This is a genomic window from Achromobacter sp. 01N37, from assembly GCF_056399725.1.
Window position 1 is genome coordinate 112222 of sequence record NZ_JBFTRX010000004.1, and the last position, 55098, is coordinate 167319.

At 64.7% G+C, this 55098-nt stretch carries 57 protein-coding genes and 1 pseudogene (1 of these 58 only partly in view); 21 read left to right on the forward strand and 37 right to left on the reverse strand.

Features of this window, described 5'->3' with window-relative positions:
- Positions 1 to 55 precede the first annotated feature (55 nt).
- The gene (gene mscL / locus AC1DSJ_RS09505) at positions 56 to 505 is read left to right on the forward strand and encodes a large conductance mechanosensitive channel protein MscL (protein WP_175170681.1); all 450 of its coding nucleotides are present in this window, start codon (positions 56 to 58) and stop codon (positions 503 to 505) included.
- Between the two features lie 28 nt (positions 506 to 533).
- Here mscL and AC1DSJ_RS09510 read toward each other — a convergent pair whose 3' ends face one another.
- Complete coding sequence (locus AC1DSJ_RS09510) at positions 534 to 1310, reverse strand: Nif3-like dinuclear metal center hexameric protein (protein WP_441371328.1); 777 nt, start codon at positions 1308 to 1310, stop codon at positions 534 to 536.
- Positions 1311 to 1329: 19 nt separating this feature from the next.
- On the opposite strand from AC1DSJ_RS09510, the gene AC1DSJ_RS09515 reads away from it, so the two are divergent.
- A complete protein-coding gene (locus tag AC1DSJ_RS09515; protein ID WP_441371329.1) occupies positions 1330 to 2490 on the forward strand; it encodes a trypsin-like peptidase domain-containing protein in 1161 nt (386 codons plus the stop codon).
- A 74-nt stretch (positions 2491 to 2564) separates the two neighbouring features.
- On the opposite strand, the gene AC1DSJ_RS09520 is transcribed toward AC1DSJ_RS09515, so the two are convergent.
- The 26 genes from AC1DSJ_RS09520 to AC1DSJ_RS09645 all read right to left on the reverse strand — a co-directional run bounded on the left by AC1DSJ_RS09520 (position 2565) and on the right by AC1DSJ_RS09645 (position 22898).
- Positions 2565 to 3104, reverse strand: a complete 540-nt coding sequence (locus AC1DSJ_RS09520; protein WP_441371330.1) for a helix-turn-helix domain-containing protein — start codon at positions 3102 to 3104, stop codon at positions 2565 to 2567.
- A gap of 83 nt (positions 3105 to 3187) precedes the next feature.
- Positions 3188 to 3979 carry a twin-arginine translocase subunit TatC gene (gene tatC, locus AC1DSJ_RS09525; RefSeq protein WP_054421037.1) on the reverse strand — a complete coding sequence of 264 codons (792 nt, stop codon included), beginning with the start codon at positions 3977 to 3979 and terminating at the stop codon, positions 3188 to 3190.
- Entirely contained in the window at positions 3976 to 4626 is a 651-nt protein-coding gene (gene tatB, locus AC1DSJ_RS09530; protein ID WP_342066321.1) for a Sec-independent protein translocase protein TatB, read from the reverse strand. The genes tatC and tatB overlap by 4 nt, the downstream gene beginning before the upstream one ends.
- 72 nt (positions 4627 to 4698) lie before the next feature.
- Complete coding sequence (gene tatA, locus AC1DSJ_RS09535; protein ID WP_006216828.1) at positions 4699 to 4926, reverse strand: Sec-independent protein translocase subunit TatA; 228 nt, start codon at positions 4924 to 4926, stop codon at positions 4699 to 4701.
- Positions 4927 to 4940: 14 nt separating this feature from the next.
- Positions 4941 to 5309, reverse strand: coding sequence for a histidine triad nucleotide-binding protein (locus AC1DSJ_RS09540; RefSeq protein WP_006224531.1), 369 nt, complete (start codon positions 5307 to 5309; stop codon positions 4941 to 4943).
- Positions 5310 to 5326: 17 nt separating this feature from the next.
- On the reverse strand, positions 5327 to 5677 hold the full coding sequence (locus AC1DSJ_RS09545; protein ID WP_054421039.1) for a phosphoribosyl-ATP diphosphatase: 351 nt from the start codon (positions 5675 to 5677) through the stop codon (positions 5327 to 5329).
- Positions 5674 to 6078, reverse strand: a complete 405-nt coding sequence (gene hisI / locus AC1DSJ_RS09550; protein WP_054421040.1) for a phosphoribosyl-AMP cyclohydrolase — start codon at positions 6076 to 6078, stop codon at positions 5674 to 5676. Before hisI ends, AC1DSJ_RS09545 begins: the two co-directional genes overlap by 4 nt.
- Positions 6079 to 6080: 2 nt before the next feature.
- Positions 6081 to 6905, reverse strand: coding sequence for an imidazole glycerol phosphate synthase subunit HisF (gene hisF, locus AC1DSJ_RS09555; RefSeq protein ID WP_054421041.1), 825 nt, complete (start codon positions 6903 to 6905; stop codon positions 6081 to 6083).
- Positions 6902 to 7642 carry a 1-(5-phosphoribosyl)-5-[(5-phosphoribosylamino)methylideneamino]imidazole-4-carboxamide isomerase gene (hisA, locus tag AC1DSJ_RS09560; protein WP_006224535.1) on the reverse strand — a complete coding sequence of 247 codons (741 nt, stop codon included), beginning with the start codon at positions 7640 to 7642 and terminating at the stop codon, positions 6902 to 6904. Before hisA ends, hisF begins: the two co-directional genes overlap by 4 nt.
- Positions 7643 to 7699: 57 nt before the next feature.
- Positions 7700 to 8398: an imidazole glycerol phosphate synthase subunit HisH gene (gene hisH, locus AC1DSJ_RS09565; protein WP_054421042.1), complete on the reverse strand. Its 699-nt coding sequence runs from the start codon at positions 8396 to 8398 to the stop codon at positions 7700 to 7702.
- Between the two features lie 48 nt (positions 8399 to 8446).
- Complete coding sequence (gene hisB / locus AC1DSJ_RS09570) at positions 8447 to 9034, reverse strand: imidazoleglycerol-phosphate dehydratase HisB (protein WP_006216836.1); 588 nt, start codon at positions 9032 to 9034, stop codon at positions 8447 to 8449.
- 1 nt (position 9035) lies between these two features.
- The gene (gene hisC / locus AC1DSJ_RS09575) at positions 9036 to 10142 is read right to left on the reverse strand and encodes a histidinol-phosphate transaminase (protein WP_441371331.1); all 1107 of its coding nucleotides are present in this window, start codon (positions 10140 to 10142) and stop codon (positions 9036 to 9038) included.
- Entirely contained in the window at positions 10139 to 11443 is a 1305-nt protein-coding gene (hisD, locus tag AC1DSJ_RS09580; protein ID WP_054421044.1) for a histidinol dehydrogenase, read from the reverse strand. Before hisD ends, hisC begins: the two co-directional genes overlap by 4 nt.
- A gap of 54 nt (positions 11444 to 11497) precedes the next feature.
- A complete protein-coding gene (hisG, locus tag AC1DSJ_RS09585) occupies positions 11498 to 12172 on the reverse strand; it encodes an ATP phosphoribosyltransferase (protein ID WP_054421045.1) in 675 nt (224 codons plus the stop codon).
- Positions 12169 to 13437, reverse strand: coding sequence for a UDP-N-acetylglucosamine 1-carboxyvinyltransferase (murA, locus tag AC1DSJ_RS09590; RefSeq protein WP_054421046.1), 1269 nt, complete (start codon positions 13435 to 13437; stop codon positions 12169 to 12171). Before murA ends, hisG begins: the two co-directional genes overlap by 4 nt.
- Positions 13437 to 13682, reverse strand: a complete 246-nt coding sequence (locus AC1DSJ_RS09595) for a BolA family protein (protein WP_006216842.1) — start codon at positions 13680 to 13682, stop codon at positions 13437 to 13439. Before AC1DSJ_RS09595 ends, murA begins: the two co-directional genes overlap by 1 nt.
- 5 nt (positions 13683 to 13687) lie before the next feature.
- Entirely contained in the window at positions 13688 to 14500 is an 813-nt protein-coding gene (locus AC1DSJ_RS09600; RefSeq protein ID WP_342066316.1) for an ABC transporter permease, read from the reverse strand.
- Entirely contained in the window at positions 14497 to 15309 is an 813-nt protein-coding gene (locus AC1DSJ_RS09605; protein ID WP_054421381.1) for an ABC transporter ATP-binding protein, read from the reverse strand. The genes AC1DSJ_RS09600 and AC1DSJ_RS09605 overlap by 4 nt, the downstream gene beginning before the upstream one ends.
- Positions 15310 to 15484: 175 nt before the next feature.
- On the reverse strand, positions 15485 to 16114 hold the full coding sequence (locus tag AC1DSJ_RS09610) for an MlaC/ttg2D family ABC transporter substrate-binding protein (protein WP_054421048.1): 630 nt from the start codon (positions 16112 to 16114) through the stop codon (positions 15485 to 15487).
- Positions 16115 to 16152: 38 nt separating this feature from the next.
- Complete coding sequence (locus AC1DSJ_RS09615) at positions 16153 to 16953, reverse strand: MlaA family lipoprotein (RefSeq protein ID WP_054421049.1); 801 nt, start codon at positions 16951 to 16953, stop codon at positions 16153 to 16155.
- Between the two features lie 80 nt (positions 16954 to 17033).
- Positions 17034 to 17525: an outer membrane lipid asymmetry maintenance protein MlaD gene (mlaD, locus tag AC1DSJ_RS09620; protein WP_054421050.1), complete on the reverse strand. Its 492-nt coding sequence runs from the start codon at positions 17523 to 17525 to the stop codon at positions 17034 to 17036.
- 12 nt (positions 17526 to 17537) lie between these two features.
- Complete coding sequence (gene mlaE, locus AC1DSJ_RS09625; protein WP_054421051.1) at positions 17538 to 18326, reverse strand: lipid asymmetry maintenance ABC transporter permease subunit MlaE; 789 nt, start codon at positions 18324 to 18326, stop codon at positions 17538 to 17540.
- Positions 18323 to 19159, reverse strand: coding sequence for an ABC transporter ATP-binding protein (locus AC1DSJ_RS09630; protein WP_175170678.1), 837 nt, complete (start codon positions 19157 to 19159; stop codon positions 18323 to 18325). The genes mlaE and AC1DSJ_RS09630 overlap by 4 nt, the downstream gene beginning before the upstream one ends.
- Positions 19160 to 19511: 352 nt before the next feature.
- Complete coding sequence (locus AC1DSJ_RS09635; protein ID WP_441371332.1) at positions 19512 to 20573, reverse strand: NAD(P)H-dependent flavin oxidoreductase; 1062 nt, start codon at positions 20571 to 20573, stop codon at positions 19512 to 19514.
- A gap of 17 nt (positions 20574 to 20590) precedes the next feature.
- Positions 20591 to 21568: a Bug family tripartite tricarboxylate transporter substrate binding protein gene (locus tag AC1DSJ_RS09640; RefSeq protein ID WP_476760303.1), complete on the reverse strand. Its 978-nt coding sequence runs from the start codon at positions 21566 to 21568 to the stop codon at positions 20591 to 20593.
- 25 nt (positions 21569 to 21593) lie between these two features.
- Positions 21594 to 22898, reverse strand: coding sequence for a YbfB/YjiJ family MFS transporter (locus AC1DSJ_RS09645; RefSeq protein WP_441371334.1), 1305 nt, complete (start codon positions 22896 to 22898; stop codon positions 21594 to 21596).
- A 64-nt stretch (positions 22899 to 22962) separates the two neighbouring features.
- On the opposite strand from AC1DSJ_RS09645, the gene AC1DSJ_RS09650 reads away from it, so the two are divergent.
- A complete protein-coding gene (locus tag AC1DSJ_RS09650) occupies positions 22963 to 23832 on the forward strand; it encodes a LysR family transcriptional regulator (protein WP_427950453.1) in 870 nt (289 codons plus the stop codon).
- 42 nt (positions 23833 to 23874) lie between these two features.
- On the opposite strand, the gene AC1DSJ_RS09655 is transcribed toward AC1DSJ_RS09650, so the two are convergent.
- From AC1DSJ_RS09655 to AC1DSJ_RS09680, 6 genes are all read right to left on the reverse strand, one after another.
- Positions 23875 to 24513, reverse strand: coding sequence for an OmpW/AlkL family protein (locus AC1DSJ_RS09655; protein WP_054421056.1), 639 nt, complete (start codon positions 24511 to 24513; stop codon positions 23875 to 23877).
- A 135-nt stretch (positions 24514 to 24648) separates the two neighbouring features.
- On the reverse strand, positions 24649 to 25176 hold the full coding sequence (locus AC1DSJ_RS09660) for a chromate transporter (RefSeq protein WP_054421057.1): 528 nt from the start codon (positions 25174 to 25176) through the stop codon (positions 24649 to 24651).
- Positions 25173 to 25745, reverse strand: a complete 573-nt coding sequence (locus AC1DSJ_RS09665; RefSeq protein WP_441371335.1) for a chromate transporter — start codon at positions 25743 to 25745, stop codon at positions 25173 to 25175. The genes AC1DSJ_RS09660 and AC1DSJ_RS09665 overlap by 4 nt, the downstream gene beginning before the upstream one ends.
- A 192-nt stretch (positions 25746 to 25937) precedes the next feature.
- Positions 25938 to 27404 carry a glutamate synthase subunit beta gene (locus AC1DSJ_RS09670; protein WP_054421059.1) on the reverse strand — a complete coding sequence of 489 codons (1467 nt, stop codon included), beginning with the start codon at positions 27402 to 27404 and terminating at the stop codon, positions 25938 to 25940.
- An 8-nt stretch (positions 27405 to 27412) separates the two neighbouring features.
- The gene (locus AC1DSJ_RS09675) at positions 27413 to 32152 is read right to left on the reverse strand and encodes a glutamate synthase-related protein (RefSeq protein ID WP_175170673.1); all 4740 of its coding nucleotides are present in this window, start codon (positions 32150 to 32152) and stop codon (positions 27413 to 27415) included.
- A gap of 430 nt (positions 32153 to 32582) precedes the next feature.
- Positions 32583 to 33347, reverse strand: a complete 765-nt coding sequence (locus AC1DSJ_RS09680; protein ID WP_441371336.1) for a hypothetical protein — start codon at positions 33345 to 33347, stop codon at positions 32583 to 32585.
- A gap of 231 nt (positions 33348 to 33578) precedes the next feature.
- On the opposite strand from AC1DSJ_RS09680, the gene fghA reads away from it, so the two are divergent.
- The 3 genes from fghA to rpoH all read left to right on the forward strand — a co-directional run bounded on the left by fghA (position 33579) and on the right by rpoH (position 36246).
- Positions 33579 to 34445: an S-formylglutathione hydrolase gene (gene fghA / locus AC1DSJ_RS09685; RefSeq protein WP_054421062.1), complete on the forward strand. Its 867-nt coding sequence runs from the start codon at positions 33579 to 33581 to the stop codon at positions 34443 to 34445.
- 98 nt (positions 34446 to 34543) lie between these two features.
- Positions 34544 to 35233, forward strand: a complete 690-nt coding sequence (locus AC1DSJ_RS09690; RefSeq protein ID WP_441371337.1) for a hypothetical protein — start codon at positions 34544 to 34546, stop codon at positions 35231 to 35233.
- Positions 35234 to 35361: 128 nt separating this feature from the next.
- A complete protein-coding gene (gene rpoH / locus AC1DSJ_RS09695) occupies positions 35362 to 36246 on the forward strand; it encodes an RNA polymerase sigma factor RpoH (protein ID WP_054421064.1) in 885 nt (294 codons plus the stop codon).
- Between the two features lie 380 nt (positions 36247 to 36626).
- Here rpoH and cpdA read toward each other — a convergent pair whose 3' ends face one another.
- Positions 36627 to 37463, reverse strand: a complete 837-nt coding sequence (gene cpdA, locus AC1DSJ_RS09700) for a 3',5'-cyclic-AMP phosphodiesterase (RefSeq protein ID WP_175170670.1) — start codon at positions 37461 to 37463, stop codon at positions 36627 to 36629.
- A 188-nt stretch (positions 37464 to 37651) separates the two neighbouring features.
- Between cpdA and AC1DSJ_RS09705 the strand changes: the two are divergent.
- A pseudogene (locus AC1DSJ_RS09705) lies at positions 37652 to 40186 on the forward strand (cation:proton antiporter); the annotation flags it as partial.
- Between the two features lie 350 nt (positions 40187 to 40536).
- Here the strand turns inward: AC1DSJ_RS09705 and AC1DSJ_RS09710 are convergent.
- A complete protein-coding gene (locus tag AC1DSJ_RS09710; protein ID WP_441371338.1) occupies positions 40537 to 41349 on the reverse strand; it encodes an NUDIX hydrolase in 813 nt (270 codons plus the stop codon).
- A 301-nt stretch (positions 41350 to 41650) separates the two neighbouring features.
- On the opposite strand from AC1DSJ_RS09710, the gene coxB reads away from it, so the two are divergent.
- From coxB to AC1DSJ_RS09735, 5 genes are all read left to right on the forward strand, one after another.
- Positions 41651 to 42808 (forward strand): cytochrome c oxidase subunit II, encoded by a 1158-nt coding sequence (gene coxB, locus AC1DSJ_RS09715; protein WP_175170668.1) that lies wholly within the window; start codon positions 41651 to 41653, stop codon positions 42806 to 42808.
- Between the two features lie 104 nt (positions 42809 to 42912).
- Positions 42913 to 44520: a cytochrome c oxidase subunit I gene (gene ctaD, locus AC1DSJ_RS09720; protein WP_054421068.1), complete on the forward strand. Its 1608-nt coding sequence runs from the start codon at positions 42913 to 42915 to the stop codon at positions 44518 to 44520.
- A gap of 31 nt (positions 44521 to 44551) precedes the next feature.
- On the forward strand, positions 44552 to 44677 hold the full coding sequence (locus AC1DSJ_RS09725; protein ID WP_217483375.1) for a cytochrome oxidase small assembly protein: 126 nt from the start codon (positions 44552 to 44554) through the stop codon (positions 44675 to 44677).
- 9 nt (positions 44678 to 44686) lie between these two features.
- Complete coding sequence (locus AC1DSJ_RS09730) at positions 44687 to 44911, forward strand: DUF2970 domain-containing protein (RefSeq protein WP_054421069.1); 225 nt, start codon at positions 44687 to 44689, stop codon at positions 44909 to 44911.
- A gap of 37 nt (positions 44912 to 44948) precedes the next feature.
- Positions 44949 to 45824: a cytochrome c oxidase subunit 3 gene (locus AC1DSJ_RS09735; RefSeq protein ID WP_054421070.1), complete on the forward strand. Its 876-nt coding sequence runs from the start codon at positions 44949 to 44951 to the stop codon at positions 45822 to 45824.
- A 104-nt stretch (positions 45825 to 45928) separates the two neighbouring features.
- On the opposite strand, the gene AC1DSJ_RS09740 is transcribed toward AC1DSJ_RS09735, so the two are convergent.
- Entirely contained in the window at positions 45929 to 46129 is a 201-nt protein-coding gene (locus AC1DSJ_RS09740) for a twin transmembrane helix small protein (RefSeq protein WP_006216871.1), read from the reverse strand.
- Between the two features lie 39 nt (positions 46130 to 46168).
- Here AC1DSJ_RS09740 and AC1DSJ_RS09745 point away from each other — a divergent pair, with 39 nt between their 5' ends.
- The 5 genes from AC1DSJ_RS09745 (at position 46169) to AC1DSJ_RS09765 (ending at position 50348) form a co-directional block, all read left to right on the forward strand.
- Positions 46169 to 47062, forward strand: coding sequence for an SURF1 family protein (locus tag AC1DSJ_RS09745; protein WP_441371339.1), 894 nt, complete (start codon positions 46169 to 46171; stop codon positions 47060 to 47062).
- A gap of 85 nt (positions 47063 to 47147) precedes the next feature.
- Positions 47148 to 47729, forward strand: coding sequence for an SCO family protein (locus AC1DSJ_RS09750; RefSeq protein ID WP_054421383.1), 582 nt, complete (start codon positions 47148 to 47150; stop codon positions 47727 to 47729).
- Between the two features lie 51 nt (positions 47730 to 47780).
- On the forward strand, positions 47781 to 48815 hold the full coding sequence (locus AC1DSJ_RS09755; protein WP_054421384.1) for a COX15/CtaA family protein: 1035 nt from the start codon (positions 47781 to 47783) through the stop codon (positions 48813 to 48815).
- 13 nt (positions 48816 to 48828) lie between these two features.
- Positions 48829 to 49722, forward strand: a complete 894-nt coding sequence (gene cyoE / locus AC1DSJ_RS09760; protein ID WP_054421072.1) for a heme o synthase — start codon at positions 48829 to 48831, stop codon at positions 49720 to 49722.
- Between the two features lie 17 nt (positions 49723 to 49739).
- On the forward strand, positions 49740 to 50348 hold the full coding sequence (locus AC1DSJ_RS09765) for an SCO family protein (protein ID WP_054421073.1): 609 nt from the start codon (positions 49740 to 49742) through the stop codon (positions 50346 to 50348).
- 75 nt (positions 50349 to 50423) lie between these two features.
- On the opposite strand, the gene AC1DSJ_RS09770 is transcribed toward AC1DSJ_RS09765, so the two are convergent.
- Entirely contained in the window at positions 50424 to 50651 is a 228-nt protein-coding gene (locus AC1DSJ_RS09770; RefSeq protein WP_054421074.1) for a DUF3717 domain-containing protein, read from the reverse strand.
- Positions 50652 to 50796: 145 nt separating this feature from the next.
- Between AC1DSJ_RS09770 and AC1DSJ_RS09775 the strand changes: the two genes are divergently transcribed.
- The 4 genes from AC1DSJ_RS09775 to AC1DSJ_RS09790 form a co-directional block, all read left to right on the forward strand.
- Positions 50797 to 51525 (forward strand): glycine zipper 2TM domain-containing protein, encoded by a 729-nt coding sequence (locus AC1DSJ_RS09775; protein ID WP_441371340.1) that lies wholly within the window; start codon positions 50797 to 50799, stop codon positions 51523 to 51525.
- A 42-nt stretch (positions 51526 to 51567) separates the two neighbouring features.
- Positions 51568 to 52419 carry a PhaM family polyhydroxyalkanoate granule multifunctional regulatory protein gene (locus AC1DSJ_RS09780; RefSeq protein WP_441371341.1) on the forward strand — a complete coding sequence of 284 codons (852 nt, stop codon included), beginning with the start codon at positions 51568 to 51570 and terminating at the stop codon, positions 52417 to 52419.
- Positions 52420 to 52488: 69 nt separating this feature from the next.
- Positions 52489 to 53862, forward strand: coding sequence for a bifunctional UDP-N-acetylglucosamine diphosphorylase/glucosamine-1-phosphate N-acetyltransferase GlmU (glmU, locus tag AC1DSJ_RS09785; protein WP_346552469.1), 1374 nt, complete (start codon positions 52489 to 52491; stop codon positions 53860 to 53862).
- Positions 53862 to 55098, forward strand: the 5' portion of a protein-coding gene (locus AC1DSJ_RS09790; protein ID WP_175170663.1) for an MFS transporter. 173 nt of this gene lie beyond the right edge of the window; the window shows 1237 of its 1410 coding nt (coding positions 1-1237); it begins with the start codon at positions 53862 to 53864; its stop codon lies off the right edge, out of view. The genes glmU and AC1DSJ_RS09790 overlap by 1 nt, the downstream gene beginning before the upstream one ends.

Sequence of the window (55098 nt, forward strand, 5' to 3'; positions counted from 1 at the left end):
ACCGCGTATTATAGCGCCAGCCCACTGACGGGCGTATCACGAAGGGAGTGCTTTTATGAGCAAAGCAACTGGTTTCGTCAAAGAATTCCGAGATTTCGCTGTTAAAGGCAATGCGGTTGACTTGGCGGTGGGTGTCATTATCGGCGCAGCGTTCGGCAGAATTGTTGATTCGCTAGTCAAAGACATCGTCATGCCTCTGGTCAACTTCATCCTGGGTGGTTCGGTCGATTTTTCGAACAAATTCTTGGTGCTGTCGATGCCTGCTGGCTACAACGGCCCGATGACGTATGCCGACCTCTCGAAAGCCGGCGCGAACGTGTTCGCGTGGGGGAATTTCGTCACCATCATCATCAACTTTGTGTTGTTGGCGTTCGTGATTTTCTGGATGGTGAAAGCCATCTACAAGGCCCGCACCAAGGCCGAGGAAGCGCCGGCCGCACCGGCCGCAACGCCCGAAGATGTGGCGCTGCTGCGCGAGATCCGCGACCTGCTGAAAAAGCCATGAAGAAAGCGCCCCGTGGGGCGCTTTTTTATTAGGCTGGATTATCAAGGTCGACAAATTCGACCTTGATGCCGAAGTGCTCGGCAACCGCCTGGCCCAACGCTTGCGCGCCATAGCGCTCGGTGGCGTGATGACCGGCGGCGATGAACCCTACGCCGGTTTCGCGCGCCAGATGCACGGTGGATTCCGAGACTTCGCCTGTGATGTAGGCGCTGACGCCCGCGTCCACGGCGTCAGCCAGCATGCCTTGCGCGCCGCCCGTGCACCACGCCACGCGCGACACGGGTTGATCGGGGTCGCCCACGACTAGCGGCTGGCGGCCCAGGCGTTCGGCCACGCGCGCGCCAAGTTCGCCAAGCGTCTTTGCACCGGTGGCGTCGCCCAGCCACACCAGATTGTCCTGACCACAGGTTTGCGGTGAACCGTCATCGCGGCGCGCGGGTGTCAGGCCCAGCACGCGGGCCAATTGCGCGTTGTTGCCCAGTGTGGGGTGGGCGTCCAGCGGCAGGTGGTAGGCGTACAGGTTCAGGTCGTTTTTCAACGCCAACGCCATGCGCGTGCGGCGCGTGCCGATGACGCGGCGGTCTTCGTTGCGCCACATCCAGCCGTGATGCACCAGCACCGCGTCGGCGCCGCGTTCGACGGCCGTGCGCAACAACGCTTCGCTAGCGGTGACACCGGTGATAATGTGTCCGACTTCGGATCGGCCCTCCACCTGCATGCCGTTGGGGCAGTAGTCCTTGAAGCGCGCGGCTTGCAGGGTGTTGTCCAGCCAGCTGGCCAGCACGTGGGAGTCCACTTTTTTCATTGTTTGTCCTATCAGAATCATGCGCCGATATTGGCTGATCTTCGCTCAGGCCGTCACGGTCTGCCTGGGTATTCTATTCGTCGTCACGACGCTGCGGCCCGACCTGCTGCGCCTGGCCGTGCCGGGTGCGGCGCCTGCCGCGGTGGCGGCGGCCTCGCGGCCGGCCGCAGGCACGGGGACGGGCCCGGTGTCTTATGCGGATGGGGTGGCTCGCGCCGCGCCTTCTGTCGTGAATGTCTACACGACCAAGCACGTCAATGTGCCACTGATCCCGCTGCCGGATGATCCGGTGCTGCGCCAGCTGTTTGGCCAGTTGCCGGGCGTGAGCCGGCGCGAGGCCACGACCAGCCTGGGGTCCGGCGTTATCGTGAGCCAGGACGGCCATGTGCTGACCAACTATCACGTGGTGCAGGCGGCCGACGCCATTGAAGTGGCCTTGAGCGATGGCCGCCGCGACACCGCCAAGGTGGTGGGCGCTGACCCTGACACTGACCTGGCCGTGCTGAAGCTGGCCTCGTTGCGCACCCTGCCCGCCGCTGCGCTGGCCGCTGACCGCGGCTTGCGCGTGGGCGATGTGGTGCTGGCCATTGGCAATCCGTTTGGCGTGGGGCAAACCACCACGCAAGGCATTGTGTCGGCGCTGGGCCGCAATGGGCTGGGCTTGAACACGTACGAGAACTTCATTCAGACGGATGCAGCCATCAACCCGGGCAACTCGGGTGGCGCGCTGGTGGATGCGGAAGGCAACCTCGTCGGCATCAACACGGCGATCTACTCGGAATCGGGCGGGTCGATGGGCATTGGCTTTGCGACACCGGTGGAGATTGCGCGCAAGGTCATGGACGAAATCGTCAAGACGGGTGGCGTCAAGCGTGGCTGGTTGGGCGTGGAGCCGCAAGACGTCACGCCGGAACTGGCGCGCGCATTCGGGCTGGGCGGTGACGTCAAGGGCGCGATTATCGCGGGCGTGATGCGCGACGGCCCTGCCGCGCGCAGCGGCATGCGCGTGGGCGATATCGTGCAAAGCGTCAATGGCAAACGCATGGCCGACACGGCCCAGCTGTTGGCCGAGATTGCGCAGCTGCCCCCGGGCCAGCGCGCCACGCTGGGAATTCTGCGTTCAGGCAAGCCGCAGGACATGACGGTGGTGGTGGGCACGCGGCCGGGTAAGCCGCGCTGAACCGGATTCGCCTGTGAAGGCCTAGGAAGGTCTATGAGGGTCTATGAAGGCCCGTTCAGCCCCTTGAAGCCGCGCTAAGAAGAGGCGAGCGAATTCAAGGCCTGCGAACTTGCGCCCGTCGCCTGGCTGTCGACCATCAAGCGCACCATCGACAGCACGGTCTTCTTGGTGCTGTCAGGTTGCTGGCGCAGCAACACGCATATTTCGGCGCAATAGCCATCGACCTCCGGGGCGGACGCGGGTACTGCCGTGTGTATGAACGCATGCGCCGCCGCGCCCCTGTCCGCTTGCATGGCGGTATCAGTGCGTGGCACACCGTGTGGCGAACCGTGCGACACCGCATGTGGCGCCCCGAGTGGCACCGCATGTGGCACAGCATGCGACACCCCATGCGGCTCGACCGCGCTGATGACGCCGTCTGACAGCCACGGCACGCTGGTATCCAGCGCGGCGGCCAGGCGTATCAACGTGGCGCGAGACGGCGAGTAGCCATCGGCACGAGTAAGGATGCGGTGAATGCAGGACTGCGGCACGCTGGAAATGCGTGCGAGCTGGTTCTGGCTATGGATACCGCGCCACCGCATCAGGGCGCGCAGTCTTTTGGCGAGGGACATGTCTGCAATGTAGGTTTGCAGCCATGTCCCGGCAAGAGTGAAACAGTCCTATATTGGCCGTCGCGGTGACGGCCGGGGCTGTCTTAATGGCGCTCGGTCAGCGAATCGGAACCGGCCTCTTCAGCCGCGCCCGCCTTGGGCTGCACCATGCGGGCGCAGATCAGCCCCACTTCGTACAGCAGGCACAGCGGCACGGCCAGCATGAACTGGCTGACCACATCGGGCGGCGTGACCACGGCGGCGATGATGAAGGCGCCGACCACGACATAGCCTCGCGCCGACCTCAGCTTGGACAGTTCAACAATGCCCATCTTCACCAGCAACACCACGGCCACCGGCACTTCGAAGGTGATGCCGAAGGCCATGAACATCGTCATCACGAAGCTCAGATAGGCCTCGATGTCCGGCGCCGGCGTGATGGATTGCGGCGCGAACGTGGCGATGAAGTGGAACACCGTGCGGAACACCACGAAATAGCAGAACGCCATGCCCGCGATGAACAGGAAGGTGCTGGAGATGATCAGCGGCAGCGCCAGGCGCTTTTCGTGGCGGTACAGGCCGGGCGCAACAAAGGCCCAGGCCTGGTACAGCACGACGGGCAGCGCCACGATGAAGGCGGCCATCATCGTGACCTTGACGGGCACCATGAACGGCGTGATGACGCCGGTGGCGATCATGCGCGTGCCTTCGGGCAGCGAGGCCAGCATGGGCGCCGCCAGCACGTCATAGATGGCCGATGCGCCCGGGTAGATGAACAGCACAATGAACACAGCCACCACGGCGCCTACGGCGCGCAGCAGGCGGGTGCGCAATTCAACCAGGTGAGAGATGAAGGTCTCTTGCTGGCCTTCTTCTTGGGAGGCGTCCTGGGTCACGTCGGTGTTCCGGAGGGCGGGACGGGCTTGGCGGCGAGCGCGGCGTCGTCAGCCTGGGGCGCGCGAGGCGCCGGGGCGGGTTGTTGGGATGCGGCCGGCGCGATAACGGGCCCGTGAACCGGACCCGTCGCGGACGCCCGGACGGTAGCCGGTGCGGCAGCCGAAGCCGAGATGGCAGCGGGGCGGGGTTCGGATACGGCAGGCAGGTCCAGATCCAGGCTGTGATTCTGCCCTGGCGGCGCGATGGTGCGGGCGGCTTCGGCGGGGGCGGTGGAGGCGTTACCGACTGAGGCGTCCCCGACTGACGCGTCACCCACGATCACCGGCGCGGCCTTGCCGCTGGCTTCACGGGCCACTTCGTCGAGTTCGGCGCGGAATTGCTGCACGGGTTCTTGCAGCGACGCATGCGTGTCGTTCAGCGATTGCTGCACACCTTGCGCGGCGTCTTCCATTTCGGTTTTGAACTTGCGCAGTTCATCGAGTTCGATTTCGCGCTGGATATCGGACTTCACGTCGTTGACGTAACGCTGCGCGCGCCCAAGCAGGTGGCCGACGGTGCGGGCTACTTTGGGCAGGCGTTCGGGGCCAATGACGATCAAGGCGACGACGCCGATCACCATCAGTTCAGTGAGGCTGACATCAAACATTCGACGGCCGCTCGGGAATTGAAGCAATAAGGGCCGGCCCGTTCAGGGCTGGCCCGGGAGACGAGCGGGAGCTCAGGAGTTGGTCTTTTCCTTGGCCTGCACGTCGATGGTTTCGCCGGACACGCGCTGCTGCGCGATCGGGTCAGCCGGCTTTTCGCCGTTGGCGTCCTTCATGCCTTCCTTGAAACCCTTCACTGCGCCGCCCAGGTCCGAGCCGATGTTGCGCAGTTTCTTGGTGCCGAAAATCAGCGCCACGATGACCAGAACGACCAACCAATGCCAAATGCTGAAACTACCCATGATGTTTCTCCGAATTACGCGGTGGGGGCCACGCGTCCTTTCCAGGGTCGCGAGCCGCCGATGATGTGGAAATGCAGATGCGGGACTTCCTGGCCGCCTTCGACGCCAGAGTTGATCATGATGCGAAATCCGCCATCAGGGCCCGGACGGCAACCGTTTTCGGCTGCTAGCCGCGGCGCCAACGACATCATTCTACCCAACCAACCTGCGTCCTCGCCCGTAATATCCTGCATGGATGTGACATGACGTCGAGGGATCAGCAGCAAATGTACCGGTGCTGCCGGATTGATATCGTGGAATGCAACAAAGTCCTCGTCCTCGTAGACCTTCTTGGACGGGATGTCGCCAGCGGCGATCTTGCAGAAAAGACAGTTGTCGCTCATGTTTCCGGGCTCCGTGGTCAGTCTTTGGGGCGGCTGGCCTTTTCCGCCAGGCCCGACAGGCCTTCGCGGCGGGCCAGTTCGGCCAGCACGTCTTCCGGCCGCAGGTTGAAGTGCGTCAGCGCGACCAGGCAGTGGAACCACAGGTCGGCGGTTTCGCTGACGATGCGGTCCGGCACGCCGTCTTTCGCGGCCATGACCAGTTCCGTGGCTTCTTCGCCGATCTTCTTCAGGAAGGAATCGGGGCCTTTGGCCAGCAGCTTGGCGGAATACGAGGCCGTGGGGTCGCCGCCATTTTCCGGGCGGCGGGTTTCCAGCGTGTCGGCGATGCGCGCCAGAATGTCGGCGGCGCTAAGGGTTTGATCGGTCATTTGTAGATCATTTCCGGGTCTTTGAGCACCGGGTCCACCGTTACCCACGACGCCTGGTCCGTCTGGCCTTCAAGGCGGCGGTAAAAGCAGCTGGCGCGGCCGGTGTGGCAGGCAATGCCACCTTCCTGGTGGATTTTCAGCAGGATGACGTCGCCGTCACAGTCCAGGCGCAGTTCATGCACTTCCTGGATGTGGCCGGATTCCTCGCCCTTGCGCCACAGGCGTTTGCGCGACCGCGAGAAATACACGGCGCGCCCGGTGGCGGCGGTTTCGGCGAGCGCTTCGCGGTTCATCCAGGCCACCATCATGATCTGGCCGTTTTCGGCGTCTTGGGCGATGGCGGGGATCAGGCCGTTTTCGTCGAAGACGACGTCGGCCATCCAGGCGGGTTCAGTGCTCATGTTCAGGTATCCAGTCTTACGGCAATGCCTTGCTCGGCCATGAAGCGCTTGCATTCGCCAACGGTGTGTTGGCCGAAGTGGAAGATGCTGGCGGCCAGCACGGCGCTGGCGCGGCCGGTGGTGACGCCATCGGCCAGGTGCTGCAGGTTGCCCACGCCGCCCGAGGCGATGACGGGCACGGGCACGGCGTCCGACACCGCGCGCGTCAGTTCCAGGTCGAAGCCCGACTTGGTGCCGTCGCGGTCCATGCTGGTCAGCAGAATTTCACCCGCGCCGTAGGCGGCCATGCGGCGCGCCCACGCCACGGCGTCCAGCCCGGTCGCCTTGCGGCCGCCGTGCGTGAAGACTTCCCAGCGCGCGGGTTCGCCCGCCGCCGACACGCGGCGCGCGTCGATGGCGACCACCACGCATTGCGAGCCGTGGTAATCGGAGGCGGCGCGAACCAGCTCCGGATTGGCCACGGCGGCGCTGTTGATGCTGATCTTGTCGGCGCCGGCATTCAGCAGACGCTGGATGTCCGACACCTGGCGCACGCCGCCACCCACCGTCAGCGGGATGAAGACTTGCGACGCCACCTGCTCGATGATGGGCAGGATCAGATCGCGGCCGTCGCTGGTCGCGGTGATGTCCAGGAACGTGAGCTCGTCTGCGCCCTGCTCGTTGTAGCGGCGGGCGATCTCGACGGGGTCGCCCGCGTCGAGCAGGTTGACGAAGTTCACGCCCTTGACGACGCGGCCGGCAGTCACGTCAAGGCAGGGAATGATGCGGCGGGTCAGCGCGCTTTGAACGGGCGCGCCGGCCCCGGGGGTGCTGCTGGAGGTGGTCATTTTGCCAATTCGTCGGCGCGAGCCTGGGCTGCCTGGAAGTCGAGCGTGCCTTCGTAGATGCTGCGGCCCAGAATGGCGCCTTCGACGCCCTCTTCTTCGACGGCGCACAGGGCTTCGATGTCCTGGATGCCGGCGATGCCGCCCGAGGCGTACACGGGAATGCGCACGTGTTGGGCCAGGCGGACCGTGGCTTCGACGTTGACGCCCGACAGCATGCCGTCACGGCCGATGTCGGTGTAGATAATGGCTTCGCAGCCGTAGTCTTCGAACTTCTTGGCCAGATCCAGCACGTCGTGGCGGGTCAGCTTGCTCCAGCCGTCGGTGGCGATCTTGCCGTCGCGGGCGTCCAGGCCAACGATGATCTGGCCGGGGAAAGCGCCGCAGGCGTCTTGCAGGAAGCCCGGGTTCTTGACCGCGGCGGTGCCGATGATCACGTAGGAGATGCCGGCGTCAAGGTAGCGTTCGATGGTGTCGAGGTCGCGAATGCCGCCGCCGATCTGGACGGGGATGTCGTCGCCGACAGCGTCCAGAATGGCCTTGATGGGCGCTTCGTTCTTCGGCTTGCCGGCAACGGCGCCGTTCAAGTCGACCAGATGCAGGCGGCGCGCGCCTTGGTCGAGCCAACGGGTGGCCATGGCGGCGGGGTCTTCGGAGAACACCGTTGCATCGTCCAGGTCACCCTGGCGCAGGCGCACGCAGCGCCCGTCTTTGAGATCGATGGCGGGGATCAGCAGCATGGTGGGCAGCAAAAAAGAAAGAGGGGTTGAATGGGCTGGAGCACGTGGACGCGAGGCCTACGGCTGCCAGTCTACAAAATTGCGATACAGGCGCAAACCGTGTTCGGCGCTCTTTTCGGGGTGGAACTGCACCGCGAAAATGTTAGCTGCCGCCACTGCGCAGGTAAAGGCGACGCCATAATCGGTTTCACCAACAATCAGGCCGGAATCATCCGGATCGGCGTAATAACTATGGACGAAATAGAAATGCGTGTCGTCCGGAATGCCGTCCCAGATGGGATGAGAGCGCGTCTGGCGCACTTTGTTCCATCCCATGTGCGGAACTTTCAGGCGTTCGGGGCGGGTGTCGGCCAGGCCTGCGGCGCCGGTGTCGGCCAGGCAGGCTTCGTCGTCGGCGGGGATCAGGTCGGCAAAGCGCGGGCCTGAAAAGCGGCGCACGACGCCGGGGAACAGGCCCAGGCACGACGTGCCGCCTTCTTCAGACGAGTCGAACAGCATCTGCTCGCCCACACACACGCCCAGCAGGGGCTTGTTGCGGGCGGCGCGCACGACGGCTTCGCGCAGGCCGGATTCATTCAGGGTGCGCATGCAGTCCGCCATGGCGCCCTGCCCGGGAAACACCACGCGGTCAGCGGCGTCGATGTCTTGGGGCTGGTTGCAGATGCGGATGTCCGCATCGGGGGCGGCGAACGTCAAGGCGCGTGCGACGGAGTGGAAATTGCCCATTCCATAGTCGACGATGGCGATAGTGGTCACTTCTTTCTGCCTGGTGCGAGGATTACGCGGACGGGAGTGAACGGAACGTCACAGCACGCCTTTGGTAGAGGGCACGACATCGCCCATGCGCGGGTCGACTTCCATGGCCATGCGCAGCGCGCGGCCACAGGCCTTGAACACGGTTTCGGCCTGATGGTGGGCGTTGAAACCGCGCAGGTTGTCGATGTGCAGCGTGATCAGCGCGTGGTTGACCAGGCCCTGGAAGAATTCACGCGTCAGGTCGACATCGAAATTGCCGATGTGGGCGCGGGTGAACGGGATGTGATATTCCAGGCCGGGGCGGCCCGAGAAGTCCACCACGACGCGCGACAGCGCTTCGTCCAGCGGCACGTAGGCGTGGCCGTAGCGGCGCAGGCCGGCCTTGGTGCCCACGGCCTTGGCGATCGCCATGCCCAGCGTGATACCCACGTCTTCCACCGTGTGATGCGCATCGATGTGCAGATCGCCTTCGGCCTTGATGTCCAGGTCGATCAGGCCGTGGCGCGCGATCTGGTCCAGCATGTGGTCCAGGAAGGGCACGCCCGTGTCGATGGTCTGCTTGCCGGTGCCATCAATGTTGATGGCCACGCGGATGCGGGTTTCGTTGGTGTTGCGGGTGATTTCTGCGGTACGCATGTTAAGCACTCAAAATCTCTTGCAAGGCAGCCAGCAAGGCGGCGTTCTCGGCCGGGGCGCCCACCGAGATGCGCAGGCAGTTCGCCAGGAGCGGATGGGCGTTGGAGAAGTTACGAATCAATATTTTGCGCGTTTTCAGCGCAAGATGCACGGCGTTGCCGTCCAGCTTGCCGGAAAAGCGGGCGAGTATGAAATTGCCGGCGGAAGGGAATACCCTGACGCCGGGCAAGGCGGCCAGCGCGGCGGCCAGCGGCGCGCGGTCGGCGCGCAGGCGCGCAGCCTGCTCGTCCAGCACGTTCTTGTGGCGCAGCACCGTCATCAGCGTGGCTTGCGTCAGCACGTCCAGGTTGTAGGGCGGGCGCACCTTGTTCAGTTCGGCGATCCAGGCGGGGTGGCCGGCCAGATAGCCGAAGCGCAGGCCCGCCAGGCCGATCTTGGACACCGTGCGCATGACGACGACGTTGGATGCGTCCAGCACCTCGGGCATCCAGCTGCGGTCGGCAAAGGGCTGATAGGCCTCGTCCAGCACCACCAGGCCGGGCGCGGCGTTGACGATCGCCTGCACGTCGTCGTCGGACCAGAGCCCGCCCGTGGGATTGTTGGGCACCGCCAGGAACACCACCTTGGGCTGGTGTTCGCGGATGGCGGTCAGCATGGCCGGCAGATCCAGCGTCAGGTCGGCCGTCAGCGGCACGCCCACGAAACGGGCGTGATCAAAGCGCGCCGCCATATCGAAATAGACGAACGACGGCCACGGTGACATCACCACGTCGCCGGGTTCGCAGCATGCCTGCACGATGATGTGGATGAGCTCGTCCGAGCCGTTGCCAAACAGCACGTCGGCCGCGTCCGGTACGCCAAAGCCGGCCTTCACCGCCTGTTGCAAGGCAGTGAGGTCGGCGGCGGGATAGCGGTTCAGCGGCGTGTCGCGCACGGCGCGCGCGATGTCGTCGCGCACCACTTCTGGCAGCTCGTACGGGCATTCCATCGCGTCCAGCTTGATACAGCCTTCAGCGTGGGCGACCGGGTACGCGGCCAGTTCGCGGATGTCGGCGCGAACCGTGCCCTGGATGCGGCCAGCGACGTCTGCCGCCGGGGCCGCGCTCATGGCTTGTCGATCCGGTACTGGGCGCTGGCGGCGTGGGCTTGCAGGCCCTCGCCCAGCGCCAGTTCGGCGGCGATGCGGCCCAGCGTTTGCGCGCCTTGGTGCGAAACCTGGATCAGGCTCGAACGCTTCTGGAAGTCGTACACGCCCAGCGGCGACGAAAAGCGGGCCGTGCGCGACGTGGGCAGCACGTGGTTGGGACCTGCGCAGTAATCGCCCAGCGATTCCGAGCTGAAGCGGCCCATGAAAATCGCGCCAGCGTGGCGGATCTTGGCCGTCCAGATTTCGGGTTGTTCGGTGGAAATTTCCAAGTGCTCGGGGGCGATGTCGTTGGCGATCTCGCAGGCTTCTTCAAGGCTTTGGACCTGGATCAGCGCGCCGCGGTTGGCCAGGCTGACGCGCAGAATGTCGGCGCGCGGCATCGTGGGCAACAGGCGTGCGATGGCGGCTTCCACTTCTTCAATGAAGGCGGCGTCCGGGCACAGCAGGATGGATTGCGCCAGTTCGTCGTGCTCGGCTTGCGAGAACAAGTCCATGGCGATCCAGTCGGCCGGCGTCTTGCCGTCACAGATGACCAGAATTTCGCTGGGGCCGGCGATCATGTCGATGCCCACCACGCCGAACACGCGGCGCTTGGCGGCGGCGACGTAGGCGTTGCCCGGGCCGACGATCTTGTCCACGGCGGGAACGGTATCGGTGCCATAGGCCAGCGCGCCCACGGCTTGCGCGCCGCCGATGGCGAACACGCGGTCCACGCCGCCAATGGCGGCCGCGGCCAGCACGATGGGGTTGCGCACGCCGTCGGGCGTGGGCGTGACCATGATCAATTCAGGCACGCCCGCGACCTTGGCCGGAATGGCGTTCATCAGCACTGACGACGGGTACGCGGCCTTGCCGCCCGGCACGTACAGGCCCACGCGGTCAAGCGGCGTGACCTGCTGGCCCAGCAAGGTGCCTTCGGCGTCGGTGTACGTCCAGGTCTCGGCGCGCTGGCGTTCGTGGTAGCTGCGCACGCGGTCGGCGGCGGCTTCCAGCGCGTTGCGCGTGGCGGCGGGCAGCGCGGCCAGCGCGGCATGCCAGTCGGCCTTGGGAATTTCCAGCGTGTCGGCCGATGCGGCGGGCATGCGGTCAAAGCGCTGCGTGTATTCCACCAGCGCGGCGTCGCCGCGGGTGCGCACGTCGGCCAGAATGCCGGCGGCGGCGCGGTCGATGGACTCGTCCTCGGCGGCCTCGAAGGCCAGCAGCTTGGACAGGGCGGATTTGAATCCGGGATCGCGGGAGTCGAGACGATTGATCAGGGCCATGGCGTCATGGAGCAAAGCAGAAAGCGGCCGCCGCGGCATCGCGGCGGGCGGGGGTCAGGCGTTGCGGGAGGCGGCTCTTTCGAAGGCGTCCAGCAAGGGTTGCAGGCGGGCGCCGCGGGTCTTCAGTGCGGCCTGGTTGACGATCAGGCGCGATGAGATCGGCATGACGTCTTCCACCGCGACCAGGTCGTTGGCGCGCAGCGTGCCGCCGGTGGACACCAAGTCCACGATGCAGTCGGCCAAGCCCACGAGCGGCGCCAGTTCCATCGAACCATACAGCTTGATGATGTCCACGTACACACCCTTTGCCGCAAAGTGTTCACGGGCTGAGTGCACGTACTTCGTGGCCACGCGCAGGCGTGCGCCTTGGTGCACGGCGCCTTCGTAGTCGAAGCCGTTGCGCACGGCCACGGCCAGGCGGCACTTGGCGATGTTCAGGTCGATGGGCTGATACAGGCCGCCGGGCTGTTCCTTGGCGTGCTCGATCAGCACGTCTTTGCCCGCGATGCCCAGGTCGGCCGCGCCGTACTGCACGTAGGTCGGCACGTCGGAGGCGCGCACGATGATCAGGCGCAGGCCAGGGTCGCTGGTCGGCAGGATCAGTTTGCGCGAGCTTTCGGGGCTCTCGGTTACTTCGATGCCGGCTTCAGCCAGCAGCGGCATGGTTTCTTCAAAAATCCGGCCCTTGGACAGCGCCAGGGTCAGGGGCTTCGTCGTGGCATCGTTCATGCCTGTTCCTTGGCGGTAACGCGTTGGATGTTCGCGCCCAGGGCGCGCAGTTTGACTTCCATCTGGTCGTAACCCCGATCCAGATGGTAGATGCGGTCGACCAGCGTATCGCCGTCGGCGGCCAGGCCGGCGATGACGAGGCTGGCGGAGGCGCGCAGGTCGGTGGCCATGACGGTGGCGCCAGACAGGCGCTTCACGCCGCGCACAATGGCGGTGTGGCCGTCGATGTCGATATCGGCGCCCATGCGGCGCAGTTCCTGCACGTGCATGTAGCGGTTTTCGAAGATGGTCTCAACAATCACTGACGTGCCATCGGCCACGGCGTTCAACGCCATGACCTGGGCCTGCATGTCGGTGGCGAAACCCGGGTATTCATGCGTGCGCAAGCCCACGGCCTTGGGGCGCGTGGCCATGGCGCCGCGAATCCAGTCGGGGCCGGTTTCGATGGTAAGGCCGGCTTCAACCAGCTTGTCCAGCGTGGCGCCCAGGATGACGGGGTCGGTGTTCTTCAGCAGGATGTCGCCGCCCGCCGCGCCCACCGCGCACAGGAACGTGCCGGCTTCGATGCGGTCGGAGATGACGCGGTGTTCCGCGCCGTGCAGGCGTTCAACGCCGTCGATCACGATGCGGTCGGTGCCGTGGCCCTGGATGCGGGCGCCCATCTTGATGAGCAGTTCGGCCAGGTCCACCACTTCGGGTTCGCGCGCGGCGTTTTCCAGCACGGTCTGGCCGTCGGCCAGCACGGCGGCCATCAGCAGGTTTTCAGTGCCGGTGACGGTGACCATGTCGGTGCGGATGGACGCGCCCTTCAGGCGCTTGGCGCGCGCGACCACGAAGCCGTGTTCGATGCTGATCTCGGCGCCCAGCGCGGCCAGGCCCTTGATGTGCTGGTCCACCGGCCGCTGGCCGATGGTGCAGCCGCCCGGCAGGCTCACGCGCGCTTCGCCGAAGCGGGCCAGCAGCGGGCCCAGCACCAGAATCGATGCGCGCATCGTCTTGACCAGGTCGTACGGGGCTTCCAGATTGTCGACGCGGTCGGCCTGCAACATGACGACGCCATCCGTGCCGCGCTCGGCGCGCACGCCCATGCGGCCCAACAGGCGCAGCATGGTGGCCGTGTCATTCAGGTGCGGCACGTTGGCCAGCGTCAGCACATCGGCGGTCAGCAAGCCGGCGCACAGAATCGGCAAGGCCGAATTCTTCGCGCCGGAAATCGAGATCTCGCCGTGCAGCGGCGCGCCGCCGGTGATGCGGAGCTTATCCATCACTTGCCTGCTTGCTGGTATTCATCCGGGGTCAGTGTGCGCATCGACAAGGCATGGATTTCGGCCTTCATGCGGTCGCCCAAGGCGGCGTAAACCAGTTGATGGCGCTGGATCAGGCGCTTGCCTTCGAAGGCGGCGCTGACGATGACGGCATCGAAATGCGAACCGTCGCCTTGCACGTCAAGATGTTCACAGGACAGGCCGTCCGCGATGTATTGGCGGACTTGCGCGGGAGTGGGAAGCATGGACGTCAATTCCTGAGTTTGTAGCCGCTGGCCAGAAGCCGCAGTGCATAAAGCGATAGCGCCAGGAACACCCCCGTCACGACTGCCAGGCTGCGCCACGGCGAGACGTCCGACACCGAGAAGAATCCGTAGCGGAAGCCGTCGATGGCGTAGAAGATGGGGTTCCAGTGGGACACGCTTTGCCAGAAAGGCGGCAAGGTGTGAATGGAATAGAACACGCCGGACAGGAAGGTCGCGGGCATGATCAGGAAATTCTGGAAGGCGGCCAGCTGGTCGAACTTTTCAGACCACAGGCCCGCGACCACGCCCAGCACGGCCATGATGCCGCAGGACAGCACCGCGAAGACCAGCAGCCACAGCGGGTTTTCGGGCACCAGCGACACAAAGCACAGCGCCACGAACCACACGAACAGGCCAACGGTAAGGCCGCGCACCACGGCCGCCAGCACGAAGGCGCCGAAGATGTCGCGGTGCGACAGCGGCGGCAGCAGCATGAAGACAAGATTGCCCGTGATGCGGCTTTGGATCAGTGATGAAGACGGGTTGGCGAATGCGTTCTGCAACATGCTCATCATCATGAGGCCGGGGATCAGGAACGCGGTGTACGGCACGGTGCCATAGACCATCAAGCGCCCTTCCAGCACATGCGCAAAGACCAGCAGGTACAGCAACGCCGTGATGACGGGCGCGGCAATGGTCTGAAAACCGACCTTCCAGAAGCGCAGCAATTCCTTGCGCAGCAGGGTCGGAAAGCCGGAGCCCGCGTCCAGGCGGGGCTGCACCAGCGGTTGGCTGGCGGTCGCGATGGGCGGCGTCATGACGAAATCTCTTCAGGTTGCAGGGCGGGCTCGGCGGGTTCGTCGCCTTGGTGCATGATGCGCACGAACGCGTCTTCCAGGTCGACGCCGCCGACGCGGGCCATCAGCGCCTGCGTGGTGTCCAGCGCCACGACGCGGCCGCGCTTGAGCATGGCGATGCGGCCGCACAGGGCTTCCGCTTCTTCCAGGTAGTGCGTGGTCAGCATGATGGTGTGGCCGGCCTTGTTCAGGCGCGAAATGAATTCCCACAGCGTGCGGCGCAAGTCGACATCCACGCCTGCGGTGGGCTCGTCCAGCACGATGACCGGCGGGCGGTGCACCAGCGCCTGCGCCACCAGCACGCGGCGCTTCATGCCGCCAGACAGCGCGCGCATGTTGTTGTTGGCCTTGTCGGCCAGGCCCAGGTTGAACAGGATCTCGTCGATCCAGTCATCGTTGTTGCGCAGGCCGAAGTAGCCGGACTGGATGCGCAGCGTTTCGCGCACTGTGAAGAACGGGTCGTAGACCAGCTCTTGCGGCACGACGCCCAGCGCACGCCGTGCCGACTTGTAGTCGGACACGACGTCGTATCCACAGACGCTCGCGCGGCCGGACGTGGCGTGGGCCAGGCCGGCAAGAATCGAGATCAGTGTGGTTTTGCCCGCGCCATTGGGCCCGAGCAGGCCGAAGAACTCGCCGTGCTCGATGTTCAGGCTGACGTTGTCCAGCGCCTGGAAGCCGGGGGCGGGCGTGCGCCCGAGCAGCTTCTGCCAGCCGCGGGTGCGCGGCGAGTAGATCTTTGAGACGTTTTCGAGACTGACGGCTGACATGACGGCGGGGGGATGCCCGGAAAAGAGCGAATTGATCATTATATAAGCGCGCCGCGACGGCAAGCGCCTATGGCCCCGGGAGCCGTGTGGGAGTCGGGTGTCATCCGTCCCCGAAATAATCGGCCCGGCGGGCCTTGAAGGGCGCGCCGGGCCGGAAGCAGCCGGAACCGCGGAATTACTGATTGCGCTGGTTCAGCGCCTTGATCAGGCCGTCGATACCGTTCTGGTTGATTTGCTGCGCGAACTGGTTGCGGTAGTTCTCGATCAGCCAGATGCCTTCGACGTTCATGTCGTAGATCTTCCAGCCTTGCGGCGTTTTTTCCAGGCGGTAGTCCACGCCCGTCGGCTGGCCGTTGCCCTGGCTGATCAGCGTGCGAACGACGACGTCGTCGGCCTTGGGGTCGCCACGGAATGGCAACGCCTTGACCGTGGTGCTGGGCGTGACGCGGGTCAGCGCGCCGCTGTAGGTACGCACCAGCGTGCCGCGAAACGCGTCGGCCAGCGCCGTCTTTTGCGGATCGGAAGCCTGGCGCCAGTAGCGGCCAGCGGCCAGGCGCGTCGTCTTCTGGAAGTTGACGTACGGCAGGATGTGCTGGTTGACGACTTCGTTGATGCGCGCGGTGTTGCCGGCCTTGACGGACCCGTCGGCTTTGAGCACGTCCAGCGCTTCGTTGGCGGTCGCGACGACGAATTGGTCAGGCGGGCCGTTGGGGTCGGGTTTGGCCTGTGCGGCGCTGGCGGCGGCAAGGCCGACGAGGCCTGCGAAAGTCAGGCGCTGCAACAGGGAAACAAAAGCAAATCGCATTAAAACTCCTTACTGTACCGATGAACGCAAGCCACAGCTTACTTGGTGGCGGGCGCAGGCACGGGGGCGGCCTTGCCGGCGGCAGGGGCATCGCCCTCGTCGTCTTCGTAGTTGGGCAGCGCGTCTTCGTCGTTCACGCGCTGGCCCAGGACCATGGCGTTGCGGCGTTGCAGATACGCGTCGCGGATGAAGCTGTACGGGTCGAGCGCCACGCGGTCGATGGTGTCGGTGGCGTTCAGCAGGCTGGCGCGGGTGTCGACCAGACGCAGGCCCCACAACGAGTTGCGCAGGCGCACGTTGTCGATGGAGTCGATGCCCATGTAGCCGTAGGTGGTGCCGGCGAAGTCGCCGACCAGGCCCGCGCCGTCACGTACCGTCGACGAACCGAAGAACGGCAGCACCAGGTACGGGCCTTGGCTGAAGCCCCACACGCCCAGGGTCGTGCCGAAGTCGTTCGGGATCTTGCGCGCGCCGTTGGCCGAGGCAACGTCAAAGCAGCCGCCCACGCCCATGGTGGTGTTGAACAGGAAGCGGCCCAGCGTGTTCACGAAGTCGTGGCCGCGGCCTTGCAGGAAGCTGTTCGTGCCCGACCAGAGGTCGGTCATATTGCTGAAGATGTTGTGCACACAGCTGCGCACGGGCTGCGGCGTGACGAAGGTATAGGCCTGAGCCACCGGCTTGAACACTGCGCGGTCGACCGTGTCGTTGAACTTGTAGACGCCCCGGTTGAAGCCTTCCCACGGATCGCGCGGATCGGGGTTCTGCGGCGCGGCGCAGCCGGCCATCAGGGCACCCGCCGCCGCGATGGTGGCAATTCGGGAAAGTGCGTTCTTGTTCATGATCAGGACATCCCTATCAACGATTCTTATGATATTGCGAAGGCGAAGCGAGGCCTGTTACGGCGTCTTTCGCATCGTCTTTAATTTGGTGCTTTTGCGGGCTCGGACGACGCCCCTTGCTTCTCGGCGGACCCATACAGGAACTGGCTGATCAGCTGTTCCAGCACAACCGCGCTCTGTGTATAGCGGATTTTTCCGCCGTCGGTAAAGTTCTCTTCTTCGCTGCCCGCCGTCAGGCCCAGGTACTGTTCGCCCAGCAGACCCGACGTGAGAATCGACGCCGACGTGTCCTTGGGGAACTGATAGGCCTTTTCCAGATTCACCGAGACGACGGCCTGGAAGGTCTTGTCGTCGAACGTGATGCTGGACACGCGGCCCACCACGACGCCAGCGCTTTTCACCGCGGCGCGCGGCTTGAGGCCGCCTACATTATCGAAGTTGGCCGATAAGGTATAGGTCGGGGCGAAGGAAAAGGTGCTGAGGTTGCCAGCCCGCAACGCCAGGAACACCAGCGCGACCGCGCCCAGCAGTACAAACAGGCCTACCCAGAAGTCGGTTTTTTCGCGTGACATGATCGATCCGTTTCAATTTCCAAACATCAAGGCGGTGAGCAGGAAGTCCAGCCCAAGTACCGCCAGGGAACCCACCACCACGGTGCGCGTGGTGGCGCGCGCCACGCCTTCGGGCGTGGGCTTGGCTTGCCAGCCTTCGTAAAGCGCAACCAGCGTGACGGTGATGCCGAACACCACGCTCTTGATGACGCCGTTGGCCACATCGTTCCAGACATCCACGCCGCTTTGCATCTGCGACCAGAAGGCGCCCGCGTCCACGCCGATCATCACGACGCCGACGACCCAGCCGCCCAGAATGCCCACCATCGAGAACACCGCCGCCAGAATGGGCATGGCGATGATGCCGCCCCACAGGCGCGGCACCAGCACGCGGCGAATGGGGTCGACGGCCATGACTTCCATGGCCGACAGCTGTTCGCCCGCTTTCATCAAACCGATTTCTGCGGTCAGCGAGGTGCCGGCGCGGCCGGCAAACAGCAGCGCCGTCACCACGGGGCCCAGTTCACGCACCAGCGACAGCGCAACCAGCAGGCCCAGCGCTTCTTCGGAGCCGTAGCGGTTCAGCGTGTAATAGCCTTGCAGCCCCAGCACGAAGCCCACGAACATGCCGGACACGGCAATGATGAGCAGCGAGTAGTTGCCGATGAAGTGAACTTGTTGCGATACCAGGCGCGGCCGCGAGAACACGATGCCGCTGCGCGCCAGCATGCCGCCAAAGAACCGGGTGAAGTAGCCGATGCCGCCGACTTGCTTGCGCACCCAGCCGCCCATTGCGCCAATGGCGTTGTTGGAACCGCTCATGTTTTGCGCCCTTTCTGTGCGGAAAGCCACTTTTGAAAAGCGGGTGTTTCGGGGTACTGGAACGCGACCGGGCCGTCGGGTTCGCCTTTCAGGAACTGCTGAACATACGGGTCTTGCGACGCCGACAGCGTTTCGGGCGTGCCCGAGGCGGCCAGCTTGCCCTGCCCGACCAGATACACCCGGTCGGCAATGGCGAAAGATTCCTGGACGTCGTGGGTGATCAGCACCGACGCGCAGCCCAGGCGATCGGCCAGGTTGCGGATCAGATTGGCGGTGATGCCCAGCGAGATCGGGTCCAGCCCGGCGAACGGCTCGTCGTACAGAATGAGTTCGGGTTCCAGCACGACGGCGCGGGCGAGCGCCACGCGGCGCGCCATGCCGCCAGAGATTTCGGACACCTTCAGGTGCGCGGCGGCGCGCAGGCCAACCGCGTCAAGTTTGTCCAGCACGCGGTCGGTGACGTCGGCTTCGGTCAGCTTGGTGTGTTCCCGCAGCGGAAACGCCACGTTTTCGAAGACGTTCAGGTCGGTGAACAGCGCGCCCTGCTGGAACAGCACGCCCATGCGCTTGCGCAGGGATTGCAATTCGTCGGGCGTGGCGCGGGCGATGTCCTGCCCAAACGCGATTACCTGGCCCTGCTGGGCGACGAGCTGGCCAGTGGCCGCGCGCAACAGCGTGGTCTTGCCCGAGCCAGAGCCGCCCATGATGGCGACCACCTGGCCCGCGCGCACGTCCATGGATATGTCGCGCAACACGGTGAAATCACCGTAGCCGAGCGCCACACCGTCCAGGCGCAGGGCAAATTCCGGGGTGCTGCTTGATTGAGCGGGCATGGGCAACGAAAGGGTGTTTCGGTGGCGGAGCTTGCCCTGTTGCCTTGCAGGCTCGCGAGACGGAAAACCGATGCGGCGGGGCAAGACAGGCGGCTGCGGGAAGCGCCCGGTTACTCAGGTGCCGGGGCCAAGGCGGACTCGGGCTCCCAGCGGCGAGGCGCCATTGTAGCCCGACGCTTTGCAATCACAACGCGACAGGCCGCCGGTGGAACAGTGTTTTCGGCATCAGGGACAATCCGGCCGGCCCCGATCAGCCGTGATGCGCCCATATCCACCCATATCCACCCCTATCCGCCCAGATCCGCGCCGTGGGCGCGCCAGGGCGAGGGGGCTGCGGCCAGAGATCGAGCCCCTAGCGGCGCGTTTGCGCGGCCTGGGTTTCCCGGGCCAGACGCTGGATCAGGTTCGCCGTGGATTCGCGCCGGGCCAGCGGTGCGCCCTGGCCCGCCCACAGGGACAGTACGTTGATATTGGCCGCCTTGCCGCCCGCCGTGCGCATGGGCCGCGTCAGGGCGTTCTGCAAGGGATACGGCAGGATATCGCCGGCGATGGCGTCGGCGTCGCGCATGAAGGCGTTGGCAATCCCCCGCGCCGGCCGGCCGGAAAATGCCCGGGTCAGGCGGGATTGCTCGGACCGGGACGCCGGCAGCACCGCCTTATAGGCGTCGATGATGCCGCACTCGTCTGTCGTCAGGAAGGCCGTCCCCATTTGAACAACGTCCGCGCCCAAGGCGAGCGCCGCGGCGATACCGCGGCCGTCCATGATGCCGCCCGAGGCAATCACCGGTATCGACACCGCATCCGCCACTTGGGGCACCAGCGCCATGGTGCCGATCAGCGATTGTTCGAATTCATCCAGGAAGGTGCCACGGTGCCCGCCGGCTTCCGCGCCCTGGGCCACGACGGCATCCACGCCGTCCTGCTCCAGCGCCACCGCTTCGCGCACGGTTGTGGCGGTGCCGACGGTCAAGATGCCCAATTCCCGGCAACGCGCCAGCACGTCCGGCGCAATGCGGCCAAAGGTGAAGCTGAACACCGCCGGGCGCAGCCGCAGGATGGCGTCGATCTGGCCGGGCAGCGGGTCGGCCTGCGGGCCGGGCATGGCCGGGGCCGGCAGCCCCAGCTGTTCGTGGTAGCGGGCCACCAGCGCCAGCATCCGGCTGGCGTCGCCCTGCATGGGCACGTCCGGCACCGACGCGAACAGGTTGATGGCGAACGGCCGCGCGGTGCGGGCGCGGATGCCGTCCACGGCGGCTTCGATCTGCTCGGCGGTCAGGTAAGCCGCCCCGAGCGATCCCAAGGCCCCCGCTTTCGATGCTTCAGACACCAGCTCCACCGTCGTGGCGCCGCCCGCCATGGGCGCCTGGATGATGGGGTGGTCCAGCTTCAGAAGATCAAGCAATCGGGTGGCCATGGGAAGACTCCTCGTGGTTATTGAAGCTGGATGTTTCCAGCCTTGATGACGTGGGCCCACTTATCGGTTTCGCTCTTGATGAAAGCCGCGAACTCCTCGGGCGTGCCGCCGCCGGCCTGGCTGCCGGTGTCGGCGATGGCTTTTTGCACATCCGGCTCTTTCAGAATCCGGTTGAACTCGCTGTTCAGGCGGGCAATGATCGGCGCGGGCGTACCGGCCGGGGCGACGATGCCCTGCCAGTTGTATGACTCAAAGCCGGGCAAGCCGGATTCCGCCATTGTCGGCACGTCGGGCAACACGGCCAGACGCATGGCGGACGTGACGGCAATGGGGTGGATCTTGGCGCCCTGGATGGCCGGCAAGGCCGAGTAGCCCATTTCGAACATCATCGAGATGTGGCCGCCCATCAGGTCGGTTGCGGCCAGGCTGCCGCCCTTGTAGGGCACGTGCACGATGTCGATCTTGGCCTGCTCACGGAACATTTCGCCCGACAGGTGATGCGCGCCGCCCACGCCCGACGAGCCAAACGACAGCTTGTTCGGTTCCTTCTTGGCCAGCGCGATCAGGTCGGCCAGCGTCTTGACCGGCAGTTCATTGTTCACGCTTAGCACCAGCGGGCTGTTCTCGATCAGGATGATCGGGGCCAGGTCCTTTTGCGGGTTGTACGGCATTTCCTTCATCAGCGMCGGGTTCACCGCCATGGGGGCCAGGTTGCCCGTGCCGATGGTGTAGCCGTCAGGCGCCGCCTTCGCGATCAGGTTGGTGCCGACCACGCCGCCTGCGCCCGCCTTGTTCTCGACCACGATGGGCTGGCCCAGCGATTCGCCCAGCTTGCGCGCCAGCAGCCGCACGCGCGTGTCGGCAAAGCCGCCCGGCGCGTAGGGCACGATCATCGTGATGGGTTTGGCGGGCCAGTCGGCGGTCTGGGCTTGCGCGGCGCCGCTGAAGGCGGCAACGGCCGCCAACGCGGCGATCAGGGGGCGCAGTGATTTCATGCTGGGTGACTCCTCTTTCTCTTCTCTAATGTGTACGGCCTTGGGGGCCGATCGCATTATGCCCAGCACCACTGCCGGCTGTCGTGACTTTTCCCAAGCCCCAGGCCGATAGCGCCAGCAACGCCGCGCCCGCGCCCAGCACCTGCGGCAGCCCCGCGCCCCAGTGCGCGGCCCATGAGGCCAACAGCGGCCCCAGGATCTGGCCGGCGGCAAAGGCGGCCGTCATGACGGCGGCGGCGCGCGGTGCGGCGGCGCCTGCGGTGCGCCGCGCGGTCAGAATGCCGGCCTGCGTGATCACCATGAAGGTGCCGCCCACCAGCAATGCCGCCACGATGACAGCGGCGATGTGGTGCCACAGCGCCACCGTCAGCATGCCCAGCGCCATCAGCGCCTGCGCTGCCTGCCAGACACGCTTTTCATCGCGCGCCCGCGCCAGCCGGGGAACCAGCAGGCATGACACCGCCGCCGCCAGCCCGAACAGCGGCCATGCCCAGCCAAAGATGGCGGGGTCCGGAAAGATCTCCTTGGCCATCGCCGGCAGGAAGGTGGCCGGAATGATGTAGCCGACGCCGAACACGCCGTAGTGCAGCGCCAGTTGCCCGATGGCGGGCGGCAGGCGGGTGGCGGCGGGCGTGGGGTGTGACGTGGGGTGTGACGTGGAGTGGGGCGTGGAGTGGGTCGCGGCGTTGGGCGTGGTTGCCGTGGAAGCCGCCGCGCGCACCGGCGCCACAGGCTGGCGCAACCCCGGCCACGCCATCAGGGACAGAGCCAGCGTCAGCCCGCCCAGCGTCAGCCACATGCCGTCGGCGCGCACCTGCCCCGCCATCAACGCCAGACAAACCAGGCCAGTCAGCGCGATGCCCGCGCCCACGCCGGCGTAAGTCACCGCCGACGCGCCCGCTTCGCGCGGGTCTCCCGCCGGCACGGGCCGCCACGCCGCGACGCAAATGAAGGCGCTGGCGCTGGCGTAGCCCGCCGCCAGACGAAGCGCGCACCAGACGGCCACGTTGTGAAACAGCGGCATCGCCAGCGTCAGCACGGCCACGGCCAGCAGGCTGACCGCCAATTGGCCGCGTAACCGGCGCACGGGCCATGCCACGGCCGCCAGCGCGCCCAGCAGATAGCCGGCGTAGTTGGCCGAGGCGATCCACCCGCCCTGCGCCAGCGACAACCCTCCTTCCTGCGCCATCAGCGGCCACACCGGCGTGAAGGCGAATCGCCCAATGCCCATCGCGGCGGCCAGGGCCAGCGCGGCGGGCCAGGCCAGGCGGGCGGGGCCACGCAGGTCAGCAACGGAATCGGACACAGAAGGGTAAGCAGGCGTTGACATACGCCCACTCTACGGCTGTACTTATATCTTGAATAATGAATTATTCAGAACATAGGTTCTTGAAATGAGAAACTTGGATCTCGACGCGTTGCAGATTTTCAAGGCGGTGGCCGATCAGGGCGGCGTGGCGCGCGCCGCCCAGCACCTGAACCGGGTGCAGTCCAACGTGTCGACCCGCTTGAAGCAGCTGGAGGTTTCGCTTAACGCCCCGCTCTTTCGGCGTCAGAACCGTCGCCTGGTGCTGTCTGACCAGGGCCGCGTGCTGCTGTCATATGCCGACCGCCTGCTGCGTTTGTCAGACGAAGCACAAGCCGCCGTGCGGGATGGCGCGCCTCAGGGCGTGTTGCGCATTGGCACCATGGAAAGCACGGCGGCCGCGCGCCTGCCGCCCATTCTGGCGGCCTATCACGCGGCCTGGCCGCAGGTGGGCATTGAACTGGTCACGGGCACATCGGGCGCGCTGGCGGCCAAGGTGCGCAACTTTGAGATCGAAGCGGCGTTCGTGGCCCAGCCATTTCCGGCCGAGGGGCTGGCCACCCTGGACGCCTTCCAGGAAGACCTGACGTTGATTTCACCCTTGGCATGGGGCGCCATTGCCAGCCCGCGCGATCTGGGCGACCGCAGCGTCATTGCGTTTGCCGCGGGGTGTTCGTACCGCCGCATTCTGGAATCGTGGCTGAACCACGAAGGCGTGGCGGCGGGCCGGGTGATGGAGTTTGCGTCGTATCACGCCATCGTGGCGTGTGTGGCGGCGGGGTCAGGCGTGGCCATCGTGCCGCGTTCGGTGCTGGCCGTGCTGGGGGCGGAGCATTCCGTTTGCGTCAGCGCACTGACGGGCCCTTATGCCACCGCCCTGACCCAGCTGGTCTGGCGCGCGGACGATGACTCGCCCGCCCTGCAAGCCTTGCGCCAACAGTTGCAGGCGCCGCGCTGACGCCATGCGGTTGCAAGCGGCATCAGCGCGCAACCGCAATCGTTAGAAGCGATAGCCGACGCCCAGCGTCGCCACCCACGGATCGATGCGCGCGGTGCCGATGTGCTGGCCGTCCAGCTTCACCTTCGACTTGATGTCGATGTAGCGGATGTCCGCGTTCATGAACCAGCGTTCATTGATCTTGAAGTCCGCGCCCAGTTGCGCGGCCACGCCCCACGAGTCGCCCATCTTCAGGTCGGAACCCTTCAACGCGCCTTCGGCCTTGGTGTCGAAGAAGTGCGTGTAGTTGATGCCGACGCCGATGTACGGCTGGATCATGCTGTCGGGAAGGATGTGCCATTGCAGGCTGAGCGTGGGCGGCAGTTGCTTGCTGGAGCCGATCTTGCCTAGGCCGCTGCCGCTGACATCGTGCTGGAACGGCCATGCGCCCAGCAGTTCGATACCGATGTTGCGCGTCACCATGTAGCCCAGCGTGAAGCTCGGGCGCACGTTGTTGTTGGCGTCGAGCTTGACGCTGCCGTCGAGCACGGTGCCGTTGTTGGAGGCGGGGCGAACCTGCGTCACGCCAACTCGGAACAACACGTCGCCGGCCTCATGGGCATGCGCGGGAGCGGCGAGTGCGCCAGCTGCGATCAGGCCGGCGATGGCGGTGGCGCGGATACGCCCATTCAGCGAAAACATTTTTCTTCTCCGATCTTTCCATGAGGGTGAGACGACAGGTTCTCAGAGCAGGCGCCGGGCCCGATTGATATGTGTCAAACCGTGAAAAGATGCGGAACGCGCCGTGGCGGCTCGGCAACAGGAATCAGACCAGTCCTACCCCAACGCCACAAAAAATATCCCCGCGCCCAATCCCAACATGATGAACGGACTGACCCGCGTATACACAAGCGCCGCGGTCGACAACGCCGCCACGGCCCACGCCCACGCGCCGCCTTCGGCGGCACGCAAGATCGTGCATGACGACGCCAGGATCATGCCCGCCGCCACCGGCACCAAGCCTGCTTCAATGGCACGAATGCACGTCGTGCGCCGGTACCTTGCCCACACGCGCGCCAGCGCATAGATCAGCAGTGAACACGGCAGGAAGATGGCTATCGACGCAGCAATTGCGCCCGCCCAGCCGCCCACATGCCAGCCGATCAGCGTCACCAGCAACGACGCCGGGCCGGGCGTGATGCGAGACAGTGCGAAGTAATCCAGGAACTGCGCGTCGTTGATCCAGCCATAGCTGTCGACCGCCTGGCGATGGATGTCGGGCAGGATGCTCTGGCCGCCACCCACCGTCAAAAACGACAGCGGCGTGAACACCGAAAACAGATCATGCAGCGTCGCCATATTCATTTGCGCGGCTCCTGGCGGCGGATGCGCGTGTAGGCAATGAAGATCGACAGCGGCGCCATTGCGCCCACCACCCACAGCAGCGGCAGACGCAGCAGAAAGATCGCGGCGAAGGTCGCGCCCATGATTGCCGCTGGCACCCAGCCGATCAGTGCACGGCGCGCCGCACGCAAGCCTGTTTGCAGCGACACGCCCACCGCCGCTGCGGCCACGCCGGCCATCGCCACATGCAGCCCGTGCGACTGCGCCATGCTGGCAAATAGCGCCGCCAGCGCAATCGCCACCAGCATTGGCGGCACGGTGATGCCCAGCCCGCCCAGCAATGCGCCTGGCCCGCCGCGCAAGCGGAACCCGATCCATATCGCCAGGTTCACGACATTCACGCCGGGAAAGGATTGCGCCAGCGCCAGCCCCGACAGGAAATCGGATTCCGACATCCACCGCCGCTGCTGCACGAATTCACGCATCATCCAGCCGCTTAAGCCGCCGCCAAAACTGGTCAGGCCGACTTTGGTGAACGCCAGAAAAATCTGCGGCAGCGTGGGCGGAGCAGCGAGTGGGTCGTGGGACATGGTGGCCAGAAAAGCGCGCGATGGCGCAGGGTTCCCACGTGCGTGCACGCAGGGGATTCCGCAGGGGTTTTCCGCGGTGGCTTGGTACGGCCTCACATCTTACGGAAACGAAAATGTCGGCTGCCTGAAAAGCATTCGCCGCCTTGGCGCAGGGGCGCGAAGGCGGCGAATGGGGTTCGTCAGAACCGAAGATCAGCGCGGCAGTTCGCTGCTGCCCATCAGGTAAGCGTCCACCGAACGTGCGCACTGGCGGCCTTCACGGATGGCCCAGACCACCAGCGACTGGCCACGGCGCATGTCGCCTGCAGCGAACACCTTCTCGACGTTGGTGCGGTAGTCGTCGGTGTTGGCACGCACGTTGCCGCGCGCATCGCGATCCACGCCGAAGGCATCCAGCACGGTTTGCACCGGCGACACGAAGCCCATGGCCAGCAGCACCAGGTCGGCCTTGATCTCGAACTCCGAGCCTTCGACTTCGCGCATCTTCATCTGGCCGGTGGCCTCGTCCTTGAACCACTCGACGCGCGCGCCGACCAGTTTTTCGACCTTGCCATTGCTGCCCTTGAGCAGCTTGGTGGTCACGGACCAGTCGCGGTCGCAGCCTTCTTCGTGCGACGACGACGTGCGCATCTTCAGCGGCCAGTACGGCCACGTCATGGTCTTGTTTTCAGACTCGGGCGGCTGAGGCATCAGTTCGAATTGCGTGACCGAGGCCGCGCCGTGGCGGTTGCTGGTGCCCACGCAATCGGAACCCGTATCGCCGCCGCCAATCACGATCACATGCTTGCCCTTGGCCAGCGTCTGGTCGGTCAGGCGGTCGCCGGCGACGGCCTTGTTCTGCTGGCGCAGGAAGTCCATGGCGAAGTACACGCCCGACAATTCACGGCCCGGCACCGGCAGGTCGCGCGGGGTTTCCGAACCGCCGGTCATGACGACCGCGTCGAATTCCGCCTTCAGCGATTCCGGCGTGCGCACCGTCAGGCCATCGGCCACGGGGTCTTTCGGGTTGCCGATGTAAGTAGACGGCGCAAACTCCACGCCTTCGGCTTCCATCTGCGAGATGCGGCGGTCGATCTGGTGCTTTTCCAGCTTGAAGTCGGGGATGCCATAACGCAGCAGGCCACCGATGCGGTCGCTCTTTTCGAACAGCGTCACGGAGTGGCCCGCGCGCGCCAGCTGCTGCGCGCACGCCATGCCGGCGGGGCCGGAGCCCACCACCGCAACCTTCTTGCCCGTCTTGCGCGCCGGCACCAGCGGGGCGACCCAGCCTTCGGCCCAACCCTTGTCGATGATGGCGTGCTCAATGGACTTGATGCCCACGGCGTCGCTGTTGATGTTCAAGGTACAGGCGGCTTCACACGGCGCCGGGCAGATGCGGCCCGTGAACTCCGGGAAGTTGTTCGTGGAGTGCAGCACGTCCAGCGCGCGGCGCCAGTCCTGCTTGTAAACCAGATCATTCCAGTCGGGGATGATGTTGTTGACCGGGCAGCCGTTATTGCAGAACGGGATGCCGCAGTCCATGCAGCGCGCAGCTTGCTGCTTGGCCTGGTCATCGGTCAGGTGCAGCACGAATTCGCGCCAGTTCTTCAGCCGCTTCTGCGGGGCCTCGGAGGCCTCCTGCAGACGCTGAAATTCCATAAAGCCGGTAATCTTTCCCATGGTATCCCTCACGCAGCCAGTTGTTGCTGGTTGGCTGCACGCCACATTTCACCCAATGCGCGACGGTAGTCCGTCGGCATGACCTTTACGAATTTGCCGCGCGAGGCTTCCCAGTCGCCCAGGATCTCGCGGGCGCGGTAGCTGCCGGTGTAGCGGAAGTGATCTTCCACCAGGCGGCGCAGGATGGTTTCATCCGTCTCGCGTTCGCCACCGCGCTGCGCGCTGTGCCAGATGTCGATATTGTTCAGCGCTTGCTGCTCTGCATGCGGCGCCACGCCTTCCAGTTCAACCATCGACAGGTTGACGCGGTGCTTGAGCGTGCGCTCCGGGTCCCACACATAGGCCACGCCGCCCGACATGCCGGCTGCGAAGTTGCGGCCCGTGGCGCCCAGCACCACGACCGTGCCGCCCGTCATGTATTCGCAACCGTGGTCGCCCGTGCCTTCGACCACCGTCGCCGCGCCCGAGTTACGCACCGCGAAGCGTTCGCCGGCCACGCCGTTGAAGAATGCTTCGCCTGCCAGCGCGCCATACAGCACGGTGTTGCCGGCAATGATGTGGTCGGGGCCGAAGCCGCGGAAGTCGTTGGGCGAGCGCACGATGATGCGTCCGCCGGACAAGCCCTTGCCGACGTAATCGTTGCCTTCGCCCACCAGGTCCATCGTGATGCCGTGCGCCAGGAACGCGCCGAAGCTTTGGCCGGCGGTGCCGTTGCACTGAATGTGGATGGTGTCGTCGGGCAGGCCGTCGTGGCCGTAGCGCGAGGCCACGGCGCCCGACAGCATGGCGCCGATCGTACGGTTGCGGTTGCGCACCGGCACGATGAACGACACCTTTTCGCCACGTTCCAGCGCGGGGCGGCTGCGGTCGATCAACTGGTGATCCAGCGCGCCGGCCAGGCCGTGATCCTGCTCTTCGGTCTGACGCACGTCGGCGTCGGATTGCGTTTGATGGAACACGCGGGCGAAGTCCAGCCCTTGCGCCTTCCAGTGCTCAACGCCCGAACGCATGTCCAGCAGATCGGCGCGGCCGATCAGGTCGTCGAACTTGCGGATGCCCAGCTGCGCCATGATTTCGCGGACTTCTTCGGCGATGAAGAAGAAGAAGTTCACGACGTGTTCCGGCTTGCCCTGGAATTTCTTGCGCAGGACGGGGTCTTGCGTGGCCACGCCCACCGGGCAGGTGTTCAGGTGGCACTTGCGCATCATGATGCAGCCTTCAACGACGAGCGGCGCCGTCGCGAAACCGAATTCATCAGCGCCCAGCAGCGCGCCGATGACGACGTCGCGGCCGGTCTTCATCTGGCCGTCGGCCTGCACGCGGATGCGGCTGCGCAGGCGGTTCAAGACCAGCGTCTGTTGCGTTTCGGCCAGGCCCAGTTCCCAAGGCGTGCCCACGTGCTTGATGGACGACACCGGGGATGCGCCCGTGCCGCCGTCATGGCCGGCGATCACGACGTGGTCAGCCTTGGCTTTGGCGACACCAGCGGCCACCGTGCCCACGCCCACTTCGGACACGAGCTTGACCGACACCGACGCCTTGGAATTCACGTTCTTCAGATCGTGGATCAGCTGAGCCAAGTCTTCGATGGAATAGATGTCGTGGTGCGGCGGGGGCGAAATCAGGCCCACGCCCGGCACCGAATAACGCAGCTTGGCGATGTATTCCGACACCTTGTGGCCGGGCAGCTGGCCGCCTTCGCCGGGCTTGGCGCCCTGCGCCATCTTGATCTGGATCTGGTCGGCCGACGACAGGTACTCGGCCGTCACGCCAAACCGGCCCGACGCCACCTGCTTGATCTTCGAGCGCAGCGAATCGCCCTTCTTCAGCACGACGTCGGCTTCGATACGGTCCGAACCCAGCAGCGAGGCCAGCGTGTCGCCGTCCTTGATGGTGCTCTTGCCTTCGCGCATTTCGGCGCGGTAGCGCAGTTCATCTTCGCCGCCTTCGCCGGTGTTCGACTTGCCGCCGATGCGGTTCATGGCAACGGCCAGCACCGAGTGGGCTTCGGTCGAGATCGAACCCAGCGACATGGCGCCGGTGGCAAAGCGCTTGACGATGTCCTTGGCCGATTCCACGTCATCCAGCGGGATGGCGCGCGACGGCTCGAAGCGGAATTCGAACAAGCCGCGCAAGGTCATGTGGCGACGGCTTTGGTCGTTGATGATCTGCGCGTATTCCTTGTACGTGCGGTAGTTGTTGGCGCGCGAGGCGTGCTGCAACTTGGCGATGGAATCCGGCGTCCACATGTGCTCTTCGCCGCGCACGCGGTAGGCGTATTCGCCGCCTGCCTCCAGGTCGTTGGCCAGCACCGGGTCGGTGCTGAAGGCGGCGCGATGCTGGCGCAGCGCTTCTTCGGCCACTTGGAAGATGCCGATGCCTTCGATGTTGGACGACGTGCCGGTGAAGTACTTGTTCACCAGGTTGCTTTGCAGGCCCACCGCTTCGAAGATCTGCGCGCCGGTGTAGGACATGTAGGTCGAAATGCCCATCTTGGACATGACCTTGTTCAAGCCCTTGCCGATCGCCTTGATGAAGTTCTTCACGGCCTTTTCGGGGTCATTCATCTTGCCCAGCGATTCCAGCGCCAGGTAGGGGTGAATGGCTTCGGCGCCGTAGCCGCCCAGCAGCGCAAAGTGGTGCACTTCGCGCGCCGAACCGGTTTCCACGACCAGGCCGGTGTTGGTGCGCAGGCCGGCGCGGATCAAGTGCTGGTGGACGGCCGAGGTGGCCAGCAGCGCGGGGATGGCCACGCGCTCGCTGTCGACCAGGCGGTCCGACACGATCAGGATGTTGTAGCCGCTTTGCACGGCATCAACGGCGCGCGCGCACAGCGCGGCCACGCGGGCTTCAATGCCCTCGGGGCCCCAGGCGGCGGGGTACGTGATGTCGAGTTCGAAGCTGCGGAATTTCTTGCCCGTGACTTGCTCGATGTCGCGGATCTGCGCCATGGCGGCGAAGTCCAGCACCGGCTGGGACACTTCCAGACGCAGCGGCGGGTTGACGTTATTGATGTCCAGCAGGTTGGGCTTGGGGCCGATGAACGACACCAGCGACATCACCAGCTGTTCGCGGATGGGGTCGATGGGCGGGTTCGTGACCTGCGCAAACAGTTGGCGGAAGTAGTTGTAGAACGGCTTGGCGCGGTCAGACAGCACGGCCAGCGGAGCGTCGTTGCCCATCGAGCCGATCACTTCTTCGCCGGTGGACGCCATGGGTTCCAGGATGAACTTGTAGTCTTCCTGGGTCCAGCCGAAGGCTTGCTGGCGGTCCAGCAGCGACACGGCCGACTGCGTGGCAACGGCCACCTGACGCGGCGCGGGCAGCGATTCCAGCTTGATCTGCAGGCGTTCGATCCACTGGCGGTACGGGCGGCTGTTGGCCAGTTGCAGCTTGATCTCGGCGTCGTCGATGATGCGGCCTTGTTCCAGGTCGATCAGGAACATCTTGCCCGGCTGCAGGCGCCACTTCTTGACGATGCGGTTTTCGGGAATCGACAGCGTGCCGGCTTCGGATGCCAGGATGACCATATCGTCATCTGTGACCAGATAGCGGGCAGGGCGCAGGCCATTGCGGTCCAGCGTGGCGCCGATCTGGCGGCCATCGGTGAAGGCAACCGCGGCGGGGCCGTCCCACGGCTCCATCATGGCGGCGTGGTATTCGTAGAACGCGCGGCGCGACTCGTCCATCTGCGTGTGCTGTTCCCAGGCTTCCGGGATCATCATCATCATGGCGTGGGCCAGCGAGTAGCCCGAATTCACCAGCAGTTCCAGGCAGTTGTCGAACGTGGCGGTGTCCGACTGGCCTTCGTAGACGATGGGGTACAGCTTCTTCAGATCGTCGCCCAGCACGGCCGACTGCATCATGCCTTCGCGGGCGCGCAGCCAGTTGAAGTTGCCCTTGACCGTGTTGATTTCACCGTTGTGCGCAATCATGCGGTACGGGTGGGCCAGCGGCCAGGCGGGGAACGTGTTGGTCGAGAAGCGCTGGTGCACCAGCGCCAGGGCGGACACCGTGCGGGTGTCGGCCAGGTCGCGGTAGTAGCGGCCAACCTGGTCGGCCAGCAGCAGGCCCTTGTAGACCACGGTGCGCACCGATGCCGACGGCACGAAATATTCCTTGCCGTGGGCCAGATGCATGTTCTGGATGGCGTGGCTGGCGGTCTTGCGGATCACGTACAGCTTGCGTTCCAGCGCGTCCGGCACCATCACGTCGGCGCCGCGGCCGATGAACAGCTGGCGGATCACGGGCTCGCAATCGCGCACGGTGGGCGACATGGGCATGTCGACGTCCACCGGCACATTGCGCCAGCCCAGCACCACTTGGCCTTCCGCGCGCACCGAGCGTTCCAGCTCTTGCTCACAGGCCAGGCGCGAGGCGGTTTCCTTGGGCAGGAACACCATGGCCACGCCGTACTCGCCCGGAGGCGGCAGGATGATGCCTTGCTGGCTGAGTTCGTCGCGGTAGAGCGTGTCCGGAATCTGAATCAGGATGCCCGCGCCGTCGCCCATCAGCTTGTCCGCACCGACCGCGCCGCGGTGGTCCAGGTTTTCCAGGATCTTCAGACCCTGCTGGATGATCGCGTGGCTTTTCTTGCCCTTGATATGCGCAACAAAACCAACGCCGCAGGCGTCATGTTCGTTCTTGGGGTGGTAGAGCCCTTGAGCCGCAGGCAAACCGATGCGGCTGGCATCGATAGGGGTCGCCTTGGGGGTGGGACAGGATTCGATCGGGGTAATTTGGGGCATGGCGCGCTCCGCAGTGAGCCTGCGTCGTAATGTTGCAGTGCAGGAGACGGACAATACCCCCGCTGCAGGTAGGGTGCAACTGGAACAATAGGGGTGTGACCCTAATTATATTGATGCTCCATCATAGGGCATAAATATAGGGACACAACAACGGACGCGCCGTTATTGGCTCGGCAGGGAGGGGCTTTGTGCCGCTGCCGCTGAAGGGTAGTGAAATCCCTATTTATGGCTCTATCTGTCCCTAAATAAAGCGGCAATTTTGCTGTGGAATATCAATATCGCCTGTGGCGAAAACTGCACAGGTTTGCCGGATTCGGGGCGCACAGGCGCAATGGCCGGACCGTTGCCGAATCAATGGGTGTCGCCGCCGGCGGGATCAAGCCCAACGGCGAATGCTGCGAAAAACCCGCCAGAGAGGCGGGTTCGGGTATCAGGATGACGTCGTGGGCGTTGAGCTCGTCGGCGCAGCCGGGGGCGTTTCCGCGTCAGCGGACGCCGGGGCGGCCGGCTTCTTGCGCGGACGGCCGCGCTGGCCGGGGGCCACGCGCCGGCTGGCGGTATGGGCCAGGCTGGCGATGAAGCTCGCGCCGCCCAATGCCCATTGACCCGACACGGCTTGGTCAATGCGCTGCGATTCTTCGCGCGACAGGCCGTCTTGCAGGCGTTTGCGGTAATTGGCTTGGCGGTCGAATGGCGTGTTGCCGCAAGCCCAGTAATCCGCGTGATCGGATTGCCACTGCGCGGGCGCCGCCGTCGTGTTGCCGGTGTGGCTCGCCGCGGACGACCAGGGCCAGGAATCAGGGTCTTGCGATGCGCCGCTGCGCACCGGGTACGTTTCCAGCCAGACCAGCGCCGGCAATACCCAAGCGCCCGGCTCCAGCAGCGCAGAGCGGTAACGCCCCGCGAACACCCGGCCGCCGCGCAAACGCGCCGCCAGGTTGCGGCCCAGCGTCTGCATCAGCCGGGGCAGGCCTTCCTCGTCAGCGGGCGTGGCCAGCAACAGGATGCGGTCATTGGCAAGCAGCCAGCCGTGAACCGACACGCGATGGCGTTGAGCGGATTCGCCCAGCCAGGTTGCGAGTTGATTCAGTATGTCGGCGGGCGCTGGTTGCGACGGCGCGGCCAGCGGCGAAATGAAGTTGGCCTGCACCAGTTGGGGCAGCCCGGGGGCGTACAGACGGGGCAGTCGGGCCATAGTGTCAGGGCTTGCGTATCTGGAAGAACGGGTTGTCTTCGCTCACGGTATATAAATAGTGCCACGGTGGGCGCTGGTCAAGTCCCGTGATCACAAATCGGGCACGGAATCCATTTTTTTTGTCATTCGGCCGCTTTCGAGTGCAGGTTAACATTCGGCGACGGAACGTCGTACCGTGGATATACCCTAACCCGTCGACGTTTTTTTCACCCCCCTGACCGGAGAAAATCCATGCCCACGGCCTTGGAGCTCATTTCCCAGCATCGCTGCTTTGGCGGTACGCAGCGCTACTACCGCCATGAGTCCGCCCAGATCGGCCTGCCCATGCGATTTTCGGTCTACGTGCCGCCGCAGGCTGACAACGGCCCCGTGCCCGTGCTGTTCTATCTGGCGGGCCTGACCTGCACCGAAGAAACCTTCATGATCAAGGCGGGCGCCCAGCGTCTGGCTGCTGAACTTGGCGTGATGCTGGTCGCGCCTGACACCAGCCCGCGCGGCGCGAATGTGGCCGGTGAAGAAGAAAGCTGGGACCTCGGCACGGGCGCCGGCTTCTATGTGGACGCCACCACGCCCGCCTGGCGCGACCACTACCGCATGTACAGCTACGTCACCGAAGAACTGCACGGCATTGTCACGGGCGGCACCCTGCCCGGCGACGCGTCCCGCACCGGCATCTTCGGGCACTCCATGGGCGGCCACGGCGCACTGGTGCTGGCGCTGCGCAACCCCGCCAAGTTCCGTTCGGTATCCGCGTTTGCGCCCATCGCCGCGCCCAGCCAGTGCCCCTGGGGCAAGAAGGCTTTCGGCGCCTACCTGGGCGACAACCCCGCCGAGTGGGCAGCTTACGACGCGTCGGCGCTGATGCGCGGCCTGAAGCGGCCCTTCCCCGGCGGCATCCTGATCGACCAGGGCGAATCAGACCAATTCCTGGCTGAACAGTTGTATCCCGAGGTATTCGAAGCCGCCTGCGCCGCCGCCGATCAGCCCTTGTCGCTGCGCCGCCAGCCCGGCTACGACCATGGCTACTACTTCATCTCGACCTTCATCGAGGATCACATCCGGTTTCACGTCGAACGGCTTGGAAAGCCGGCGGGCTGAAGACGCCCTTCTATACTGGGGAGCCTGCCGCGGCAGGCTCGCGGCGCCCTGGGCGCGACGGGCTGGAACCCGCGGCGTTCTGAATAGGAACGCCTGATTTGATCAACGGTATCGCTCCCTTTGTCTGGATTCTTCTGGGCGCCGTCGTCGTATTCCTGCCGGGCATCGTCATGTTGCTGGGCCGCGGCGGCCCGCGCGACGAGCGTGGCCGCAAGATGTTCCAGTTCCGGCCGGTGCGCCGCCTGTTCGGCTTGATGCTGGTGTTGCTGGGCTGCGTGTCCGGTTTGCTGGCGTTGTCACTGGTGCAGTTTTTCCGCCTGACCACGGATGAATCCGTGGCCCGCGTTGAAATCGCCCAGCAAACGGACGGCCAGTTCCAGCTTACGACCACCGCACCCGGCATCGGCCCTAAACAATATGTGCTGTACGGCGACCAATGGCAGATTGATGCGCGCGTCGTGCGCTGGAAGCTCCCCGCGCTGATGGCGGGCGTGCCGCCGTTGTATCGCCTGGAACGTTTGTCCGGCCGCTATAGCGATACGGCGCGTGAAGCCTCGGCCACGCGCTCGGTCCATGCCTTGGATGACTGGCCCGCGCCCGACCTTGGATCGCTGAAGAAGAGTTTTCCGAATTGGCTCCCCTTTGTCGATGTCCAATTTGGCAGCGGCGCCTACATGCCCATGTTTGATGGCGCGAAGTATCAGGTCTTTATGGACCCCCGCGGCGCCTTGTTCATCCGTCCGGACGGCGACGCTACGGCAGAGGGGTTAAAGCGTCTGGGCTGGTAGAAATATATGGGGACGCGTCACGGAATTGAAACTTTGACGCACCGCAATAGTCCTATTAGCACTCCCTTTACTAGAGTGCTAACATCGAATCCATGTCGTTATCCCCTTGCTTTCCGGAGACCCCCGCTATGAAACAACCCAGTACCTCGTTGGCCGCTTCCGGCAACGCTCTGGCGTTGGCCATTGCCAATCCGGGCGCACTTGGCACGATCGACGCGTATATCTCTTCGGTCAACCGCCTGCCGGTGTTGTCCGCCGAACGCGAAACCGAGCTGGGCCGCCGCCTGCGTGACCAGGAAGACCTGGGCGCGGCGCGCGAACTGATTCTGTCCCACCTGCGTCTGGTGGTGTCCGTTGCCCGCCAGTACCTGGGCTACGGGTTGCCCCACGCTGACCTGATCCAAGAAGGCAACGTCGGCCTGATGAAGGCCGTGAAGCGTTTCGACCCGGAGCGCGGTGTGCGCCTGGTGTCGTTCGCCGTGCACTGGATCAAGGCTGAAATCCACGAATACATCATCCGCAACTGGCGCTTGGTCAAGGTGGCCACCACCAAGGCCCAGCGCAAGCTGTTCTTCAATCTGCGCAGCATGCGCCCCGACGGCCAGACGCTGGACCCTGAACAGGTCGATCACATCGCGCGCGAACTGAACGTGCGCCGCGAAGACGTCAGCGAAATGGAAGTGCGCCTGTCCGGCCGCGATATGTCGCTGGAAAATCAGGACGACGATGACGACAGCTACGCGCCCATCGCCTATCTGTCCGACGACGGCCGCCAGGAACCGACCCGCGTGCTGGAACGCGCCGCGCGCGATCAGTTGCAAAGCACCGGCCTGACCGGCGCGCTGGATGCGCTGGACGCCCGCTCGCGCCGCATCGTTGAAGCGCGCTGGCTGCAAGACGACGGCGGCGCTACGCTGCACGAATTGGCGCAAGAGTTTGGCGTGTCCGCTGAACGCATTCGCCAGATCGAAGCGGCTGCACTGAAAAAGATGCGCGGCAATCTGGCGGCGTAATCCGCCGGGGATGAACCTGCACGATGTTCGCAAGAAGGGCCGCTCGCAAGCGGCCCTTTTCTTTGCACGCGATCGTCACGGTCACTATGCACCTACATGGCAAGCGCTATGCATCGCTCAGGCGTCTTGGCGTATCAACGGCGCGTCACTAGGCATCGCGCAGCAGCGCCCACACCGCAACAATAAATTGATACAAATTCAGGCTCAAATTTCTGCGGATTGCAGAAACTTAATGGGGATCGGCCCGCCTAACTTCATGTAGACCGCGAACTTCGGTTAGCAGTCTTGTCATCCGTCTCGGCTTCTCCTCTTTCCCCTCCCCTATGAGACGGATGCTTGCGGGGCACCACATATATTTCATATATCTGGTGCCCCGTTTTTTATGCGGCTTGCGCGTCGTCTGGCGCCAGCGCCGTGTGCCACAGCGCGTCCTGCACGCGACGCACGCCGGTGGCCATCGACCCATCCTGATAGAGCTTGATCCAGCGGTAGCCGGGCGCCATGTTGTCGACTACGTGCTTGCCATCGCGAATGCTGAACTGGAAGCAGGTAGAAGGCGTGGCCAGCATGCGCAGGTTATGGCGGCGGCGGTCGAACTCGTGATGCACATGTCCCCACAACAGCACACGCACCTGCGGCCAGCGCGTCAGGCGCTTGAACAGCACCTGCGGGTTGTCGATCATCATCGAGTCATGCCAATGGCTGTCGATCTGCATGGGGTTGTGGTGCATCGCCACCAGGGTGTGGCGGCCGGGCGCGGCCTCCAGCGCCGCTTCCAGCATATCCAATTGGCTGTCGGGCAAATGGCCGGCGTTGGAGCCGGGCACGGTGGTGTCCAGCGTGACCACGCGCCAAGCGCCAACGTCGGTCACGGGCGTTGACCACTGCGGCAATTCCTGGCGCATCACGGCCGGCTGGTCGTGGTTGCCCGGCAAGCAGCGGATCTGCGCGCCCGCCAACGAGCCGGCCTCGCCCAGAATGGCGGCAAAGCGGCGATACGCGGCGGCCTCGCCATCTTGGGACAGGTCGCCGGTGGCCAGCAGCAGGTCGGGATGCTTGCCGTCGGCCTCGATCTGGCGCAACACCGCGCGCAGGCTCGCGTCGGTATTGACGCCCAGCATCGCGACGTCGGGTTCGCCGAACAAATGGCTGTCGGTCAACTGGACGAGCATGGCGGGGGCGTCGTGACGCCGGGCCAGGGAATGGACGCGGGGCAAGTGCCGCTCCTGCGAAGTTTGCACGATTGCACATTACCCAAAAAACATCGCACGGCGCGTATCTGGCGCCGGGCTTGGGGTAACGAAACGTGCATTCTCTAACGCATCCAGGCCGGGGCCTAGGAAAAAAGCCGCTATTCTTTGGGAAAATTCTTAACTGCTCAAATGATCGGGACGCGGCGCTACCCATGGATGTAGGTTTTCTCGTATTCGGCCTGGCCGGTCTTCTCACACTGGTCTGCTTCATGCCTCCGCTGGCCGGCCGCCTCAAGCTGCCGTACTCGGTGCTGCTGGCTATTGTCGGCTGTCTGCTGGGCATCATTATTCATGTGCATGGCTGGGCGCCCAGCTGGATTGCTGACTTCCTGGATTCGCTGGAACGCTTTGAGATTTCGTCCGAAACGTTCCTGATGGTGTTCCTGCCGGTGCTGCTGTTTGAGACCGCGTTGTCGATGAACGTGCGCCGCCTGATGGACGACATCGGCCCCATTCTCATGATGGCCATTGTGGCCGTGGTGGTTTGTACGGTGGTGGTGGGCGTGACGCTGGACGCGATCTCGCCCTATGGAATGGTGGTTTGCCTGCTGCTGGGCGCCATCGTCGCTACGACGGACCCGGTTGCGGTGGTGGGCATCTTCCGCGAAGTGGGCGCGCCCAAGCGGCTGACGACGCTGGTCGAAGGCGAAAGCCTGTTCAACGACGCGGCGTCCATCGCCTTGTACTCGGTGCTGCTGGCCGTGCTGAGCGGCCATGGCGAACTGACCGTCAGCGGCATCTTCAACGATTTCATCGTGCACTTCATCGGGGGCGGCATCGCCGGCTTTGCAATGGGGCGTCTGGCTTGCTTTCTGTTCGCGTGGCTGCGCGGGTTTCCCACGGCCGAGATCACGCTGACGCTGACGCTGGCGTATCTGTCGTTCTTTATCTCGGAGCATTATCTGAACGTGTCGGGCGTGGTCGCCACGGTGATCGCCGGTTTGGTCGTGGGGTCTACCGGCCGCACGCGCATGTCGCCTACCACCTTCGAATACCTGTCCAGCGCCTGGGAGCAGTTTGGCTTCTGGGCCAATTCGCTGATTTTCCTGTTCGCGGCCATGCTGATCCCGAAGCTGATGGCCGCAGCCGATTGGCAGGAACTGGTGCTGGTGGCCGTGGTGTTCGTGGCGACCCTGGTCGCCCGCGCCATTGTGGTGTTTGGCCTGCTGCCGTTGCTGGGGCTTACCCGGCTGGGCACCAAGGTCAGCAACCCGTACAAGGTGGTGATGTTGTGGGGGGGCTTGCGCGGCGCCGTGTCGCTGGCGCTGGCGCTGGCGGTTACCGAGCAGACCGGTGTGGCCGAAGAGGCGCGCCAGTTCATCGCGGTGGCCACCACCAGTTATGTGCTGCTGACGCTGTTCATCAACGGCATCAGTCTGCGGCCCTTGATTCGCATGCTGGGCTTGAACCAGCTGTCGTCGGTGGAGCGCACGATACGCAATCAGGCGCTGGCCGTGGCGCTGGAAGATCTGCAAGGCAAGACGGATGAAGTCGCCAAGACCGAGCACATCGGCACCGAAGTCCGCGACCGTATCCGCGCCGTGTTCGACGCCAGCCTGACCAGCGTGCACGACGGCCAGGTCAGCCAGATGAGCGACGAGCAGCGTGTGGCGGTGGGCCTGGCCATCGTGGCGCAGCGCGAAGAGGAAATGTTCTTCGACGTCTTGAAGGCGCAGATCGTCGACTGGCGCATGGCCGAAGCCTTGCTGGCGCGGGCCGAACGGCTGGAGGACGCCATCCGGCTGGGCGGCGTGCCGGGCTTTGAGCGCGCCATTGTGGCCGACGTGCGTTATTCCACCGCCTTCCGTCTGGCGCTGCGCATGCATTATCTGTTTGGCTTCCAGGGGTGGCTGGCGCGTGAGCTTGGCCAGCGATTCGCCAACTTGATGAGCAAGCGCTCTGTCGCGCAGCGGCTAATCGTTTTTGCGCGCGAACAGATCACGCCATTGCTGGGCGAAGAAGCCACCCAGCGCATCGTGGCGCTGCACCAGCGCCGCCTGGACCTGATCGAAAGCGCCATGCAGGCGCTGAACCTGCAATATCCGTCCTACGCGCAGTGGCTGCAGGAAAGCTATCTGGGCCGCGTGGCGCGCGAGCTGGAACGCATCCGCTATCGCGACATGCTTGAGCAATTCCTGATCAGCGGCGAGGTCTACGCCGACCTGATGGCGCAGTTAAAAAGCCGCTGGGCGCATATCGACAAGCACCCGCCGCTGGACATCGAAATGAGCGCGGCCGAACTGATCAAGCGCGTGCCGCTGTTTGAAGGGCTGTCGCCCGATTCGCTGCGCGCGATCAGCAAGCTGCTCAAGCCGCGTTTGTCGCTGCCGGACCAGCGCGTGTTGACGCAGGGGCGTCATGGCGAAGAGATGTGTTTTGTGGCCTCGGGCGCCGTGGCCGTGCACCTGCCGGACAACACCATGATCGAGTTGGGCAGCGGCGAATTCTTTGGTGAACTCGGGCTGTTGGGCGAACAGCAGCTGACGCCGGACGTGACCTCGCTGGGCTACAGCAAGCTGCTGATGCTGTCCTCACGCGATTTCCACGCCCTGCTGGCGCGCGACGAACATCTGCGTGAACGGATTCAGGTCGTGGCCAAGCAGCGCCTGCGCGCCATTGAAGTGTGGAAGCAGTTTTCGCAAGCGTCGGCCACACCGGCCACGCCAGCACCCGCACCCGCCTCGGCGCTGAGCCCCGCGCAGGCCGCGGAAGCGGCGGAAGCTGCAGGGGCGGAAACGCCAGCAGCACCAGCAGCACCAGCAACACCGGCAACACCGGCAACACCGGCAACACCGGCAACACCGGCAACACCGGCAACACCAGCAACACCGGCAACACCGGCAACACCAGCAACACCAGCAACACCAGCAACGCCTGCAACGAATCCTGCGGCCGCCGTTCCGTCTTCTGCGCCCGCTGCATCCGCTGCATCCGCTTCCCCGACTGCACCGGTCTCACGCGAAGACCTGTCCGAAGCTCACGTGCCGCGGGATGACGACGCGCCCGCTATCCTGGGCGAGCCGGGGGTTGCCCCGCGCTAGGTTCGGATCTGGCCGGCGGCCTGGCGTTGCATGATGTCTTCGACCAGCACCAGCGCCGCCTCCAGCGTGAACTCGCCGTCGGTGATCTGGCGCACCACCGTCGACACCTCCGCGACCGCGATTTCCATGACTTCGCCGTCGCGGTTGGCCGGCCGGGCATCGGCCGCCAGCACGCAGGTGCTGGTCAGCACGTCTTCCACCTGATAGCCCTCGGGCAGCCGGCGATGAATGCGCAGAATCGTACGCAAGGGCGTGCGCTGCGCGAGATCCGGCGCGTCCAGGCCCGCTTCTTCGCCGCATTCGCGCACCAGCGCAAGCTCCAGGTCTTCACCGCTGCCGGCCAATCCGCCGACGAGCGTATCCCACATACCGGGATCGGTGGACTTGCTGAGCGCGCGCCGCGCGACCCAGATGCGGCCGTCCGGGGTCCAGGCGTTCAGATGCACGGCCTTGGTCAACAGGCCCAACGGACGGACCGCTGCGCGTTCGATCACGCCCAGCGGCGCTTCGCCATCCATGACATCCAGCAATTCGTCGCGCCATCCGCGCAAGCAGTTGGCTTGGCGCAACAGTTCGGCCGTCTGTTCCAGCACGGCATTGAGCGCCGCGCCGGGAGTCAGCGCCGCACCGATATGCAAAGCGGTGTCGTCACAGTCGATGCCGGGGGCGCCGCGCAGCGCATCGCACGCGGCATGCGTCGCCCAGCCGCAGCGGCGGCCCGCTATATATAAAGCGTGCGCGCCATCGGGAGCGGGTTCTTGTGCGCGCGCGCACAGCTCGGCATACAAATCGGACAACTGCTTGGGCATGGGTGAGCGTCGTGATGAGGTTGCCGCTGATTTTATGCCACACGGTTTACAGCGGGCGTCAAGGGGTGGACGGGTGGCGCGTGCAGATGGGGGCGGGCGCCATGAATTCAAGAGGCTTGTCTTACATCTGTTTGCGTGTCCGCTATAATCCGCCAGTTTCTTTGTGATTTCGAGTGGGAACGCGGGGGCCGCTCTATCTTCCCTGCTTAACCCTGCCATCTAATAATTGCGCGTAGTCCTGTTGAAGTGACACTCGTGCCACTAGGCGACAAGGGCCCTCGCGCCGTGTTTCGAGGTAAGCATGAAGAAGTGGAGAGGGATACTGGGGGCTTGTGCGATGCTGATTGGCAGCGTGGCCAGTGCTCAGGTGCAAGACATGCCCGGCGGCCCGAAGGTCAATCAGCTGAACCTGCATGAAGGCGTGACAGCAATATCACGCGACATCATGTGGCTGCACTGGCTGTTGCTCACGATCTGTATCGTGATCTTCATCGGTGTGTTCGGAGTGATGTTCTACTCCATCTGGGCGCACCGGAAGTCACGGGGGCACAAGGCCGCAACCTTCCATGAGCATCTGGGCGTGGAAGTTGCCTGGACGGTCATCCCCTTCATCATCGTCATCGCCATGGCGCTACCGGCCACCAAGACGGTCGTGGCCATGAAAGACACATCAAGCGCCGACCTCACCATCAAGGTCACCGGCTATCAATGGAAGTGGGGGTACGAGTACCTCGACGGCTCCGCCGCTGGCGTCAAGTTCCTGTCCACGCTGTCCACGCCCCGCGCGCAGATCGAGAACCGCGAGCCCAAGGGCGAGTTCTATCTGATGGAAGTGGACAACCACATGGTGGTCCCGGTGGACAAAAAGGTCCGGGTCGTACTGACCGCGGCCGACGTGATCCACTCGTGGATGATTCCCGACTTCGGCGTCAAACAGGATGCCATCCCCGGCTTCCTGCGCGACGCCTGGTTCCGTGCTGAAAAACCCGGCATCTATCGCGGGCAATGCGCGGAACTCTGTGGCAAAGACCACGCCTTCATGCCCATCGTTGTTGAAGTGCTGGCGCAAGCCGACTACGACAAATGGGTAGAAGACCAAAAGAAGAAGATGGCGGCGAACGCCGACGATCCTAATAAAGAGTGGACGGAAGCCGAACTGGTTGCCCGTGGCGAAAAAGTCTTCGCCGCCAATTGCGTAGCCTGTCACCAGGCCAACGGCAAGGGCATTCCGGGCAGCTTCCCACCGCTTGACGGAGACAAGGTTGTTCTGGGCCCCAAGGCCGAACAGATCAACACCGTGCTGAAGGGCAAGCCCGGCACCGCGATGGCGGCATTCGGCGGGCAGCTCAATGATGTCGAGATCGCAGCGGTCATCAGCTATACGCGCCATGCCTGGAGCAATGCAGGCAAGGGGCAGGACCCGACGGTTCTACCGAAGGACGTCGCGGCTGCGCGTTGATTGCGCACCCACGTTCCTCCACCGATAGAACCGGTTCCGTTTAGTTAGAGATACCCTGCCGGTCCCGTGGATCGGGGCCGGCACTCAGCAGGAAGGAGTCCATCATGAGCAGCGTCACTGTAGACCACGTGTCGCCGGGCCACGGCCACGGTCACGATGACCACCATCACGCCATGCCCACGGGCTGGCGCCGCTGGCTATTCGCCACGAACCATAAAGACATCGGGACGATGTATCTCATCTTCTCGTTTGCCATGTTGCTGGAAGGCGGCACGCTCGCCTTGCTGCTGCGTACCGAATTGTTCGAGCCGGGCTTGCAGTTCTTCCGCCCCGAACTGTTCAACCAGTTCACGACCATGCACGGCATCATCATGGTGTTCGGCGCCATCATGCCGGCCTTCGTGGGCTTTGCGAACTGGATGATCCCGATGCAGATCGGCGCATCCGACATGGCGTTCGCGCGCATGAACAACTTCAGCTTCTGGCTGCTGCCGGTGGCCGCGATCATGCTGACGGCATCGTTCTTCGTGCCGGGCGGCGCCACCGCCGCGGGCTGGACGCTGTATGCGCCGCTGTCCTTGCAGATGGGTCCGGGCATGGACCTGGGCATCTTTGCGATGCACTTGATGGGCGCGTCCTCGATCATGGGCGCGATCAACATCATCGTGACCATCCTGAACATGCGCGCGCCCGGCCTCACGCTGATGAAGATGCCGCTGTTCTGCTGGACCTGGCTGATCACCGCCTTCCTGCTGCTGGCCGTGATGCCGGTGCTGGCCGCCGCCATCACCATGGTGCTGACCGACCGCCATTTCGGCACGGGCTTCTTCAACGCAGCCGCAGGCGGCGACCCGGTCCTGTACCAGCACGTATTCTGGTTCTTCGGGCACCCCGAGGTCTACATCATGATCTTGCCGGCGTTCGGTATCGTGTCGGCGATTGTGCCGGCCTTTGCCCGCAAGAAGCTGTTCGGCTACGCCTCGATGGTGTACGCCACCGCGTCGATTGCCGTGCTGTCCTTCATTGTGTGGGCGCACCACATGTTCACGACGGGCATGCCGGTGACCGGGCAGCTCTACTTCATGTACGCCACCATGCTCATCTCCATCCCGACCGGGGTGAAGGTGTTCAACTGGGTCGCCACGATGTGGCGCGGCTCCATGACATTCGAAACCCCGATGCTGTTCTCCATCGGCTTCATCTTCGTGTTCACGATGGGCGGCTTTACCGGCCTGATCCTGTCGGTGGCCCCGATCGATATCCAGGTGCACGATACCTATTACGTGGTGGCGCACTTCCACTACGTGCTGGTGGCGGGTTCGCTGTTCGCGCTGTTTGCCGGCGCCTACTACTGGGTGCCGAAGTGGACGGGCCGCATGTACAGCGAAAAGCTGGGCAAGCTGCATTTCTGGTCGACGCTGATCTCGTTCAACGTGACCTTCTTCCCGATGCACTTCCTGGGCCTGGCCGGCATGCCGCGCCGGTACGCCGACTACGCCGCGCAGTTCACGACGTTCCACCAGATGGCCACCATTGGCGCGTTCTGGTTCGGCTTGTCGCAACTGATTTTCCTGTACGCGATTCTGCGTTGCTACATGGGCAAGGGCGAACCCGCGGCCGCCAAGCCGTGGGAAGGCGCCGAAGGGCTGGAATGGACGGTGCCGTCGCCCGCGCCGTTCCACACCTTCGAAACCCCGCCCGAAGTGAAGTGAACCCGTCTTTCATGTTCCAGGTAGCACAGCAATGACACCCGAGCAGCGCCGCCGTAACAAGATTGCAGGACTGGTCCTCGTGGCCTTTGTCATCGCTGTGTTTGCCTGGACCGTGTTGCGCGGTTCAGCGTTGCTGACAGGAAACGCGGTCAATTAGGCCCAAACCATGAGCGACGACCTGCACGAAACCACCCGGCGCAAGCTGAGTTTCCTTCAGACGATGAAGGCGGTGGCGTGGGGGTTCTTCGGCGTGCGCAAGGGCGCGGGCTACCGGGAAGACAGCGCCAAGCTGAACCCGGTGCACGTGATTCTGGCTGGGCTGCTGGCAGCGGCAATCTTCGTGACTGTGCTGGTATTAATTGTGCGTTGGGCGGTTTCAAGCCTGACTTGAATCACTTAATCTATAAATCTGTACCAGGGAGAAAGCCATGAGTGCAAGCCACTCGGTTCAAGGTAAAGAGGCACCGTACTACTTTGTGCCCGCCGACTCGGGTCACCCCGTGCGTACGGCGGTGGCGCTGCTGTTCATGGGGCTGGGCGCCGCAGCCTGGATCAACGGCGTCAGCTGGGCCAAGTGGTCCGTGCTGGCCGGGTTCATCGGCTTGATCGTGGTGCTGTACTACTGGTTTGGCGACGCCATCCAGGAATCTGAAGCGGGCTTGAACAGCAAGCGCATCGACGGCTCGTACCGTTGGGGCATGAGCTGGTTCATCTTCTCGGAAGTGATGTTCTTCGCGGCGTTCTTCGGCGCGCTCTGGTACACGCGCACCATCACCACGCCGTGGCTGGGCGATATCGACCACCGCCTGATGTTGTGGCCTGACTTCAAGGCCGCCTGGCCCAACTTCGGCCCGGCCGGCGTGGTTGAGGAATTCCAGACGGTTGGCCCGTTCTGGCTGCCCACGATCAACACCGCGCTGCTGTTGTCCTCGGGTGTCACGCTGACCATCGCCCACCATGCGCTGCGCGAAAATCATCGTGGCAAGACGATGTTCTGGCTGGCCGCAACCGTCATCCTGGGCTTTGTCTTCGTGGCCTGTCAGGCCGCCGAATACCATCACGCCTATACCGAGCTGAACCTGAAATTCAATTCGGGCGCATACGGTTCGCTGTTCTACATGCTGACCGGTTTCCACGGCTTCCACGTGATTTTGGGCGCCACGATGTTGACGGTGATCCTGGTGCGCCTGATGCGGGGACACTTCACCGCCGACCACCACTTCGGCTTCGAAGGCGCGGCGTGGTACTGGCACTTTGTGGACGTGGTGTGGCTGGGCCTGTACTTGTTCGTGTACTGGTTCTGACGCCTGACGTGCCCGCTTGCGGGCACGTGTGATGGATAACGCGCGGGAACTCCTCGGCAACAACGCTGTCGATTAACCCGCGCTACCCATCCTGCCTGGGGCCATCAGCGCAGCCCCGTGCTTTCGATCCAGCCCATGTGATGGGCGAACAGCACGAACAGGAATAGCGCAACCGATAGTCCGATGCGCACGGTCAGCGCATTGACGGTGCGGCTGGTGGACCCTTTGTCCCGCATCAGATAGACCAGGGCGGATGCCAGACTGGCCAGAATTCCGATGAAGGCCAGTACGACGAAAACGCGCATGGTGGTCTCCGGACAAAATAGAGTGATTAGCAACGATACATGGCCCGACCGCACTCCACCCGCTACACGGTAGCTGCCCTACTTCTGCTTGGTATCGCCGTGGTGATTCTGGCGTCGCTCGGGCAGTGGCAGTTGCGTCGCAGCGATGAGCGACGCGCCATTCTGGCCGCTATCGAAGCCGGCCGCAAGCAAGCGCCGGTGCAGCTCACCCCCGCCACGCCCTCTGATTCGCTGGTACCTTGGCGCGTGGCGCAGGCGACTGGCACATGGTTGCCGCAATTCAGTGTACTGCTCGACAACCGCAATCACGATGGCCGCCCGGGCTATTGGCTGGCCACGCCGCTGCTGCTGGATTCGGCCTCGCGGCAAGCGGTGCTGGTGCTGCGCGGCTGGCTGCCGCGAGTGATTCAGGGCCAGGGCGAACCGGTGTTGCCCGCCACGCCCGAAGGGCCGCAAACGGTGACCGGCGAGTTGTCCGAACGCGTGCCGCGCATGTTCGAACTGTGGTCGTTGGGCGGGCAGGACCAATCCGCCCTGCCGGCGTTACCGGCGGCGGACGGCAAAACGCCGCAAGTGCAGAACCTGCCGCTGGACACTTACGCGCGCGCCACGGGCCTGAACCTCTTGCCTGTCGTGTTGAGCCAAACCAGCCAGCCCAGCCTGCCCAGCGACGCCAGCCAGACCAGCCAGACCAGCCAGCCCAGCCAGACCAGCGAAGCCAGCCAGTCCGGCCAGCCCGGCCAAACCAGCCCGGCCAGCGCCGACGGTCTCATACGCGACTGGCCAGAACCGCCCGTCGATTTTCAGAAGAACACGTCCTACGCCGTGCAGTGGTTTGCGTTTGCTTCGATTGCCGCCATCGCATGGCTGGTGGTGTTGGGGGGCGCCATCAAGCGCATGCGCCAGCGCGCAGAGCCAGGCCCCCGGGCCTGATCGCGCGCATCAATGAACGACTCTTCCAGGATATAAAGTGGCTCGCGACATTTCATCCAACCCGCCTGCGCGCAAGCGTTCGCTGATGCCGATGGTGCTGGTGTTTCTGTGTTCGCTGGCGCCCATCGTGGGCGCCTTCGTGGTGTACATGAACCCGCAATGGTGGCCGTCGGATTCTGCCAACTACGGCACGCTGGTGTCACCACAACGGCCGATGCCGGCGGCCAATGAACTGAAGCTGACCACGCTGGACGGCAAGCCGTTTGACCTGCAAAGCCTGAAAGGCAAATGGTTGCTGTTGGCGGCCGACGGCGCGGCGTGCCCGGAAAGCTGCGCCCGCAAGCTCTACATTACGCGCAATACGCACGCCAGCCAGGGCAAGAACGTGGACCGCCTGGCGCGGGTCTGGTTCATTACCGACGATGCGCCGGTGCCGGACAAGGTGCTTGAAGCGTATCAAGGCACGGTCATGCTGCGCGTGAATCCGGATCAGCTGGCGCACTACCTGCTGGCGCGCGATTCGGCCGCCGGGCAGCCGGCCCTGCAAGACCCGATCTGGGTAATCGACCCGCTGGGCAACCTGATGATGCAGTACCCTGCCGACGCTGACGGCGTGAAAGTCCGCAAAGACATCAGCAAGCTGGTCTATAACTCGCGCATTGGCTAAGGGAGTCTTTCCCGGCGAGTGCGCATGTGTGTGCATTTTTATTTGGTTGACATGGAACGCATCAAAGCGCGTTATCGCAAGCTCGTATTTTTCACCTGGTTCCTGACGCTGGACTTGATCATGTTCGGCGCCTTCGTGCGCCTGACGGACTCCGGCCTGGGCTGCCCCGACTGGCCCGGCTGCTACGGCAGCGCGACGCCGCTGGGCGCCATGGGCGACATCCACGAAGCGTCCCAGGCCATGCCGTTCGGCCCGGTGACCTTGTCCAAGGCCTGGATCGAAATGATCCATCGCTACGTCGGAACGATTCTGGGCATGCTGATCATCGGCATCGTCTACATGGCGTGGCGCTATCGCCGCGAACTGGGCCGCTCGCCGGCGCTGGCCATCACGACGCTTGTCGCCGTGTGCGTGCAGGGCGCGTTTGGCGCCTGGACCGTTACGCACAAGCTGATGCCGGCCGTGGTGACGTCGCATCTGGTGTTCGGGCTGTCGGTGCTGGCGCTGATGACCTGGCTGTCCGCGCGTGAACGCCCGCATCTGGCCATTGCCGCGGCTGCGGCGCGCTGGAAACCCTGGGTGGCCGTGGGCTTCGGCTTGCTGCTGGTGCAAGTGACGTTAGGCGGATGGGTCAGCACCAACTACGCTGCGCTGGCCTGCATGGACTTTCCCATGTGCCACGGGAAATGGGTGCCGGACATGGACTTCCACGGCGGGTACTCCGTGATCCGGGGCCTGGGCGAACTGCCATCTGGCGAGATGATTTCCCAGCCCGCACTCACCGCCATCCACTGGGTGCATCGCAATTTCGCCTTCGTCGTGTTCCTGTACCTGGGCACGCTGGCCTGGCGCCTGCGGGCGGAACCCGGCCTGCGCGGCCCCGCCACGCTGATGCTGGCATTGCTGGCCGCGCAGTTGTTCACCGGCCTGACGACCATCTTCTTCCAGTGGCCGCTCTTGATCGCGGTGCTGCACAATGGGGGCGCCGCCGGCCTGACCTTGGCCGCGGTGGTGCTGATGGTGCGTTTGTCCACGGCGGGACGCGCGCCGACGGGGGGCTATGGCCCCAATTCGGTGCGCGTTTAAAAYAGGGTCCACTATGACCAGTCTTGCCGCTCCTCAACCCGGATTGTTCCGCCAATACCTCGTACTCACCAAGCCGCGCGTGACGCAGCTTGCGGTGTTTTGCGCGGTCATCGGCATGTTTCTCGCCGTTCCGGGCATTCCCGATATGCGCCGTGTGCTGTTTGGCACCATCGGCATCTGGCTGCTTGCCGCAGCCGCCTTCGCCATCAACTGCCTGATCGAACAGGAAGTCGACGCCCGCATGCTGCGCACGGCGCGGCGCGCCACGGCGCGCGGCACGATCTCGGCGTTCCAGGTGCTGAGCCTGTCAGGCCTGTTGGGCGGCGCGGGCATGTTCGTGCTGTACACGCTGGTGAACCCGCTGACGATGTGGCTGACCTTCGCCACCTTTGTGGGCTACGCCGTCATCTATACCGTCATCCTCAAGCCGCGCACGCCGCAGAACATTGTGATCGGCGGCCTGTCGGGCGCGATGCCGCCTGCGCTGGGCTGGGCTGCCGTGGCCGATTCCGTGCCGGCGGAAGCCTGGGTGCTGGTGCTGATTATCTTCATCTGGACGCCGCCGCATTTCTGGGCGCTGGCGCTGTATCGCAACCACGATTACGCCAAGGCCGGCCTGCCCATGTTGCCCGTCACGCACGGCAACCAGTTCACGCGCCTGCACATCCTGCTGTACAGCGTGGCGCTGGTGGCCACGACGCTGTTGCCCTACGCCATCCGCATGAGCGGCGTGCTGTATGTGCTGTCGGCCTTGGTGCTGGGCGGCATGTTCCTGTCATATGCGTGGCGCTTGTACCGCGTCTACAGCGACGAGCTCGCGCGCAGCATGTTCCGTTTTTCCATTCTCTACCTGGCGCTGCTGTTTGGCGCCCTGCTGGTGGACCACTGGGTCGGCCTGCTGCGCTGACCCCCTGGAGGTTGTTGATGTCCATGTTTTCCGCCAGCCGCCGGCTGGCTCTGCGCTTGACCGTCGCCGCCGCTTTCACGGCCGCCCTGGCCGCTTGCGGCGAAAGCGCACCCACGTTCAAAGGCAGCGACATCAGCGGCACCCAGCTTGGGCGCGGCATGGAACTGACCGACACCAACGGCAAGACCCGTCAGCTGTCCGATTTCGCCGGCAAGGTTGTGGTGGTGTTCTTCGGCTTCACGCAATGCCCCGACGTCTGCCCGACCTCGCTGGCCGAGCTGACCGAAGTCATGAAGAAGCTGGGCCCGGACGCCGACCGCGTGCAGGTGCTGCTGATTACGGTGGACCCGGAACGCGATACGCAGGAAGTGCTCAAGCAATATGTGTCGGCGTTCGACCCGCGCTTTCTGGGCCTGACCGGCACGCCGGACCAAATCAAGAAGGCGGCCGCCTCGTTCAAGGCGTACTACGCCAAGGCGCCCACCAAGGATGGCAGCAACTACACGATGGACCACACGGCCGCGTTCTATTTGCTGGACGGCAAGGGCGAATCGCGCGTGCTGGCCAACAACAACCTGGGTGTGGACGCGCTGACGCACGACATCCAGGCGCTGCTGAAAGGCTAGTCCTGACAGGACGGGTTCGAAATCGGGCTAGTCCGCGAGGGCTAATTCGTAATCGGGCGATTCAGCCAGAAGTGATCAGCGGGCGCCGCCGCCCGCCGAAGCCCAGCCGGCCAGCGCCGCCTGGGCTTTTTCATTGAGTTCGGAAACGGCGATGTCGTGGCGGTGCGTCATGATCATCAGCGCATAGGGCGTGGCCAGCGCCGCGGCTTCGGGACACAGGCGCGATTCGTCACCGACCGAAGGCGACACGTTGCGCCAATAGTTGATCGCCTGTTCAAGCTGGGGCAGAGAAATGGAATCCATTCGGCTATTGTCCACGAATGCGCGCGAGTGTCCATCCGCCCGCCCTTGGGGCCATTACCCCTGCAAAGAAGCGTCACCATCGCAACATGCCGAAACCGCGCCCGGGTGCTATACCGATGCCGGTTAGTTACGATGGAGCATCGTCATGAATACATCCACCCGAATTGAGCACGCGCGCCGCGGCTTGCATCCCCTGGTTGCCGCCGCGTCGATCGCTGTCATCGTCATGTGCGCCGTGGGCGTCGCCGCTGTGATGGGCTGGCTGCCCTCGCCGTCGGCCAATCCGCACGCGGACACGCCTGTGGCTGAGGCTGGCCCGGAAAGCGCCAACCTGGCCCCGGCGCCGCAAGTTGCTGCACAGCAATCGCAGGCTCAGCAATCGCAGGCCCAGCAGGCGCAGGCCCAGCAGGCGCAGGCACAGCAGGCCCAAGCCCAGCAGGCGCAGGCGCAACAAACCCAGCAAGGCCGTCCGGCATCGGCTTCCGCGCCGCGGCCCGCCGCGCCCGCACCCGCGCAACAGGCTTGCCAGAGCTGCGGCGTGGTCGAAACCATCCGCCAGGTGCAGGTGCCTGTGAAGGACAACAGCGATCACCTCGTCGGCACCATTGGTGGCGGTGTGGTGGGTGGCGTGGTGGGTAATCAATTTGGCGGAGGCAGCGGCAAGACGGCGCTGACCGTGCTGGGCGCGGTCGGTGGTGCTTTGGCAGGCCGTGAAGTTGAGCGTAATATCAGACAGCAACAAACGGTGACGCACTATGAGCTTACGGTCCGCATGAGTGACGGTAGTGCGCGCCAGTTCCGCAGCGCGCAGCCCTTCGCTTTTGCATCCGGCGATCACGTGCGCGTTGAAAATAATCAGCTGCTGCCGGGTTGACCGGCAGCCAGCGGCAACCATCCGTACGCGGGGAGATCTGGCATGAGCGACTCATTCACCAATCCGTTCGTCCTACCTGGCATGGGGCAGAACTCGGATCTGTCGGGCAACCCTCTTCTGGCCAGCATGGAAATGATGCGCCAGGCTTGGGCGGGTTTGACCGGGCCGGGCGGCCTGGCCAGCAGCCTGCCCATGGCTCCCCCGATGAACCTGGAAGACCTGGACCGCCGCATCGCCGAGCTGCGTTCGGTGGAAAACTGGCTGCGCATGAACTTGTCCATGCTGTCGTCCACCATCCAGGGCATGGAAGTGCAGCGCTCCACCATCAGCACCTTGCGTGCGTTTGTGGACAGCGCGGCCAACATGGACTTGAACATGGTGCGCGAAAGCGGTGCGGCATCACCGCTGGAAGTGGTGCTGGGGTTGAAGCCCGCGCCCAAGTCCGCACCCAAGGCTGCGCCCACGTCCTCGTCAAAGGATACCGAGGCAGCCAAGGAACCCAACGCAGACAATGCCGCGGCGCCCGAATCCGGCATGGCCGGCATGAGCGAACAGATGGGCGCTGCGGCGCAGTCGGCATCCAAGGCCTGGTGGGATCTGCTGCAACAGCAGTTCAACCAGATCGCGGCGGCCACGGCGGCGTCAATGCCGTCCAACCCCGCAGCACCGGGCGCGGCGTCGGCCCCGAAATCGGGCGAGGCCAAGTCCGGCGAATCCAAATCGGGCGATTCCAAGCCGGGCGAATCCAAGGCTGCGGCCCGCACCGAGGCCAAGGCTTCGACGCCTGCCGCACGCAAGACAGCGGCTAAGTCCGGCGCCAAGGGCGCCACTAAGACCGCCTCCAAATCCGCGCCTCGCGCAAAGAAAACCGGGCCTGCCGACGGCACGCCCTGATCCTCCTTTCAATCTCGACTGGCGAGTGGCCGCAAGGCTGCTCCGCCGTCTCTCAACCTTTTAGAACTTATGCTTAATGTAGTGATCCTCGCCGCCGGACTGGGCAAACGCATGCAGTCCGACCTTCCCAAAGTGCTGCACACGCTGGCCGGCAAACCGATGCTGGCCCATGTGCTGGACAGCGCGCGCCAGTTGAAGCCGGCGCGCATCATCGTCGTGGTCGGCCATGGCGCGGACCGCGTCAAACAGGCGTTCGAAGGCCAGCCGGATCTGCACTTCGTGTTGCAGCAACCGCAGCAAGGCACCGGCCACGCCGTGCAGCAAGCGGTGCCGCTGCTGTTGGAAGGCGAAGGCAAGGATGACGTGACGCTGGTGCTGTACGGTGACGTGCCGCTGGTGCAGCCCGATACGCTGCAACGCCTGCTGGACGCGCGCGGCGCGGGCGCGGCGGTGCTGACCGAAGTGCTGGACGACTCCACCGGCTATGGCCGCATCGTGCGCGACGCCCAAGGCAATGTGTGCCGCATCGTCGAGCACAAGGACGCGTCCGACGCCGAACGCGCCATCAAGGAAGTGAACACCGGCATCCTGACGGCACCCACGGCCAAGCTGAAAGACTGGCTGACCCGCATCGACAACAAGAACGCACAGGGCGAGTACTACCTGACCGACGTCGTCGGGCTGGCTGTCGTTGACAGCGTGCCGGTGGGCGCGGCGCAACCGGCCGCCGGCTGGGAAACGCTGGGCGTGAACAGCCGCGTGCAGCAAGCCGAACTGGAACGCCGCTGGCAAGGCGAGCAAGCCCGCCGCCAGCTGGAAGCCGGCGTCACGCTGGCCGACCCCGCCCGCTTTGACGTGCGCGGTTCGCTCACGTGCGGCCGCGATGTGTTCATTGACGTGGGCTGCGTGTTCGAAGGCAATGTGACGTTGGCCGATGGCGTGCGCGTTGGCCCGCATTGCGTGCTGCGCGATGTCGCGGTGGGCGCGGGCACGCAGATCGAAGCGTTCAGCCATCTGCAACAGGCCGAAGTGGGCCGTGATGCGCGGGTGGGTCCGTATGCCCGCCTGCGTCCGGGCGCCGAATTGGGCGACCGCAGCCACGTCGGCAACTTCGTCGAAATCAAAAAGAGCGTCCTGGGCGCGGACAGCAAGGCCAATCACCTGGCCTACATCGGCGACGCCGACATCGGCGCGCGCGTGAACGTGGGCGCGGGCACCATCACCTGCAATTACGACGGCGTGAACAAGCACCGCACCGTCATCGAAGACGACGCCTTCATCGGTTCCGACACGCAGCTGGTCGCGCCGGTGCGTGTGGGCCGTGGCGCCACCTTGGGCGCAGGCACCACCCTGACGCGCGACGCGCCGGCTGAGAAGCTGACGGTGTCGCGTGCCAAACAGCTCACCGTTGAGGGTTGGCAGCGTCCCGTCAAGAAGTCGTGATGGCGGAGAACGACCCCGCCCAGGCTGCCGCTCAAGGCGCCGCCCCAAGCGGCGGCGCCAAGTCGGCCCAGCCTGACGGCCTGCCCACGCCGCGCCGGTATTGGGCGGCCGCTACGGTGATGACAGGCATCAGCCTGTCGGTGCTGGACACGACCATCGCCAACGTGGCCCTGCCCACGATCGCCGTCGACCTGAACGCATCCCCCGCGCAAGCCGTCTGGATCGTCAACGCCTACAACCTGGCGGTGGTGATGATGCTGCTGCCCTTGTCGGCGCTGGCCGAGCGCATCGGCTTTCGCCGCATGTTCACCTTCGGCCTGATACTTTTCACGTTGGCGTCGCTGGGCTGCGCGCTGGCCGGCACGTTGTGGCAGCTGACGGCGGCGCGCGTGTTCCAGGGCGTGGGCGCGGCCACCTTGATGTGCATGTTTGGCGGCCTGGTGCGCAACATCTATCCGCTGAAATTGCTGGGGCGCGGCATCAGCATCAACGCCACCACGGTGGCCGTGATGTCGGTGCTGGGGCCCACCATCGGGTCCGCCATTCTGTCGGTGGCGCCGTGGCCATGGATCTTCGCGGTCAATCTGCCGATCTGCGTGCTGGCCATGTTCGGCCTGCGCCATCTGCCTGAAGTGCCGCGTAACGACGTCAAGCTGGATTGGGTCAGCGCGCTGCTCTGCATGGTGACGCTGGGCGTCTTCATTTCCGGCGTCGACATGATGGGGCAGGATCTGCTGCGCGGGATCGGCCTGGTTGCGATTGCGACGGTGGTTGGCTTGGTGCTGGTGCGCCGCGCCAGCCGCCAGCCCGCGCCGCTGGTGCCGGTGGACCTGCTGCGCATCCGTCCGCTGGCGTTCGCCGTGGGCGCGTCGGCCTGCACGTTTGCGGCGCAGATGGCGTCGTATGTGTCGCTGCCGTTCTACTTCCAGCAGGTGCTGGGCCGGCCGTACCTGGAAGTCGGCATGCTGATGGGCGCCTGGCCTGTTGGCACCGCCATCATCGCCCCGCTGGCGGGCCGGCTGTCCGACCGCTATTCCGCCGCCACGCTCAGTGGCGTGGGGGCGGCGACCATGGTGGCTGGCATGTTGTCGCTGGCCCTGCTGCCGTCGTCGGTGTCGAACTGGCCCATTGTGGCGGGCATGTTCGTGGCGGGCGTGGGATTTGGTTTCTTCCAGACGCCGAACAACCGCGCCATGTTGTCGGCCGCGCCCCGCTCGCGCAGTGGGGCGGCGGGTG

Coding starts and splice junctions, on each gene's coding strand:
- mscL (WP_175170681.1), top strand. CDS start 56: ATGAGCAAAGCAACTGGTTTCGTCAAAGAATTCCGAGATTTCGCTGTT.
- AC1DSJ_RS09510 (WP_441371328.1), bottom strand. CDS start 1,310: ATGAAAAAAGTGGACTCCCACGTGCTGGCCAGCTGGCTGGACAACACC.
- AC1DSJ_RS09515 (WP_441371329.1), top strand. CDS start 1,330: ATGCGCCGATATTGGCTGATCTTCGCTCAGGCCGTCACGGTCTGCCTG.
- AC1DSJ_RS09520 (WP_441371330.1), bottom strand. CDS start 3,104: ATGTCCCTCGCCAAAAGACTGCGCGCCCTGATGCGGTGGCGCGGTATC.
- tatB (WP_342066321.1), bottom strand. CDS start 4,626: ATGTTTGATGTCAGCCTCACTGAACTGATGGTGATCGGCGTCGTCGCC.
- tatA (WP_006216828.1), bottom strand. CDS start 4,926: ATGGGTAGTTTCAGCATTTGGCATTGGTTGGTCGTTCTGGTCATCGTG.
- AC1DSJ_RS09540 (WP_006224531.1), bottom strand. CDS start 5,309: ATGAGCGACAACTGTCTTTTCTGCAAGATCGCCGCTGGCGACATCCCG.
- AC1DSJ_RS09545 (WP_054421039.1), bottom strand. CDS start 5,677: ATGACCGATCAAACCCTTAGCGCCGCCGACATTCTGGCGCGCATCGCC.
- hisI (WP_054421040.1), bottom strand. CDS start 6,078: ATGAGCACTGAACCCGCCTGGATGGCCGACGTCGTCTTCGACGAAAAC.
- hisF (WP_054421041.1), bottom strand. CDS start 6,905: ATGACCACCTCCAGCAGCACCCCCGGGGCCGGCGCGCCCGTTCAAAGC.
- hisA (WP_006224535.1), bottom strand. CDS start 7,642: ATGCTGCTGATCCCCGCCATCGATCTCAAAGACGGGCGCTGCGTGCGC.
- hisB (WP_006216836.1), bottom strand. CDS start 9,034: ATGCGTACCGCAGAAATCACCCGCAACACCAACGAAACCCGCATCCGC.
- hisC (WP_441371331.1), bottom strand. CDS start 10,142: ATGAGCGCGGCCCCGGCGGCAGACGTCGCTGGCCGCATCCAGGGCACG.
- hisD (WP_054421044.1), bottom strand. CDS start 11,443: ATGGCCCTGATCAATCGTCTCGACTCCCGCGATCCCGGATTCAAATCC.
- hisG (WP_054421045.1), bottom strand. CDS start 12,172: ATGAACGATGCCACGACGAAGCCCCTGACCCTGGCGCTGTCCAAGGGC.
- murA (WP_054421046.1), bottom strand. CDS start 13,437: ATGGATAAGCTCCGCATCACCGGCGGCGCGCCGCTGCACGGCGAGATC.
- AC1DSJ_RS09595 (WP_006216842.1), bottom strand. CDS start 13,682: ATGCTTCCCACTCCCGCGCAAGTCCGCCAATACATCGCGGACGGCCTG.
- AC1DSJ_RS09600 (WP_342066316.1), bottom strand. CDS start 14,500: ATGACGCCGCCCATCGCGACCGCCAGCCAACCGCTGGTGCAGCCCCGC.
- AC1DSJ_RS09605 (WP_054421381.1), bottom strand. CDS start 15,309: ATGTCAGCCGTCAGTCTCGAAAACGTCTCAAAGATCTACTCGCCGCGC.
- AC1DSJ_RS09610 (WP_054421048.1), bottom strand. CDS start 16,114: ATGCGATTTGCTTTTGTTTCCCTGTTGCAGCGCCTGACTTTCGCAGGC.
- AC1DSJ_RS09615 (WP_054421049.1), bottom strand. CDS start 16,953: ATGAACAAGAACGCACTTTCCCGAATTGCCACCATCGCGGCGGCGGGT.
- mlaD (WP_054421050.1), bottom strand. CDS start 17,525: ATGTCACGCGAAAAAACCGACTTCTGGGTAGGCCTGTTTGTACTGCTG.
- mlaE (WP_054421051.1), bottom strand. CDS start 18,326: ATGAGCGGTTCCAACAACGCCATTGGCGCAATGGGCGGCTGGGTGCGC.
- AC1DSJ_RS09630 (WP_175170678.1), bottom strand. CDS start 19,159: ATGCCCGCTCAATCAAGCAGCACCCCGGAATTTGCCCTGCGCCTGGAC.
- AC1DSJ_RS09635 (WP_441371332.1), bottom strand. CDS start 20,573: ATGGCCACCCGATTGCTTGATCTTCTGAAGCTGGACCACCCCATCATC.
- AC1DSJ_RS09645 (WP_441371334.1), bottom strand. CDS start 22,898: ATGTCAACGCCTGCTTACCCTTCTGTGTCCGATTCCGTTGCTGACCTG.
- AC1DSJ_RS09650 (WP_427950453.1), top strand. CDS start 22,963: ATGAGAAACTTGGATCTCGACGCGTTGCAGATTTTCAAGGCGGTGGCC.
- AC1DSJ_RS09655 (WP_054421056.1), bottom strand. CDS start 24,513: ATGTTTTCGCTGAATGGGCGTATCCGCGCCACCGCCATCGCCGGCCTG.
- AC1DSJ_RS09660 (WP_054421057.1), bottom strand. CDS start 25,176: ATGAATATGGCGACGCTGCATGATCTGTTTTCGGTGTTCACGCCGCTG.
- AC1DSJ_RS09665 (WP_441371335.1), bottom strand. CDS start 25,745: ATGTCCCACGACCCACTCGCTGCTCCGCCCACGCTGCCGCAGATTTTT.
- AC1DSJ_RS09670 (WP_054421059.1), bottom strand. CDS start 27,404: ATGGGAAAGATTACCGGCTTTATGGAATTTCAGCGTCTGCAGGAGGCC.
- AC1DSJ_RS09675 (WP_175170673.1), bottom strand. CDS start 32,152: ATGCCCCAAATTACCCCGATCGAATCCTGTCCCACCCCCAAGGCGACC.
- AC1DSJ_RS09680 (WP_441371336.1), bottom strand. CDS start 33,347: ATGGCCCGACTGCCCCGTCTGTACGCCCCCGGGCTGCCCCAACTGGTG.
- fghA (WP_054421062.1), top strand. CDS start 33,579: ATGCCCACGGCCTTGGAGCTCATTTCCCAGCATCGCTGCTTTGGCGGT.
- rpoH (WP_054421064.1), top strand. CDS start 35,362: ATGAAACAACCCAGTACCTCGTTGGCCGCTTCCGGCAACGCTCTGGCG.
- AC1DSJ_RS09710 (WP_441371338.1), bottom strand. CDS start 41,349: ATGCCCAAGCAGTTGTCCGATTTGTATGCCGAGCTGTGCGCGCGCGCA.
- coxB (WP_175170668.1), top strand. CDS start 41,651: ATGAAGAAGTGGAGAGGGATACTGGGGGCTTGTGCGATGCTGATTGGC.
- ctaD (WP_054421068.1), top strand. CDS start 42,913: ATGAGCAGCGTCACTGTAGACCACGTGTCGCCGGGCCACGGCCACGGT.
- AC1DSJ_RS09725 (WP_217483375.1), top strand. CDS start 44,552: ATGACACCCGAGCAGCGCCGCCGTAACAAGATTGCAGGACTGGTCCTC.
- AC1DSJ_RS09730 (WP_054421069.1), top strand. CDS start 44,687: ATGAGCGACGACCTGCACGAAACCACCCGGCGCAAGCTGAGTTTCCTT.
- AC1DSJ_RS09735 (WP_054421070.1), top strand. CDS start 44,949: ATGAGTGCAAGCCACTCGGTTCAAGGTAAAGAGGCACCGTACTACTTT.
- AC1DSJ_RS09740 (WP_006216871.1), bottom strand. CDS start 46,129: ATGCGCGTTTTCGTCGTACTGGCCTTCATCGGAATTCTGGCCAGTCTG.
- AC1DSJ_RS09745 (WP_441371339.1), top strand. CDS start 46,169: ATGGCCCGACCGCACTCCACCCGCTACACGGTAGCTGCCCTACTTCTG.
- AC1DSJ_RS09750 (WP_054421383.1), top strand. CDS start 47,148: ATGCCGATGGTGCTGGTGTTTCTGTGTTCGCTGGCGCCCATCGTGGGC.
- AC1DSJ_RS09755 (WP_054421384.1), top strand. CDS start 47,781: ATGGAACGCATCAAAGCGCGTTATCGCAAGCTCGTATTTTTCACCTGG.
- cyoE (WP_054421072.1), top strand. CDS start 48,829: ATGACCAGTCTTGCCGCTCCTCAACCCGGATTGTTCCGCCAATACCTC.
- AC1DSJ_RS09765 (WP_054421073.1), top strand. CDS start 49,740: ATGTCCATGTTTTCCGCCAGCCGCCGGCTGGCTCTGCGCTTGACCGTC.
- AC1DSJ_RS09770 (WP_054421074.1), bottom strand. CDS start 50,651: ATGGATTCCATTTCTCTGCCCCAGCTTGAACAGGCGATCAACTATTGG.
- AC1DSJ_RS09775 (WP_441371340.1), top strand. CDS start 50,797: ATGAATACATCCACCCGAATTGAGCACGCGCGCCGCGGCTTGCATCCC.
- AC1DSJ_RS09780 (WP_441371341.1), top strand. CDS start 51,568: ATGAGCGACTCATTCACCAATCCGTTCGTCCTACCTGGCATGGGGCAG.
- glmU (WP_346552469.1), top strand. CDS start 52,489: ATGCTTAATGTAGTGATCCTCGCCGCCGGACTGGGCAAACGCATGCAG.